Origin of the sequence: Streptosporangium oxazolinicum (genome assembly GCF_039537505.1) — a bacterium.
Lineage (GTDB): Bacteria > Actinomycetota > Actinomycetes > Streptosporangiales > Streptosporangiaceae > Streptosporangium > Streptosporangium oxazolinicum.
Window position 1 is genome coordinate 733,421 of the sequence record NZ_BAABAQ010000003.1, and the last position, 57,671, is coordinate 791,091.

The following is a 57,671-nucleotide window of genomic DNA, read 5'->3' on the forward strand; positions in this document are numbered from 1 at the left end:
CGCGCTGCGCGCCGCCCGTCGCGACGACAACGTCAAGGCCGTCGTCTTCCGGGTCGACAGCCCCGGTGGCTCGTACGTGGCCTCCGACGCCATCTGGCGCGAGGTCGTGCTCACCCGCAAGGCGGGCAAGCCCATCGTGATCTCGATGGGCGACCTGGCCGCCTCCGGTGGTTACATGGTCTCGATGGCCGCCGACGTGATCGTGGCCCAGCCGGGCACGCTCACCGGCTCCATCGGCGTGTTCGGTGGCAAGGCGGTGATCGGCGGGCTGCTGGAGAAGATCGGCGTCTCCTCGGAGACCGTCGGCGAGGGCGCCAACGCCGGGATGTTCTCCCCCACCAACGCCTTCTCCGAAGCCCAGTGGGCGCGGGTCAACGCCTGGCTCGACCGGGTCTACGACGACTTCGTGAACAAGGTCGCCGAGGGTCGCGGCCTGTCCCGCGAGCGCGCCCACGAGCTGGCCAAGGGCCGGGTCTGGACCGGAGCGGACGCCCTGGAGGGCGGTCTCGTCGACGAGCTCGGCGGCCTGGAGGACGCCCTCGCCCTGGCCCGCAAGAGGGCCGGGCTGCCCGTCGACGCCCCCGTACGCGTCTATCCCAAGCTCAACCCCCTGGAGCGGCTGCGTCCCGCGGAGTCCAGCGAGGACAAAACCGCCGCCATGGCCCAGGTCCGCCTGGAGGCGTGGGGCCCGATCGCCCACCTGGCGGGCGAGCTGGGCCTGCCGTCGTACGGGCCGCTGATGCTCCCGGGCCAGTGGACGATCCGCTGACCGTGCCTTCCCGCGTTCCTCGGTGAGGCCACCGCGTCCGGACGGCACGTCCGGCGCGGCGGCCTCACACGAAGCCCCCGGCGAGAAGACCACCCGAACGCGGAGTCCTCGTCGGAAGGGCCCCCGAACGCGGGCCCCTCGTCGGCACGGCCACCCGGACGCGGAACCCTCGTCGGTACGACCGCCCGGGTCAGGCGACTCTTCCCGTAGCGGTGCGCCTCCCACGAGAAGGGCCGTCCCTTCCGGGCGAATGGCCTTCCCTTCCGGACGAAGGGAAGGCGGCGTCCTGCCGGACGGATCAGCGGTAGCGGCTCCGATAGCGGGCCAGCGGCAGAACGGACGTGTCGACGTAGTCGACCCCCAGGACCTTGGCGATGAACAGCGTGTGGTCCCCGGCCGGGACGACCTTGACCGTCTCGGCCTCCAGCGCGGTGACCCCGCCGTCCACGACGAGGGCCTCGCTCAGCGCGCCCCGGTGGTGCGGCGTTCCCGCGAGCAGCAACCTGGCACCGGGACGGCCCGCGGTGGCGAAGCGGCTGGCGATCGCCTTCTGCCCCGCCGACAGCACGCTGGCGGCCCATCGGTCGTACCGGAGCAGCAGCTCGTTGAGGTATCCGGTGTTGTCCAGGCTCACCATCACCAGCGGCGGGTCCAGCGACAGCGAGGTGAAGGTGGCGACCGTCACCCCCACGTCGTCGCGCCCGTCCTTCACCGTGACGACCGTCACACCGGTCGTCACCTGGGCCATGGACTCGACGAACTCGTTCATGCGGACATCATCCCGGAACCGGCCGGTCGCCCTGCCCTCGGCTGCACCTCGACCGGACACGGCCATGATCTCCCCACCGGACCCCGGCACCTCAGAGGTTCCCGGCGGCCGAGGGGTCGCGCCTGTCGAATGAACTCACCTGAATTCACCCCCCGCCGGGAATTCCACCGGAACCGTCATCCGGTTCGGACTCACCTGACGGACCGGCGTAGCGCTGAGCCACCGAATGGTCGCGAGAAAAAACAGCTTCACCTTCAACGAAAGACGGAAGCCTCTGGAAAGCCCACCTGTGTGAACCGGCGCCGAAACCCCACGGATCAGGCTCCTCCCTCTTTATCGCATTCCCCCTCTTGACGCTCACGCTTGGTGTTGAATTGCCCTCTATGTCATATGATCTTGATGCTTCACGGCGGGGACTTCGCGAGGTGTGCGTGCTCGGGGTCGCGGGGCTGCTGCTCGTGGTGAGTTTCTGGGAGTGGTTCGGTATCACCGTGGCTGTCGGGGGCTGGACCGAAAAGCCCACCGCGCAGGTGACGGCGAACGCCTGGCAGGCTTCCACCGCCTGGTCGGTCGCGGTGCTGCTGGGAGTGGCCGCCGCGGTGCTGTGGTGCGTTCGCCTGCGCGGTAGCGCCGACAGAGCCTCCCGGCCCGCCGCGCTTGCCTTCGTCGCCCTCGGCATTCTTCTCGTGGCGTGGCAGTGGTGGATTATCCCGGCGTCCGGAGATTCATCCAAAGGCGTGATCGTGATTACCGCCGAAGATTCTCCCCACAGCCTGGCCAATCCCCCCACGGTCGAGGAGGAGCTAGGAAAAAATCTTCAGGAAGGGTTGTCCATCGTCCATGAACCGGGATATTACTCGGACGTGCGTCTCGGGCTCTGGACCGCACTGCTTCTGCTTGTGCTGGAGTTGGCCCTCATGGCCGGCGCGCTCCTTCCACGTATCATCCCGCCATTGCTGACGAGCTCTCGGAATAGGTGGGCGGGCCCGAACAACCTTTCCGCGCGAACAGACGTGCGATACCGTGAAACGATGTTCTTCGAGCCCGTGCCGGCGGAGCGGGAACCCTCCCTCGGCCGCCCCGAGCTCCCGCCCTGGTCGGCTCCCCCCTCCCTGGAGGCCGGGGCCGTGCTCGCGGTCGAGCGGGTGGTGGCCCGGAGTGCGAACGTCGTGGTGCTGCTGCCGACGATCCGGGTCTTCGGCACCGGCTGCCTGCTGGAGGTGGAGGTCGTCTCCAGGCAGGGTGGCCTGTCCGCCGAGGACTGGTGGTATCTGCGGATGGCCGGGGCCCCGTTCGGCCAGACGGCCGGGCGCGGCGGCCCGCCGGACTCGCTGTTGCGGCTGGGCGTGCGGTTCGCCGACGGCACGAAGGTCACCACCCTTGAGCGGACGGCCCCGTCCGGCGGTCCGCCGGACGGGCCCACGCTGTCGTGGTCTCCGACCGGCGGCGGCATGCGCGGCGGCGAGTTCGGCTTCAGCAATTTCGGGCTGTGGCTGTGGCCGCTGCCCCCGGCGGAGAACTTCGAGTTCGCCGTGGAGTGGCCGCTGGGCGGCATCGAACCGACGATCGTCGAACTCGACGGCGCCGCCATCGTGTCCGCCGCCGAACGGTCGGCGCGCTACTGGTCCGACGACGACCGGTGAGAACGCCGGAAGGCGGGTGGATGTCCACCCGCCTTCCGATGAGAACACCGCGAAGAGCTAGAGCAGGGCGTTCTGGGTGAGCCAGTCCTTGGCGACCAGCTCGGCGTCGTCCTTGTCGACCGCGACGCGCTTCATCAGCGCGACCAGGCCGGCGGTGTCGAGCTTGGCGGAGACCGCGTCGAGGGTGGTCTTCACGGTGTCGTTCACGCCCGCCTTGTTGACCAGGGGGGCGATGTTCTCCGCCGCGAAGGCGCTCTTGTTGTCCTGGAGGGAGACCAGGTCATTGACGATGATCTTCGGGTCGGTGGTGAAGACGTTGCCGACCTGGACGGTGCCGTCCTTGATGGCGTCGGCGGTGGCGTCGCCGGTCTTCTTCCACTCCTTGAACTCCAGGCCGTACGTGTCCTTGAAGTTCTTCTCCTGGCGGGTCTGGAACTCCGGCGGGCCGCCCACCGAGTAGTTCTTGGCGACCTTGACCAGGTCCTCGATCGTGGTGAGGCCGTCCTTGGTGGCGGTCTCCTTGGTGACGGTCAGCGAGTTGTTGTCCTCGGCCGGGGCGGGGGTGAGGACCTCCAGCTCGGCGGGAAGCTTCTCCTTGAGACCCGCGAGGACGTCGTCCTTCGACTTCGCCGTGGTCGTGTTGTCGACGAAGGCGAGGAGCGAGCCGATGTACTCCGGCAGGATGGTCAGGCCGCCGCTCTTGACCTGGTCGTACAGGACCTCGCGGCTGCCGATGTTGAACTTCTCCTCGACCTGGACGCCCTTGGCGGCCAGGGCCTGGGAGTAGATCTCGCCGAGCAGGACGTTCTCCGGGAAGTTGGCCGACCCGATGACGACCTTCCCCCCGGCCGCCGGAGCGGAGGCGGACCCGGACTCGGCAGGAGCCGGGGAGGCGCTGGTGAGCGGATCTCCGCCGCCGCACGCGGTAAGTGTGAGCGCCGCGGACAGGAGGATCGCCGCGGTGCTGATCAGGCGCTTCATGGTGCTATTCCCTTCCAAAACGGGGGGTAAAGAAGACTATCTGATGGTCTGGCGCTCGCTCACCCCCGGGGAGACCGTTACGCGCTGTACCAGAGTGAACCCGAGCTGGACGAGAAGCGCCAGCAGTGCTACGAGGACCGCCCCGCCGATCGTGCTCGGGAAGTTCTTGGTCGCGAGACCGTCGATGATGAAGCGGCCGAGGCCGCCCAGGCCCACGTAGGCGGCCACGGTCGCGGTCGCCACCACCTGGATCGCGGCCAGGCGCAGGCCCAGCAGGATGAGCGGCAGCGCGACCGGCACCAGCACCCGGCCCAGGACCTGTCCGCCCCGCAGGCCCATGCCGTACGCGGCGTCGCGCAGGTCGGGGTCGACCCCGCGGATGCCCTCGTACGTGTTGACCAGGATGGGCGGCACGGCCAGCGCCACCAGCGGGATGAGCACCGGCAGGATGGTGCCGACGCCCATGAACAGGACGATGAGGACCAGCAGGCCGAGCGTCGGCAGGGCGCGGGCCGCGTTCGCGGTGAGGATGACGAGCAGCGCGCCCTTGCCGGTGTGGCCGATCAGCAGTCCCAGCGGGATCGCGATCAGCATGGCGAGGAGCAGCGAGAGCCCGGCGAACTCCAGGTGCTCGATCAGCCGGTTGGGAATCCCGTCGGGTCCCGACCAGTTGGCCGGGTCACCGAAGAAGTCGATCAGCCAGTTCACACGGCCTCCTCTGCCCGCGATCCGATCAACCGCTCCGCACAGACCGCACGCGATCCGATCAACCGCTCCGCACAGACCGCACGCGACCCGATCAACCGCTCCGCACAGGCCACACACGCCCCGATCAACCGCTCCACGCGGACCATCCGCGATCCGATCGGCCGGTTCACGCGGACCCCCTCGCCCGTGACCACGGGGTGAGCAGGCGTTGCGCCAGGATCAGCAGCAGGTCGGCGATCCCCGCGAGCACCACGACCAGCACGATGCCGACGACGATCGGGGTGTAGAACTGCCGTTGCCAGCCGTCGATGAACAGGTAGCCGAGCCCGCCCCTGCCGACCAGCGCGCCGACGCTGACCAGGCTGACGCTGGCGACCGTGGCCACCCTGAGCCCGGCCAGCACGACCGGTACCGCGATCGGCAGCTCGACCTGGAGCAGCCTGCGCAGCGGGGTGAAGCCCATGGCCACCGCGGACTGGCGCACGTGGTCGGGGACCGAGCTCAGCCCGTCGACGACCGCGGGGATCAGCACCGCCATGGCGTAGAAGGTGAGCGGGACCATGACGGTCGTCCGCGTGGCGAGGCCGGTGATCGGGATGAGCACGATGAAGACGGCCAGCGAGGGAAGCGAGTAGATCACGTTCATGACGCCGACGGTCGGCTGGTAGAGCCAGCGCCAGCGGACCCCGGCCAGTCCGAGCGGGAGCGCGATGACCAGCCCGATGAGGATCGGCACCAGCGCCATCACGATGTGGTCCCCGAGCAGGCCCTGGATCGTGGGCCAGTTGCGCCCGATCCAGTCCCAGCGGACCAGCGGTTCCTCATCCATCGACACCTCCCGCGACTCCGTCGGCACCCCGCGCCGGACCGTCGGTGGAACCGGTGGAACCTGCACCCCGCGCCGGTCCGCCGTCGCTTTCCGCGTCCCCGGCGCTCTCCGCGATCCCGACGCTTCCCGTCACCTTGGTCAGCGCCTCGTCCAGGGCCTCGCGGGTGGCGGCGCCCACGGCCCTGCCCGCCCCGTCCACCGCGACGGCGTTGCCCGACGGGGAGAGCAGCGTCGCGTCCAGCGCGGCGCGCAGCGAGTCGCGTCCGCTGACGAAGGTCCCGTACGGCGCGAGCTCCGCGTCGGCGAGGGTGCCCGACTCGGGAAGGTCCTTGACGGCGGCCCAGCCCAGCGGCCGTTTCTCCTCGTCCACCACGGCCAGCCACGGCTCTCCGATGGCACGCGCCGAGGCGGTGTCGGCCGAGACGGGCACGAGCAGGTCGGTACGGAGCCGCACTCCCTCGTCCGAGACGAACGACAGCCGCCGGATGCCCCGGTCGCGGCCCAGGAACTCGCGGACGAAGTCGTCGGCGGGCCGGGCCAGCAGTGTCGCGGGGTCGTCGAGCTGGGCGAGGTGGCCCCCGACGCGGAGCACGGCCACCCGGTCGCCGAGCTTGACGGCCTCGTCGATGTCGTGGGTGACGAACACGATGGTCTTGTTCAGCTCGGCCTGGAGCCGCAGGAGCTCCTCCTGCAGGCTCGTACGGACGATCGGGTCGACCGCGCTGAACGGCTCGTCCATCAGCAGTACGGGCGGGTCGGCGGCGAGCGCGCGGGCCACGCCGACGCGCTGCTGCTGCCCGCCGGAGAGCTGGAAGGGATAGCGGTCGGCCATCTTGAGATCGAGCCCGACCCGTTCGAGGAGCTCCATCGCCCGGTCGCGCGCCTTCTTCTTGTCCCAGCCGAGCAGGACGGGCACCGTCGCCACGTTGTCGACGATCTTGCGGTGCGGGAAGAGCCCCGCCTGCTGGATGACGTAGCCGATGCCCCGGCGCAGTGTCGGCGGGTCGATGGTCTTGACGTCGACGCCGTCCAGGAGGATCTGGCCCTCCGAGGCGTCGATCATTCTGTTGATCATGCGGAGGGACGTCGTCTTACCGCATCCCGAGGGACCGACGAAGACGGTTATCTCCCCTGTCGGCACCTCAAGGCTTAGATTGTCCACGGCGACGGTCCCGTCGGCGTAGCGCTTGGTGACACCATTGAATGTGATCATGCGCAACCTCTTGTTTTCGCAGGGTTACGGCCCTCCTGCCCCAACCGTCCCCATGATCCCGCGTGGGCCAGCCTATGCCCCTCTTCTCCGATCTGTCTTCCAGGCTTTCCCCAACCACCCCGGAAGCAGATCCACAAGTGTATTTCTCAATAAAAGGGCATTGAGTAGTGCGGGAGGTGCCCATGACTTGACATGATTACCCACACTGCCGGAGTCGATCCCTCCGGCACCGTACGTCACAGGTTTCACAGGCCTCACAGCCACTCCGCCCCTCCACCACGCTCGCCGAACCACCAGAGGAACCGGTCCCGTGACCCAACCGCTCCTCGGTCAACGCTCGCGCGTCGAACTGATCGCCGAGATATACGACCGCCACGCAGCAGGGCTGTTCGCCTACTCCCACGACCAGCTGGGCGACGCGGACTCGGCCTCCGACGTCCTGGTGGCCGTCCTCTCCGGTGTCTCGGACACCGAACCGCCGCGCGCCGCGCTGTACGCGCTCGCCCGCCGCGAGATCTTCCTGCGCGACATCGTCTACTCGCCCCCCGTCGGCCGCGACCCGGCCGCCGCCCTCGTCGAGCGCGTCCTGGGTGACCTGCGCACGCACCAGCGCGAGGTGCTGTACCTGTCGGGCGTGTGCGAGATGAACGCCGCCGAGTTGTCCTGGGTGCTCGACGTGGCCGTCGACACCGCCGACGAGCTGACGGTGAGCGCCTGCCGCCGCTTCGCCCAGTCGCTGGGCTGCGCCCTGGCCTCGGCCAAGGTCCCCGAGCACATGACGGAGGTGTTCGGCGCCCTCGCCGTCGCCCCGGTCCGCGACGTCCTCAACCTCGCCCCCTGGGCCACTCCCCCGGCGAGACTGCGCGCCGCCGTGCTCGGGCCGACGGCGCCGCCCGCCCTTCCCGCCGCCCGGCGATCGACGTCACCGCTGTTCGGACAGCTGTGGCCGACGACGCCCGCGTGGCCGCTGCCGCTCGCGGAGACCGGCGTCCCGATCGGCGCCTCGGCCTTCCCCTCGGTGCCGGACCACATGGCCGACGACCGCTTCCCCGATCCCTTCGCACCGAGGGATCCCGACGCCGTCTCCGAGCACGAGGCCACCACGCAGCCGATGCCCAAGCTCGGCGATTCGGTACTCACCGCCCTGGACACCGCGGCCCTGCGGCCTCGCCGCCGCCTCCAGCGTCCCCGGCCGCGCCGGGCGATGCCGCTGGCGGCGCCGATTCCCGGGGACGTGCTGGACGACGCCCCCGGGCGGGAAGACTTCTTCCGCCCGCTCACCCCGGAGGCGCGGGCGGCCCGCGTCCGCACCGACAGGCTCGTCGCCGCCGCCCCCCGCACCGAGACGCCACCCGCCGAGACGCCCGAGGCTCCGGCCTCCGAGACGCCCCGGGCTCCGGTTCCGCCCGCCGAGACCTCCCGGACTCCGCTCGCCAAGGTCTCCCCGCTCTTCCCCGCCGAGACCTCCCCCGCGCCGTTCACCGAGACCACCGACACTACCGAGGCATCTCCGGCGTCCTTCACGGAAACCCTTGGGACGCCCTCCGCCGAGACCTTCCGGCCCCCGTTCGCCGCGCCTCCTCGGGGGCCGTCCACCGGCACCCCTCGCACACCGCTCACCGTCGTCCCGTCCGCCGGCATCCCCGGCGACGTGCTGGACGACGGGCTCGGGGACGTGCTGGACGACGCGCGTCCCCTGCCCGGCTGGCCCCTGCAGACCGACCAGCTCGACGCCCTCGCCGACCGCGAACGCCAACAGCCCTCCGCCTCCGCCCCCGCTCCCACGCGAGAGGCCGGGCGGCACGCGGCCACCGCCGACGAGCACCCCCGGCTCTCGCTCCCCGTCTGGGCCACGCGGGCCGAGAGCCCCGCGCCCCCGGCGGACCGTGCCCGGCCCCCGCTCCCCGGCCGGACCACCCGGGACGCCGATCCCGTCCGGCCCTCCGCCGTCGACTGGTTCGCGGACGCCGCTCCCTCCGGCGCCCAGACCCGCGAGGCTCCGACCGCCCTGCCCACCTGGACCCCCAGGACCGATCACCTTCGCACCCCCACCGGTCGCGCCCAGCTGCGCCTGCCCCGCTGGGTCATGCGCGAGGACGAGCCCGGCGACGCCCCCCGCCTCGCGCCTCCGAACCACACCCTGACGCCGTACGACGCGCCGCAGGACGACGCGGCGACCATGCCCGGGAACGGGTTCGCGGCGATACCCCCGGTGCCCCCGGCGCTCGCGGAGACCGGGGCGGACGAGACGGCCTCCTCCCCTTCCGGCCCGATCGCGTCCCGAGGGCGCCGGAGTGGCCGGCCACCGCGCAGTCACAAGGCGACGAAGAACGCGGTCCACCACGACTGGGCCTGGGAGGTGATCGGCTTCGTCATCGCGGTGACGATCGCCATGATCGTCTTCTTCGCGGTGCCGATGATGACCACTCCGTAAGCCTCCTCGCCGCCCCCACCGGCCCGTACCGGCGGCGGGGGCGCTCAGAGCCAGCGTTCGGTGGCGGCGCGCCAGGCCAACTGCATGCGGGTCTGGGCACCGGTGAGGTCCATGATGTTCGAGACGCGCCGCTGCACGGTCCGCTGGCTGATCCCCAGCTGGGTGGCGATCGACCTGTCCGGTACGCCCGCGACCAGCAGCGAGACCAGGTGCAGGTCGTCGGAACCGAGCGGGCAGGGTGTCGTCCCCTCGGTGAGGGCGCCGTTCTCGGCGATCCGCAGCGGCGTCGCCCGCTCCCAGTAGCCCTCGAAGAGGGCGACCAGCGCCTCCAGCAGCTGGCCGCCACGGACCAGCGCCGCCGTCGGCTCGGAGGTCCCGGCCTCCTGGAGCAGCGGCAGCACGGCGGTCTCCCGGTCGACGACCGTCAGCCGCACCGGCAGCCAGGGCATGACCCTGGCCTGCTCGCCCAGCTTGACCCCGTACGCGATGCCGGCCGGGGTTCCCTCCTCGGCCAGCAGGGCCTTCTCGTAGATCACCCGGTACTCGACCCCGCGGCGCAGCGCGGCGAGCTCTGCGTGGTTCTCCTCCGCGGGCATCGCGGCCGCATGGCCCTGACAGAGGTGGAGGACCTCGTGGCGGGCGACCTCCTGAAGGTGGTCAAGGTGCTCCTGGAGTACGACGCGGTTCGGCAGGACCTCGACCAGCCGGCCGGCGTCGCGGCGGCGGGCGCTGTCCCGGTACTCCTCCGTGAGCTGGTCCACCTCGCGCCGCGCCCAGTCGAGCGCCTGCTGGTGGCGGAGGAGCTGCGAGCCCAGCACGATGTCGGGGGCCACGGCGGTGAACCGCCGCCTGCCGGGACTGACCGTCCTGATCAGCCCTCTGACCCGCATGGATATCAGCACTGTTTCGGCTGTCTCGGGGTCGATGCCCAGATTTCCGATGAGGTCGGTGACCTCCGCCTCCGCGGTGGTCACCAGGAACCGGTAGACACGCTCCTCCACGGGATCGAGCCCGAGGGATTCCAACATGACGCACATGATGGCATCCGAAACGCCAATAAAAGTTACATCCATCATCTAACCGGACTTATAACGCCGATGTGAATTCCCCAGGCGTGGGCCATAGCGGACTCGGCACGCGTTCGCCCACGACGGCGGAAATCGAGCGTAGCCGGGGTTGTGACAACGATCTGTCAAGGCTAGTATCACGGCAACTCTTAGGAAACTTTCTTAAGAGAAAGTTAAGGCGGGCGCCTTCACGACCCTCGGGCGACCGTTCGATCCGACCAAGAGCTGCGCGAACACCGACGATGTGGATCGTCGTCACCCGGGAGTCCGACCGTCCGGACGTCCCACCTCCTCCGGTTTCCCCCATGGAAGCGATCATGCGGCGCACCCCTTCCTTACTCGCCCTGACTGGGCCTGCAAGCCTTTCGCGCGAGCCGTCCGCGCCCCGGTCGCGCAGCACCTCGAACCTCTGCGGCCCCCACCGCACGAAGGAGTGATCAAGTGTTGAGACAGCGCATCATGGCCGCCCTCGCCGCCCTGGCGGTCACGGGCGTGCTGGCGGTCGCCCTGCCGACGACCTCCGCGTCCGCCGCCATCGCGGCGGCCTGCGTGACCCCGTGGAACTCCTCGGCGGTCTACACCGGCGGCATGACCGCCTCCCACAACGGCCGCAACTGGTCGGCGAAGTGGTGGACCCAGAACGAGACCCCGGGCACCGCCGCCGTGTGGGCGGACCAGGGCGCCTGCGGTGGCGGCACGACGCCTCCCCCCTCGGGCAACTGCAACCACCCGAACTGGGTGGCGGGCACCTGGTACCCCGCCGGGAGCATCGTCAAGTACACCAACGGCCAGTTCTACCGCGCCAAGAACGAGAACCCCGGCTACGACCCGGTGATCAGCACCTGGTACTGGGAGCCGTACACCTGCGGCGGCACGACGCCGCCCCCCACGAACCCGCCCACCGGGGGCTTCGTCGTGAGCGAGGCCCAGTTCAACCAGATGTTCCCGAGCCGGAACTCGTTCTACACCTACAGCGGCCTGACCGCGGCGCTGAGCGCCTACCCGGGCTTCGCCAAGACCGGCAGTGACACCATCAGGAAGCAGGAGGCCGCCGCCTTCCTCGCCAACGTCAACCACGAGACCGGCGGCCTGGTCCACGTCGTGGAGCAGAACACCGCGAACTACCCGCACTACTGCGACGCGAGCCAGCCGTACGGCTGCCCGGCGGGACAGGCCGCCTACTACGGGCGCGGCCCGATCCAGCTGAGCTGGAACTTCAACTACAAGGCGGCGGGCGACGCGCTCGGCATCAACCTGCTCGGCAACCCGTACCTGGTGCAGAACGACGCGGCGGTGGCCTGGAAGACCGCCCTGTGGTACTGGAACACCCAGAACGGCCCCGGCACGATGACGCCGCACAACGCGATGGTCAACAGCCGTGGCTTCGGCGAGACGATCCGCAGCATCAACGGCAGCCTGGAGTGCAACGGCAGGAACCCGGCGCAGGTGCAGAGCCGGATCAACGCCTACCAGCGCTTCGTGCAGATCCTCGGCACCACCCCCGGCGGCAACCTGAGCTGCTGAGCCGCTGAACGACCGGACGGCCGGTCACCTGACGGCCGTCCGACGGTGACCGCGCCCGGCCTCCCGCCGGGCGCGCGACCCCCGCGAAACGTCCCGCCGAGCGCGCGAACCCGCGAGGCGGTGGCCCCACGCGTACGATCCCGCACGCGTGACACGAAGGGCGCGGCCCACCGGCCGCGCCCTTCTCGCGTCGCCCGTCTCCCTCGAAGCCGGGAGGTTGGGAAGCCGCGAAACCAGGAAGCCGGGACCGACGCCCGTCCGGACCCGCGCGTCAGCGTCCTCCACGGTCGGCGACGGACGCCGCCGAGGGGCGGCGGGTCACTCCGACGACAGGACCAGCCCGCTGGTCGGCACGCCCGTACCGGCGGTGACCAGCACGTTCCGCACCCCGGCCACCTGGTTGGCCGAGGTGCCCCTGATCTGCCTGACGGCCTCGGCGATACCGTTCATGCCGTGGATGTACGCCTCCCCGAGCTGGCCGCCGTGCGGGTTGACCGGGAGGTGGCCGTCGATCTCGATGCCGCCCCCGGCCACGAAGTCGCGGGCCTCGCCGCGCCCGCAGAAGCCCAGCTCCTCCAGCTGGGTGAGGACGAACGGGGTGAAGTGGTCGTACAGGATGGCCGTCTGCACGTCCGAGGGCCCGAGCCCGGACTGCTTCCAGAGCTGGCGGCCGACCACCCCCATCTCCGGCAGGCCGGTCATGTCGTCGCGGTAGTAGCTGGTCATCATCATCTGGTCGGCGCCCGACCCCTGGGCGGCGGCGGTGATCACGGCGGGTGACCGGCGCAGGTCCCCGGCCCGCTCGGCGGAGGTGACCACCAGCGCCACCGCGCCGTCGCTCTCCTGGCAGCAGTCGAGCAGGTGCAACGGCTCCACGATCCACCTGGACGCCTGGTGCTCCTCCAGGGTGATCGGGCGCCCGTGGAACCACGCGGCCGGGTTGGTGGAGGCGTGCCTGCGCATGGCGACCGCCACCCGGCCGAAGTCCTCGGAGGTGACGCCGTACGCGTGCATGTAGCGCCGGGCGAACATGGCGACCCAGGCGGCGGGGGTCATCAGCCCGTACGGCACGTGCCAGCTCATCTCCAGTCCCTGGGACGAGGGCTCCCCGCCGACGCGGGCGTCGGGCTGGCCGAACCGGTTTCCCGAGCGCTCGTTGAACGCCCGGTAGCAGACCACGGTCTCGGCGACCCCGGTGGCGACGGCCATCGCCGCGTGCAGCACGGTCCCGCACGCCGCGCCGCCGCCGTAGTGGACGCGGGAGAAGAACGACAGGTCGCCGATGCCCACCTCCCGGGCCACGGCGATCTCCTGGTTGGCGTCCTGGGTGTAGGTGACGAGGCCGTCCACGTCCGAGGGCGCGAGGCCCGCGTCGTCGAGCGCCGCGAACACCGCCTCGGCGGCGAGTTGGAGCTCGGACCTGCCGGACCGCTTGGAGAACTCGGTCGCGCCGATCCCGGCGACGACCGTACTCCCGGAGAAGGAGACCACGGTGGTGGGGGCCTTTCTGTGTTTTCGCCTTCTCGCGGCCGGTGGGGCGCGGTCAGGGGGCGGGGAGGGCGAACCTGACGGTGCCCGAGACGTGGTCGCCGAGGCTCACCCTGCCGCGAACCTCGACGGTGAACTCGCCGTCCTCGCAGGCGACCACACCGCCGGTGAAGGCCAGCCTGTCGCCCGCGTACGCGGGGACGCCGAGTTTGACGTTGATGCCACGGATGATCGCCTCGGGTCCGGCCCAGTCGGTGACGTAGCGCTCGACGAGACCCATGGTGGTCAGGATGTTGAGGAAGATGTCCTTCGACCCCTGCGCCCTCGCGCCCTCGACGTCGTGGTGGACGGGGGTGAAGTCCATCGTCGCGAGCGCGGTCGACACGACCACGGTGGGGCTCAGGTCGATCGCGAGCTCGGGAAGCGGAGCTCCGACCCGCACCTCGTCGTCGGTAAGTGTCCGCATCACGCCTCCAGGGGGACCCACATGGGGAGGATCAGCTCGTCGTCCATCCGGCGGTACGTCAGACGCACCGGCATACCGATACCCACCCGCGAAGCGGCGCAGTCCACCACGTTGCCCACGATCCGCACCCCTTCCGGCAGTTCCACCACGGCGACCACGAAAGGTGTCCTGAGTCCCGGAACCGGCGGGTTGTGGTGGACGACGTAGCTGTAGACCTCCCCCTCCCCGCTCGCCGTCGTGAACGTGCGGGCGGCCGAGCGGCACGAGGGGCAGACCGGCCCCGGGGGGTGACGGAGCTCGCCGCAGTCGGCGCACTTCTGGATCCGCAGCTCGCCCGCGGCGACGCCCTCCCAGAAGAAGGCGGTGTCGGCGTTGATCGCGGGCCTCAGCGGGTACGGCGTGCGCTGGGACGCGTCCCCCGGCGTCGTGGACGGGTCCTTCGCGGAAATGCCCTTCGCGGACGCTTCCCGAGCGGATGTTTCCTGAGCAGACGTTTCCCGAGCGGACGTTTCCTGAGCGAGCGCTTCCCGAGCGGGTGCTTCCCGAGCGGGCGGGTTCTCCAGGGGGGCGTTCTCCGTAGGCGTGCGCCCGTTCCCGCTCGTCGCGGCTCCGCCCCCGCCGGTCGTGGCCGCGCCCCTGTCCGGCTCCCCCGCCCGCTTCCCGGGCCGGAACTTCAGCACCCGGAACATCATGTCGGCCACGGCCTCACCGTCGGCGTACCAGGTGACGTTCCAGGTGACGAAGTAGCCCTCGCCGAGCGCGGTCCGCTTCGGGCCGGTGACGGCGGTCAGCCGGGTGGCCGGGACCGGGGACTCGCCGAGCCTCACGTAGCGGTGGTAGGTCTGCTCGCAGTTGGTGGCGACCACTCCGGTGTAGCCGTCGCCGTCCAGCATCGCGAGGACGGCGTCGACCGGCGTGTCCGCCCGTTTCCTCCTGCTCCCGTCCACGCCGGGCATCGTCCAGACCTGGATCATCGCCGGTGGGGCCACGATCCCCCCGTGCACCCCGGCGGCGGCGGCCTCGGGATCGGTGTAGAGCGGGTTGGTGTCGCCCATGGCGTCGGTCCAGTGCCGGATCATCGGGATGTTCACCGGGTCCGCCCCCGCGACACCGAGCACCTCGCCCTCGGCGATCCGCCGCTCCACCAGGGCGGTGAGCCGCTCGTACGGGGAGACGGGCTCCGCCGTCGCGGACGCCGGAGCCGTCTCAGCGGCGGGGATCCCCGGGGGTGTCTCGGTCATCGGGACGACCTCCGGTGTCGGGGCCTCGGGGGCCTCAAAGGAATCGGTGTCGTAGAGGTCGCCGGTGTCATCGGGGCGGCCTCGGCAGGCTCAGGCCGAGCATCGCGATGAGCTCGCGCTGGACCTCGTTGACGCCGCCGCCGAAGGTGAGCACGAGCGCGCCCTTGGCACCGCGGTCCACCCGCTCCATCAGGTCCGCGGTGTCCGGGTCCGACGGGTCGCCGAAGCGGGCCAGGACCTCACCGACGATCCTGCCGACGTCCTGCAGCCGCTCGGAGCCGTACACCTTGGTGGCCGAGGCGTCGGGGGCGCCCAGCCAGCCGAGGTCCATGTTGGCCGCGACCTGCCAGTTCAGCAGCTCGTTCGTCCGGAAGCAGGCGTAGACCCGGCCGAGCGCCCTGCGGACCGCGGGTTCCTCGATCGTGCCGGTGCGGCGGGCCCAGGCCAGGAACCGGTCGTAGGTGTGGGCGATGTTGCCCGCCGGGCCGAGCGTGACCCGCTCGTGGTTGAGCTGGTTGACGATCAGGTCCCAGCCCTTGTTCTCCTCCCCCACGACCATGTCCACCGGCACCCGTACGTCGGAGTAGTAGGTGGAGTTGGTGTGGTGGTTCCCGTCCATCGTGATGATCGGGGTCCACGAGTAGCCGGGGTCGGAGCAGTCGGCGATCATCATCGTGATCCCGCGGTGCTTCTTCGCGTCCGGGTCGGTGCGGGCGGCGAGCCAGATGTACTGGGCGTGGTGGGCGCCCGAGGTGAAGATCTTCTGCCCGTTGACGACGTAGTGATCGCCGTCGCGGACCGCGGTGGTGCGCAGGGAGGCCAGGTCGGTGCCCGCCCCCGGCTCGCTGTAGCCGATCGCGAAGTGGCACTCCCCGGCCAGGATGCGCGGCAGGAAGAACTCCTTCTGCGCCGCCGTCCCGTACTGCATGAGGGTCGGCCCGACGGTCTGGACGGTGATGATCGGGTACGGCACCTCGGCGCGGGCGATCTCGTTGGCGAAGATCTGCTGCTCCAGCGGGCCGTACCCGCCGCCGCCGTACTCCTTGGGCCAGCCGAGCCCGAGCTTGCCGTCGCGGCCGAGGGCGCGGCAGTGCTCCATGTAGGCGTGGCCGAACGGGTCGGCGGAGATCCGCTCGCGTCCCTCGGCGGTGAGGCACGAACGGAAGTACTCGCGCAGCTCGTCGCGGAGCCTCTTCTGCCCGGGAGTCAGGTCGATCAGCATCAGACGAGCGCTCCGATCGTGTCGAGCCGGGCTTCCACCCCGCCCAGCAGGTGGGCGTGGTGCTTGCCCCAGGCGAAGTAGCGGTGCAGCGGGTAGGTCACGTCCACGCCGACCCCGCCGTGCAGGTGCTGGCAGGTGTAGAGCGCCCGCAGCGCCTGGTCGGTCGCGGTGAGGGCGCCGACGGCGAGGTCCGCCTCGGCCTCCGCGTCCGCCCCCTCGGCCAGCCGCCACGCTCCGGACCACACGGCCACGTCCAGGGCCCGCCCGGCGATGTAGACGTCGGCGATCTGCACGGTGACCGCCTGGAACTCGGCCAGCGCCCGGCCGAACTGCCTGCGCGTCCTGACGTACTCGGTGGTGAGCGCGAGCGCCCCGGCCAGCACGCCGGAGGTGACGGCGATGTTCCCGGCCAGCGCCAGTCTCCGCAGGCCGCCGGGCGCCGTACCGTCCGGAGTCCCGACGAGCTCGCCGGGGGTGTCCTCCAGGGTGAGCGCGGCGGCGGGTTCTCCGGTGGAGGTCGGCACCGGCCGCAGGCCCGCCTCGGCGGGGTCCACCAGGAACAGACCGGCCCCGGCGGGGGTGGCGGCGGGAACCAGGATCCTCGCGGCCTGGGCGGCGTAGGGCGTCGTGCCCTTGGCGCCGTCCAGCACCCATCCGGCGCCGTCCTCGCGGGCGATCGTGACCGGCGGGGCACCGAGGTCGCGGCCCGGCTCGGAGGGGGCGACGGCGAGTGAGATCTCACCGTCGGCCAGCGGGGCCAGCGCCTCACGCTGCTCCCGGGAGCCGTATCTGGTGATCACCTGCGCCGCGACCAGGCTCGGCTCGACGGGGACCGGGGCCACGTGGGCGCCGATCTCCCGCAGGACGACCGCCATCTCCACCGGCCCGAGCCCCGCGCCCCCGGCCTCCTCGGGCAGGCAGGCGCCGAGCAGCCCCGTCTGGGCGAGGGATCGCCACAGGGCGGCGTCGTGGGACGCGCCCCCCTTCTCGTGGGCTTCGAGCCTGGCCGGGGTCACCTCCCTGCCGAGGAGGTCGGCCGCGAGTTCGCGCAGGTCGGTCTGTGTCTCGTCGAGGTTGAAGTCCACTGGCGCTCCAGGGTCTCTGTCGGCCGCGTCACCCTTCCGGAAAGTAGAACGGATTCTATTCTGTGTCCAGAGCCAGCCAACCGCAATAAGTCATCGCATAACCGCCGCAGCGCATATGCCATGTAAGCGCGGGGCATCTTTGTGACTGACGAGTAACCCATCGGAGTATCCGGAAATCAGATAACGTGTTCTCATGCGCACCCCGCATGTGACCACCGACACACCGGTCGCCCCGCACCGGACCGGCAGGCACGCTCCGAGCGACGCCGATCCGGCCACGACCGAGGGGGCGTCCGGCACGCAGAGCGATCCGGCGTCCACCGGCGTCCGCACCAGAAGCCAGCACCAGCGGCGCAAGCGCATCGTCCAGGCCGCCGCGGCCCTCGCCTCACGGGGTGGCGTCGAGGCGATGCAGATGCGGACCGTCGCCGAGCGCGCCGGGGTCGCGCTCGGCACGCTCTACCGATACTTCCCCTCCAAGATGGATCTCGTCGTCGCCGTCGTCGGCGAGGAGATCGACCTCCTGGAGACCAGCATCGAGCGCCGCCCGCCCAACGCCGCCACGGCCTCGGGGCGGGCCGTCGACGTCCTGATGCGCGCCACCCGGGGCCTGATGCGCGAGCCCGAACTCGCCGACGCGCTCATCCGTTCGCTGATCATGGCCGATGTCGACATACCGTTCGGCGACCGCATGGCGGGGCTGCTGCTCCGCGTCGCCGGGGCCGACCTCACCGTCGAGACCGCCACCGAGGAGCAGTTCGCCCTCGCGGGCTCGCTGTCCAGCGTCTGGGTGCATGAGCTCATGGAGATGCTCAGGGGCCGCCGCACGTACGAGCAGATCCAGCGCCGCATCGAGATCGCCGCCGGGCGCCTGCTCGCCGACTTCCAGCCCTCCGCCTGAGGTCCCGTCACACGAGAGACCCTGAGGTCCCGTCATACGGGAGACCCGCCACTTCTTCCACCTGAAACTAGAACCCGTTACAGTCACTATCGGAGGCGACCAGAGCGACGTTCTGGAGCGACGCGCGAGCGGGCGGATCGGCGAGGACCACCGCCCGGCCGCCGCGAGCCCCGAGCCGGATGGCGAGGAGATCGTTATGGGTGCGGTGATCGTCGAGGCGGTGCGAACCCCGATCGGCAGGCGCGGCGGATGGCTCGCCGGGCTGAAACCGCAGGCGGTCCTCGCCGCGGCGCTCAACGGCCTGATCAGCAGGTCAGGCGTCGATCCCGCCTCGGTGGAACAGGTTTTCGCCGGGTGCGTCACGCAGGCCGGGGAGCAGGGCGGTCACGTCGGTCGGCACGCCTGGCTCTACGCCGGGCTGCCGTACCAAACGGGCGTGACCACGGTTGACGCGCAGTGCGGCTCCTCACAGCAGGCGGTGCACCTGGTCGCGGCGCTCATCCAGGCCGGGGTCGTCGACGTCGGCGTGGCCTGCGGCGTCGAGGTGATGAGCCGGGCGCCACTCGGCTCCAACGTGCTGCCCGCCGATCCCCGTCCCGGCGACTGGGACATCGACCTGCCCGACCAGTTCACCGCCGCCGAGCGGATCGCGCGGCGGCGCGGGCTGACCCGCGAGCGGCTCGACCGGTTCGGCGCCAGGTCCCAGCGCCTCGCCGCGGAGGCGTGGGCCGAGGGCCGCTTCGACCGGGAGGTGGTCGCGGTGACCGCGCCGGTTCTCGGCCGGGACGGGGAGCCCACCGGCGAGACCCGCGTCGTCGACAGGGACCAGGGGTTGCGCGAGACCACCGTCGAGGGGCTGGCCGGGCTCGAACCCATCATGGGCGAGGACGGCATGCACACGGCGGGCACCTCCTCGCAGATCTCCGACGGCGCCGCGGCGGTGCTGCTCATGAGCGAGGAGGCCGCCGCCCGGCACGGCCTGCGGCCCCGGGCCCGCGTCCTCGCCCAGGCGCTCGTCGGCTCCGAGCCGTACTACCACCTGGACGGGCCGGTGGACGCGACCGCCAAGGTTCTGTCCGCGACCGGGATGAGCACAGCTGACATCGATAGGTTCGAGGTGAACGAGGCTTTCGCCTCGGTTGTCTTATCCTGGTCATCGGTGCACAAGCCGGACATGGAACGGGTCAACGTCAACGGCGGCGCCATAGCGCTCGGCCATCCGGTCGGAGCGACCGGTTCCCGGCTGATCACCACCGCCCTGCACGAGCTTGAGCGGTCCGGCTCCTCGACCGCGCTGGTGACGATGTGCGCGGGCGGGGCGCTCGCGACCGCGACCATCCTGGAGCGCCTCTGAACGGCGCCGACAACCCCCTGTCGCCCTTGAGCGGCGCCGAACCCCCGAAGCGTCCTGAGCGGCGCCGGGAAGGAGTGCCACCGTTGAGATCCCCCAGGCCGCGCAAGGAGCACCGGCGTTGAGATCCCGTCGCAGGCCGTACAGCGAGCAGCGCCCGTTCGACACCGGTGGCGGGGTGTGGAGCGTGCCCGTCCCGATCCCCGGCAACCCGCTCGGCTACACGCTGGTCTACGCGATCGAGTCCCCCGCCGGTCCCGTGCTGGTCGACGCGGGCTGGAACGCCCCCGAGGCGTGGCTGGCGCTGCGCGACGGGTTGGGGGCGGTCGGCATGGACGTCCGCGACGTGCGCGGGGTGGTCGTGACCCACTTCCATCCCGACCACGCCGGGCTGGCCGGTCAGGTCAGGGAGGAGTCCGGCGCGTGGATCGCCATGCACGAGGCCGACGCCGCGCTGATCGGCTTCATGCGGGACTTCCAGGGCGACGCGCACCGCGACTTCCAGGCCGACATGCTGCGCCGGGCGGGAGCGGGCGCCGTCGAGGTGGAGGAGGTGACGGGGCACCGGCCGCAGCCGCCCGCGGTACCCGACCGCGTGCTCACCGACGGCGACCTCATCGACCTGCCGGGGCGCGCGCTCCGGACGATCTGGACGCCCGGCCACACACCCGGCCACGTCTGCCTGCACCTGGAGGACGCCGACCGGATCTTCACCGGGGACCACGTGCTGCCGGCCATCACGCCGCACATCGGGATCTACCCGTACGACCGCGCGGACGTGGATCCGCTCAGCGACTTCCTGGAGTCGCTGGAGAAGGTGAAGGGCCTGGGGCACCTGGAAGCCCTACCTGCCCATGAATGGATATTTCAGGACACGGCGGCTCGGGCGACGGAGATCCACGTCCACCACGAGGAGAAGCTCCGACGGCTGGCCGCCCTGCTCGCCGAGGCGGGGGAACCGCTGACCATCTGGGAGGTCGCCGGGCGCATGACCTGGAACCGCCCCTGGAAGGACTTCCCCGCCGTACTGCGCGGAATGGCGGCCGGGGAGGCCGCGGCCCATCTGCGCACGCTGGAGGTCCGCGGAATCATCCGCCGTGTGAGGGGAGTGGATCCGGTCCGGTTCGCCCTACACTCATAGACATCGGATGTCTTGTGCGACCTGAGGACGGTGCAGAGTGGCGGTCACCGACGCCGCTATCGACAAGATCAAGCAGATGATCCTGTCTGGCGAGCTCGCCCCGGGCAGCAGGCTGCCCAAGGAGGCCGACCTGGCCGATCGGCTCGGCCTGTCGCGCAACTCCCTGCGCGAGGCCGTCAGAGCCCTGGCCCTGATCAACGTGCTGGACGTGCGCCAGGGCGACGGCACGTACGTGACCAGCCTGGAGCCGAGACTCCTGCTCGACGCGATGTCCTTCGTGGTCGACTTCCACCAGGACGACACCGTGCTGCAGTTCTTCCAGGTCCGGCGGATCCTGGAGCCCGCGGCGACCGCGATGGCGGCGACGTACATGTCCGAGTCCGAAGTCGCCGAGCTGCGCAAGATCCTCGACGAGCTGCCTCCCGATCCGAGCGTCGAGCAGCTGGTGGCCAACGACCTGGAGTTCCACCAGCGCATCGCGGCGGGTTCGGGCAACGCGGTGCTGTGCTCCCTCATCGAGAGCCTCTCGGGACCCACCACCAGGGCGAGGATCTGGCGGGGCCTCACCCAGGAGAACGCCCTGGAGAAGACCCGCGAACAGCACACCGCGATCTGCGACGCCATCGCCGCCCGGCAGCCGGAGGTGGCGCGGGCCTGGGCCACGGTCCACATCGCCGGCGTCGAGGAGTGGCTCCGCAGCGCCCTCGCCTGACGCTCCCGGCGGTCCCGGCGGTCGTCCCGCGCTCGCCGTACGGCCCCGTCGAGAACGGGGGCCGGGTCCGCTCACGCAGGCCCTTATCACTGCGCTCATGAGAGACCCTGCGGGTCCGCTCACCCGAGCGCCGGTACCGGCCCGTCGAGGAACGACTCGACCATCGGGACCAGCAGGCCGGCGCGGTGCATGATCGTCAGGTGGGTGGTGCCGGGGAGGATCGCGAGCCGGGAGGCCGGGAGCTCGGTCAGGTCACCGGGCACGCCGCCGCCGACGAGCCGGAACATCTCCACGACGTGCTCGGGACGGACGATGTCGGAGTCCCCGGCCGCGATCAGCATGGGCGCGGCGATCGCCCGGACGGCCTCGGGCGTCCACTCGGGGAAGTCGGCGTCGAGCCGCTTCACCTTCTCCACCAGCGCGGGCCAGCGGTCCGGGTGGGGCGCCGTGGCGAGATACTCCTCGTGGAACGGTGACCCGGCCAGGTCCTCGGGCCTGAGGGTCTCGATCCCGTCGAGGACCCCGGGGTGGAGCCCGCCGTTGTGGAAACCGGCCGAGGCGAGCACGAGCCTGCCCACCAGCCCGGGGTGGCGGGCGGCGACCTTCATGGCGACGGCTGTCCCGAGGCTGTACCCGAAGAGGTCGGCCTCCTCGACGCCCAGATGCCCCAGCAGGGCGACCACGTCCTCCGCCATCCCCTCGACGGTCAGCGGGCGGTCGACGTCGGCCGTACGCCCGTGGCCCTGCATCTCGACCGCGACGACCCTGCGGCTCCTCGCCAGGGACGGCAGGACCGCCCCGAACGAGGTCCCGATCCCCGACAGGCTGCCGTGCAGCAGCACCAACGACCTGCCGGTGCCGTGGATCTCGTAGTACATGTCGAGACCGTTGACGGGGGCGTAACCGCTCTCGACGGGGGTGAGGCTCATCGTCCGTCTCCTCCTGATCCTCCTGGTCGCTCCGACGGGCTCGCCGGTCGATTCCCACTCTGCCAAGCGGGCCTTACCGCTTGTTTACGGCGAACGGCGGACCGCCTTACGGATCTCCTGTACGCGTCCCCGGCCTCCAGCCAGCCGGCCAAAACACTTTCCCGAGGCAATATATTAACCGAGTTAAGACTTATGGCCTGGTCCCCGGCCGAACGATTGGAGTACGCCATGCGCATCGGCGTCGCACTGCCCACCGATCACCGGCGGCTGTCCGCCGAAGCCAACTCCGTCGACACCCTGATCGGCGAGGTGAGGGAGCTCGCCGCCGCGGGACTGACCTCGGCCTGGTTCACCCAGCGGTTCGACCACGACGCCATCACGGTGGCCGCGCTCGCCGCGCGCGAGGTGCCCGGCATCGACGTCGGCACCGCGATCGTGCCGATCTACCCCCGGCACCCGATCGCGATGTCGATGCAGGCCCAGACCGCGCAGGCGGCCGGCCACGGGCGCTTCACGCTCGGCGTCGGGCTCTCGATCAAGTCGTTCGTCGAGGAGACCTACGGGATCGCGCCGCACCCCAGGGTCCGGCATCTGCGGGAGTATCTGGAGGTGCTGCGCGACATCTTCGAGAACGGCACCGCGAACCTGGACGGTGAGACGCTGGTCGCCAGGACCCCCCTGCCGATGAGCGTGCCGGGCGCGCGACCCCGGGTGCCGGTGCTGGTCGCGGCGGCGGGCGAGCAGACCCTGCGCGCCGCGGGCGAACTCGCCGACGGCGCGCTGCCGATCCTGTCCGGCCCGCGCACGCTGGCCGAGTACACCGTACCGACCATCACCCGGTACGCGGCGGCGGCCGGGCGTCCGGCACCCCGGGTCGCCGCGATCGTCTCCGGCGTGGTGACCGCCGACGCGGCGGGCGCCCGGACCCGCGCGGAGAAGAACATGGAGTACTACGGGACCATTCCGACCTATCGCGCGGCGCTGGACCGCGAGGGCGTCGCCCACCCCGCCGACCTGGTCGCGATCGGGGACGAGGAACTGCTCGCCGACCAGGTGGCCGCGTACGCCGAATCGGGCGTGACCGAGCTCGTCTACACCCAGACCGCGATCGGTTCCGCGGAGGACGAGCACCGCACCTGGAGGCTGCTCGGCGAACTGGCCGCGAGATACGCCGATCCGGGAGCCGACGCGTCGTGAACGACGTCCCTCACCCCCGGCGGGGGGCTGTTCCGAAGCCCGGGACCATCGGTCAGGGAAGATCGAGTTCGGCGGTGCCGCGCTAAGATCGCGTCCCATGCTTTCGGATGGTTCCTGGCGGATTATCAGGGTTGGATTAGTAGGTCTGCTCCTTGCGGCGGCGGTCGCGGGCCTGGTGCTCGGCGACACCTGGCTCTGGGTGGCCGTCGAATGGTCGCCGCCGGCCTACGCGGAGTTCTACGCGCGCGACGGGTTTGACACCCCGACGACCGTGGTGCTGCTCATGGCCGCCCTGGTGAAGGCCGCGCTCCTGTGGCTGATCCTGCGTGCCCCCGTGCGGGGACCGCTGGACCGCCGGGAGAAGGCGCTGCGCCGACTGCTGTATCTGGCGGTGGCGTACGCCATCGTGCTGTGGTACCCGGTCGCGCTGCTCCCCGACGCGGTCGACGCGGCGTTCCAGCTCGCGCTGTGGACCGCGATCGACGTCCTCTACCTGCTCGTCATCCGCTGGCGGTCCCGCGTGCTGCGCGCGGCGGCCGGAACGATGTTCGCGGTCGAGCTGGCCGGGATGGCCAACGAACTGCTCGACGAACTCGACCTCCCGGAGCTCGGATCGGGCGACATCGTCGGACCGGTCCTGATGCTGGCTGGAATGGCGACGATCGTCATCACGGTCGTCGGGCAGCGGCGCGACGGCCGGTGGAGCCGCGGCACACAGGTCGCCGGGTGGTTGTCGGTGGGCGTCTACGCGCTGGCGATCCTGTTCAACGTTCTCTTCGTAAGGATCCCCAGCGGCAGTCTGGTGACGCTGGTCGTGATGGACGCGGTGGGGCTCGTCAGCACCGTGTGGATCGCGGCGACCGCCCGTGAAATGCCCGTCGAGGGCCGCCCGGCGGACCTTCCGCCCGTGCGGCGCGTGATCCGCGTCGCGGTGGCGGCCGTGGCCGTACTGCCGATCATCGCACTGATCCACCCGGAGCAGACCCCGCACCTCACCTACACCGGCCGGTCGATGAACTGCTACGCCCCACCCAGCTTCGGCGACCTGAAACCCGCGGAACGCGACGCCATGTTCCTGTGCCGGGCGCGGAACACGGACGGCGGGGTCCCGCCCATGTTCCCGGACAGCCTGTCGGACCAGGGGGTCCTCGCGTACGGGCGGGCGCTGTGCCGTACGGAGGACCGCGACGAGCAGAAGGCGATCCTGACGCGGGCCGGGAGCGAACGGCCCGCCTGGGGCGTGGACCCGTGGGACCTCGTCTACGTCTGCCCGGAGATCATCGGCGCGACCCACCCCGAGCTGCTGCGGTCGGCCGAGGAGATGAGGGCGGCGGAGACCGCCTACATCACCGAGCAGAACGCGAAGTGCCGCGACCCGTGGCCACGGACGAAGGGTGTCGCCCAGGCCACGGCCAAATACTTCCTGTTCGTCGACGGCGATCCCGGCTATATGGTCCACGACCCCGACGACGAAGCGGCCGACAGGGCGGCGGAACAGGCTATGGGGAAGTCCTACGAGGACAGCGTCCTCACCGGGGTGGCCAACAGCGCGGTGCTCGTCGGGCACGTCGCGGACATCGTCAACCTGTGCCTCACGGTGAAGGCCCTCCGCACCGCGCCGCCACCGCGGACGGCCGGGTGGGATCAGGTCAACGAGGTGCCGATCGTCAGCCGCAGTGGCCGGCTCACCGTGCCGGAGATGGGCGAGGGCGGAGAGGTGGGCGCGGGCGCCCCGATGCCGAACCTCGCGATCGCGGGAAAGGGCCGCTACCGGCTCCGTGTCTACGTACGGGTCGACGATGCGGGGGAGGAACAGCACCTGGTCGTCGTGTTCCCGGGTGCGTCGAAGAAGCGGCTCAAGCTGAAGCCGTGATTCGCGTCCATCGGGCGGTCAAGACGGCCGCCCGGGACGCGTACGGCCTCCGCGACCCCGTGAACCGGCGGTTACGCCCCCCCGCGCTGCGGAGCAGGCCCGGGAGACCCTTCACACCAGAGTCGAAGTCCACGAGCGTCGTCAATGCTATGACCACCGGTTCAAACCGGATGTGAACCAGGCGGGAAGCCGGCCGCGGGGCCGGGGGTGCGGCCACGGGGGCGCCGTGCGTAAGGTGCCGGGGGCGGTCGCGGGGACGGCCGGACGCGGTCGGTGCCGACTGTGTAGGGGGAGGGCAGCGGATGGCTCACCCAGGCCGACCTTGGAGAACATAGGTGGCGGCCCGCGAGGTGAGGTCTCCGATCGCTCCGTGAAGGCTGGCCGGCGATGCCCGGAGGGGGTTTGCGGACCGCTGGCCGACGATCTCCGTGACCGGCGAAGTTAATACCAGCGGTTTGTTCTGGTTATGCACCTGTAATACCAAATGGTTGACCACTGGTCGGTACCAGTTCTAGCTTGGTTCACCTCACGACGCTCCAACTGGCCCAGAGGTGGACGCAACACGATGAACTCAACCCTCCATTCACGCGGCCGCCTCATGGCCGTCACAGCGCTCGCCGCGGCCGGGGCTCTCCTGCTCTCGTCCTGCGGCTCGAGCGGGGATTCCGGCTCGGCGGCAGGCCCCTCGGCCGAGGCCGGGGGCGGCGACCCGATCGTCGCGCTCCTGCTCCCGGAGAACCAGACCGCGCGCTACGAGGCACGTGACAAACCGACGTTCGAGAAGCAGCTCGCGGAGAGCTGCCCGAAGTGTCAGCTCAAGTACTACAACGCGGCGGGAGACGCGGGTAAGCAGCTCAGCCAGGCCGAGTCGGCGCTCACCGAGGGGGCGAAGGTCCTGGTGATCGACCCCGTCGACTCCAACGCCGCCGGCGCCATGGTCGCCGCCGCCCGCCGGCAGGACGCGAAGGTCATGAGCTACGACCGGGTGATCTACAAGGCCGGTGTCGACTACGGGGTGAAGTTCGACAACGTCCAGCAGGGCGCTGTCGGTATGCAGTCGCTGATCGACAAGCTCAAGGCGGACGGCAAGACCTCGGGCAACATCGTCATGATGAACGGCGACCCGGTCGACTCGGGTGCCAAGCCCGAGAAGGACGGCGCGCACAGCGTCATCGACGACTCCGGCTTCACCGTGGCCGCCGAGTACGACACCAAGGGCTGGTCGGCCGCGAACGCGCAGAACCAGATGCAGCAGGCCATCACCAAGATCGGCGCCGGGAAGATCGACGGCGTCTACGCCGGCAACGACGGCATGGCCACCGGGGTCATCGCGGCGCTCAAGAGCGCGGGCGTCGATCCGATGCCGCCCGTCACCGGCCTCGACACGCAGCTCGACGCCATCCAGAAGATGGTCGCCGGTGACCTGTACGAGAGCACGTACCTGCCGGTCGAGACCGAGGCCCAGATCGGGGCCAAGGCCGCGGCCGCGCTCGCGATGGGCCAGGCACCCTCGGGTGACCTGCTCAACGGCACCATCGACGACGGAACGAACAAGGTGCCCGCGTACCTGCTCGAATCCATCGCCGTGACCATGGACAACATGAAGGAGATCCTTCTCGACAGCGGTTACCTGACCGTCGAGGAGATCTGCACCGCCGAGTACGCGAAGGCGTGCGCCAAGGCGGGACTGCGGTAGGTGTCCTCTCTCTCCACCGGTGGTGCCGCCCAGATCGTCGCGGTCGACCTGGGCGGCACCACGGCGCGTGCGGCGCTCGTCGGCCGGGACGGCGTCGTGACCGCCCGGCTCAGGGAACCCGTACGGCACGGTGCCGCGCACGAGCAGGTCGCCGACCTCATGACCCGGGTCGCGGGCGACAGCGGCGCCGTGTCCGCCGTGGTCGGGCTGCCCGGACGCGTCGACCGCGTCCGGGGCCGTCTGCACGTGGCCAGGAACCTCCCCGCGACCGACCTCGGCCGCCTGTCGGCCGAGCATCTCGGCCGGGCCACCGGCCTCGCGGTACGCCTCGCCGGTGACGCCGAGCTGGCCGCGGCGGGCGAGGCGTACTTCGGCGCGGGGTCCCGAACGGGAACGACGGCCTATCTCACCATCTCCACCGGTATCGGCGCGGCGGTGGTGAGCGAGGGCCGAATGCTGGCGGGCCGCGTGTCGGGCTTGCAGATCGGGTTCCTGCACCTGCTCGGCGCCGGACGCCCCATGATCGAGCTTCTCGGCTCGGGCCAGCGCGTCCGCGAGGTCGCGCGCGAACTCGGCACCGAGGTCGACTACCGCACGCTGACCGAGATCGCCTCCGGGAACAGCGCCGGGAACGACGCCGAGGACGGCGCGCGAGCCGCCCGCGAGGTGGCGGGCCGCGCGCTCGCCGACATCGCCGACGCCGCGGCGGCGGCCGCGATCCTCATGTGCCACGTCGGCTCGCCGGACGTGCTCGTGGTCGGCGGTGGGCTCGCCCGTGCCGCGGGCACCGCCCTCCTCGACGAGATCGACCGGCGCGTCCACGACGCCGGAACCTCGCACGTCTCGTGGGACGTCGAGGTGCGCCCCGCCCGGTGCGGTGACGACGCCGGGCTCCTCGGCGCGGCCGTCTGGCATCTCGCCGAACCGTACGCGACCACCGCCGCGACCCAGGACCGGCCCGAGACCCAGGACCGGCCCGAAGCCCAGGACCAGCACAGCATGACCAGGAAGGAAGGAGACGGCGATGACACTGACCGGTGAGAGAACGGACGCGCACCCGCCACCCGTGCTCGAACTCGAACACATCAGCAAGAGCTTCGGCGCGGTGCGCGCGTTGAGCGACGTCAGCATGAGCGTCGGCACCGGGGAGGTCGTGGCACTCGTCGGCGACAACGGAGCGGGCAAGTCCACGCTGATCAAGACGGTCGCGGGCGCGCATCCCCGGGACGGCGGCACCATGTCGGTCAACGGCGAGCCGGTGTCCCCGCGCAGGCCCATCGACTCGACGCGCCTCGGCATCGCGACCGTCTACCAGGACCTCGCGCTGTGCGACAACCTCGACATCGTCGCCAACCTGTTCCTCGGGCGCGAGAGGAACCACAGCGGGTTCCTCAGCGCGCTCGACATGGAGCAGGTCGCCGTCGGGCTGCTCAAGCGGCTCTCCGTGAAAATCAAGGATCTGCGTGCGCCTGTCTCGTCCCTTTCCGGCGGGCAGCGGCAGTCGGTGGCCATCGCGCGGTCCCTGCTCGGCGACCCGGCGCTGGTGATCCTGGACGAGCCCACGGCGGCGCTCGGCGTGGAGCAGACCGCGGAGGTTCTCCAGCTCATCGAGCGGCTGCGCGCGGAAGGGCACGCGGTGCTGATGGTGAGCCACAGTCTCGCCGACGTCTTCGACGTGGCCGACCGGATCGTCTGCCTGCGGCTCGGCCGCAGCGTCGCGGAATTCCCCGTCGAGGGGACCACGGAGGAGCAGGTCGTCGCCGCCATCACGGGCGTCGCCGACAGCAGCGCCCAGAAGCGCCGGACGCGGCGCCACGGCATGACGCGGGAGGGATCGTGAGCACAGCCACGGGCCTCGCCCCCCAGGGCACCGTCCCGGCGGAACCACCTCAGGGAAGCTGGTTCCGTCAGCCCCTGCGGCGGCTGCGTACCGGCGATTTCGGGCCGCTGCCCGTCATCCTCGGGCTCGTCGTCATCTCGCTCGTCTTCCAGCTCGCCAACGACCGTTTCTTCTCCCCGCAGAACATCTTCAACCTGAGCCAGCAGATCGCCTCGACCGGCGTCATCGCGCTCGGCGTCGTGTTCGTGCTGGTCATCGGTGAGATCGACCTGTCGGCGGGGTCGGTGAGCGGCGTGACGTCCGCCGCCATGGTCGTGCTGAACATCAACGCGGGCTGGCCGCCGGTTCTGGCGATCGTCCTCGCGGTCGTCTTCGGCGCCGCGATCGGCCTGTTCCACGGGGCCGTGTTCACCAAGCTCGGCGTTCCGTCGTTCGTGCTGACCCTGGGCGGGCTGCTCGCCTGGCAGGGCGTTCAGCTTCTCGTCCTCGGCAACCAGGGCACGATCAACCTTCCCTACGACGGCGCGATCGCCGCGCTCGCGAACACCACGCTCCCGGCGTGGATCGGCTTCGTGATCGCGGTCGTGTACGCGGTGGGGGCGACGGCCACGACCTTCCGGACCGGCAGGCGGCGGCGCGAGCGCGGGCTGGCCGTACGGCCGCTGACCGGGGGTCTCGTCCGCACGGGGGTGATCACGGTGGTGATCCTCGCGGCGACGATCGTCTTCGCGCAGTGGCACGGCATCCCGCTGTCGTTCGTCATCTTCGTCGGGCTCGTCGTGGTCGTCGACGTGCTGCTGCGCGGCACGACGTTCGGCCGCAAGCTCTTCGCCGTCGGCGGCAACGCCGAGGCGGCCCGGCGCGCGGGCATCCAGGTCGGCACGGTCAAGGTCATCGCCTTCACGATCGCCTCGTCCCTGGCGGCCTTCGGCGGTGTGCTCGCGGCGTCTCGTCTGTTCGCGGTCAACCAGGCGAGCGGCGGCAGCGACATCCTGCTGAACGCCATCGCCGCGGCGGTCATCGGCGGCACGAGCCTGTTCGGCGGCCGTGGCAGCGCGTACTCCGCGCTGCTCGGCATGCTCGTCATCGGCGCGGTCTCCAACGGCATGGATCTGCTCAACCAGACCTCAGCCGTGAAGTACATCATCACCGGCGGGGTGCTCGTCGCCGCCGTCGTGATCGATTCCCTGGCACGACGAGGAAGGGCGGCAAGCGGCAGATGAGTGTCAAGGCGTTTCTCAGACAGGGGTTCATCCCGTTCGGCGAGGCCGTGGCGGAGGAGACCGGGAGGCTCACCGAGGTCGCCCCCATGCTGCGGGAGCGCGCCCTCGCGGCGGCGGCCGAGATCGGCAGGCCCGCACGGCTCACCTTCATCGGCATCGGGGCGAGCCTCGCCGCGCTCGCCGCACCCGTCGCGCATCTTTCGGCGCACGGTATCCCCAGCATCAGGCTCAACGCGGCCGAGGCGGGGACCTTCGGCGACGGCGCGACGCTCGTCGCGCTGTCGCAGTCGGGCCGCAGCCGCGAGACGGTCGACGTCATGCGCGCGGCCACCGGCCGCAGGCTCGCGGTCGTCAACGTCACCGGCTCGCCGATGGCCGAGGCCGCCGACTCGGTGCTCACCCTCGGCGACCTGCCCGACAGCCTGGCCTCGACGATCGGCTTCACCGCCTCGGCGATGGCCGTCTCGATGCTCGCCGAGATCTGGACCGACGGCGAGCCGTCGGCGGCGTGGCTGAGCCTGGGAGAGCGGCTGGCGGAGTTCCGCGTGGCGCGGTCCGCGCAGGCCGAGGAGATCGCGGGCCTGCTCACGGCGGCGTCCGTCATCGACATGGTGGCGCCGGCCGACCAGATCGGCGTCGCCGAGGGCGGCGCGCTGCTGCTCCGGGAGGTGGCGCGGGTCCCGGTGGCGCCCTTCGAGACGCGGCAGTACCTGCACGGGCTGATGGAGTCGACCAACCCCACGACCCTGCACGTCATGCTGGACGGCGCCGATGACGGGCAGGTCGTCCGGGCCCTCGGCTCGCTCGGCCGGCGGATCGTCGAGTTCCGCCGGGGTCCCGTCTCCCACGACGAGCAGACCTTGGTCGTGCCGATCGAGGCACGGAGCCCTCTTGAGGTGCCGATCTTCGTGGCGGTGCTGCTGCAGGAGGTGGCGTTGCGCTCGGCGGGCGCCCGGGGCATCGACCCCGACGAGTTCCTGTTCCTCGACACCGGCACCAAGCTGGACGACGGTGAGTGAGCCGTCCCGCCCGGGTCACACACCGGACGATCGCCATCCATCCGTGCCGTACCACCCCCCTGAATACGTTCATCAACGACACTTTCAACGGACACAATCGGGGTCATGTCTAGTTCGCCAGTCCTGCACCGCAAGGTCGCGCAGTACCTCAGGGAACGCATCGAGACGGGGAGCATCGCACCCGGGTCGCGCATGCCGTCCGAGCGGGTGCTCGCCGAGCAGTTCGACGTCAGTCGCGTGACGGTCCGCCAGGCATTGAAGGATCTTGAAAAGGACGGCCTGGTCAAAGTCGTCGCGGGCGCCCGGTGGGTGCGGCGGGAGGCGCCCGGCCTGGCCGCCGTCCGCCCGGCCGAGCCGGGGGCGGAGTCGATCGAGGAGGGCGCGACCGGGCTCGTGAGCTTCTCGGACCTCGCGGAGGCGAACGGCCTGACGGCCAGTTCGCGGGTGCTGAAGTGCCTGACCCGCGCGAGCTCCCTGGACGAGGCGGACCTTCTGGGCATCGCGCCGGGCGCCCCCCTCGTGGAGCTCGTCCGGCTGCGGCACCTCGACGGCATCCCGACGCTGATCGATTTCTCGCTCATCCCCGAAGGACTGGCTCCGGGGCTGGGTGAGCTCGACTTCACGACGACGTCGCTGTACGGCACGCTCGCCGAGCAGTACGGGCTGCACGCGATCGCCGCCGACTGCGTCATCGAGGCGCGCGGCGCGGCCCCCGAGATCGCCGAGAGCCTCGGCCTGCCCCCGGGCGACCCCGTCCTTGAGATCGTCCAGACCACGTTCGACGAGAACCGCCGGGTCGTGCAGTGGTGCCGCAGCGTCTACCGCGGCGACCGTTACCGCTTCCGGGCGGCCCTGGAAGGCGCGGCCGGCACCTTACGCGGCCCCCGTCCCCGCGCGGCCACCGAGGCGACGGGCCGCGTCGTCCCAGATCTAGCGAGGTTGTACAGATGAGAGTTTCCGCACGTGGCGCCGTGATCGGCGGCGCCTGGGTGAAAGGCGACGTGGAGGTCGGCGACGGGCGGCTCGTCCGTGCCGGCCTGCCGTCGACCGGGCAGGGGTACGTGCTCCCCGGCCTCGTCGACCTTCAGGTCAACGGGTACGGAGGGGTCGACTTCAACGCGGCGACACCGGAGGGGTTCGAGGCGGCGTTCGCGGCGCTCACCCGCGACGGCGTGTTCCACGTCCAGCCCACCGTCATCACCGACTCCGAGGAGAACGTCGCCGACCGGCTGCGCGTGCTGAAGAAGCTGCGAGAGGCGAGGCCGCGCGGCGCGAAGGTCGTCGGCGTGCACGCCGAAGGGCCGTTCCTGTCCCCGCACCACCGCGGCGTGCACCGGCCCGAGTACCTGCGTGACCCCGACATCGCCATCGTGCGGCGGTTCCTCGACGCGGGCCCGCTGCGCACGATCACCGTCGCCCCCGAACTGCCCGGCGCCCCCGAGCTGATCGCCTGGGCCGCCCGGCAGGGAGTGATCGTACAGGCCGGGCACTCGGGCGCCGACGCGCCGACGGCTCATGCCGCGTTCGACGCGGGCGCCCGCGCGGTCACGCACCTGTTCAACGGGATGATCCCGTTCGGCCACCGCGCTCCGGGCATCGCGGGCGCGACGCTCGCCCGCGAGGACGTCGCCATCCAGCTCATCGCCGACGACATCCACCTGTCGCGCGAGACCTCGCTGTTCGCGCTGAAGGCCGCCGAGCACCGCACCATGCTCGTCACCGACGCCGCCTCCCCCGCCGGGGCCGGCGACGGCGTCTTCACGGTGGGTGGCTTCACGGTCACGGTCACCGACGGGATACCGCGCCTTCCCGACGGCACGCTCGCGGGCAGCACGGTGACGCTCCTGCAGCAGGTGCGCAAGCTCATCGAGCACGACTGGCCCATCGACCGCGCCGTGAACCTCGCGAGCCGCGCGCCCGCCCGCTTCTACGGGCTCACCGGTGTGGGCGAGCTGACCCTCGGCGGCCCGGCCGACCTCGTCGTGACCGACGAGAACGTCGACGTCGAACGCGTGCTCGTCGGCGGAGAGGAGTTCGTGGCGTGAACGTCCTTCCCCGCGGGCTCATCGTCTCGCTCACCCCGTCCCCGCGGTCTCCCTGGCAGGACGTGGACGACGTCGTCCGGCTGGCCGCCGCCGCGCAGACCGGAGGCGCCGTCGCCGTCAAGGTCGACGGGCCGGACGCCGTACGCGCGGTGAAGCGCGCCGTCCCCGGCTTCCCCGTGCTCGCCGTGAACATCGACGACTCCCACGGCGGAATCGTGCGCATCACGCCGACGCTCGCCCACGCGACCGCCCTCGTCGAGGCCGGCGCCGACATCGTGGAGCTGGAGGCGGACTCGGCGGCGCGTCGGCACGACGGCCAGGACCTGTTCGAGCTGATCTCCTCGTTCGCCGCGTTCGGCGTGCCGGTCAAGGCCGGTGTGCCGGGACTCGACGACGCGCGCACCGCCGTACGGGCGGGCGCCGCGATGGTCAGCTCGTCGACCATGGGTTATCCCGCGAAGGCGAACACGGGTCCGCTGCCCGATCTCGGGCTGGTGGAGACCCTGGTGGCCGGCGCCGGGGTACCGGTCGTCGCCGAGCGCGGCTACTCGGCGATCGCCGACGTCCGCGCGGCCATGGACGCCGGCGCGCACGCCGTCGTGGTCGGCTCGGCCATCGTCGACCCGGTCTGGCTGACCGCCCGTTTCGCGGGCGCGACGTCCATCCCCGTCCCGTAGCTCCCCGCGAAACCGGCCGGAGGCGCGCAGGACCAACGGGCTCCCGGCCGGGTCACGCGGGGCAGCGCCACCGTTCTTCCAGTCTTCCAGGAAACGACGTGCGTACCGCCGCCGGTGATGTGCGCCTCGTCGGCCGTGTGCACGGCGGCGGCCGGTTCCGAGTTTCTGGAACTCCACTCCGCATCAGGAATCAGTGAGATGGTGTGTTCACGGGATCAGGCCCTCGGCGGCGAGGTCGGTCCACAGGGTTTCCGGGACGGGCTTGGCGGTGAGTTCCGCGTTGCGGGTGACCTCGGCGGCGGAACGGGCGGATGACCACGCTGGCGACGGCCGGGTGGCGCAGCGGGAAGGCCAGGGCCGCCTGGGGGTGATGTCGTGGCGTTCGCAGACGGCGGCGATGCGGTGGACACGCTCCGGGAGCGGGCCGGGACATGGTTGTATCAGCTCAGCGGTCGCCAGTGCCTCCAGGGGCGAGGACCGCTTTCGCCACGGATCGCGGCCAGCCGGGCGGTCGCCTCCCCGCGCATCGCGGGGTTTTCCATACCGATCTGGGCGGCCATGGTGACCATGCGAAGCTCACGGATGTCACGCAGGACGGGAAAACCCTTCCAGCTCATCACGTCGTGACCGTAGATCGCGACAAACTCGGCGTACTGGTCTTCGGAGATCCCGCCGAGTGTGTCGTACTTGACCGCCGTGGACACCAGATCCCATTCCGGCGGCCCAAGGGCACTGCGCTCGAAGTCGGCCAGGATTACGCGACCGTCGCCGGTCGACAACACGTTGCCGACCCAGGCATCCCCGTGCACCACGCGGTGCGGCAGTCCCGGCGGCAGCTCGGCGTACCCGCGTTCAAGATCCTCCAAGCGCTCGCGCAGCCAGTCGTGCTCTTCGGGAGTGAACATGTCGGCCTGATCGATCCGCTGAGCGAGCTGTACGAACGGAGCCAGCGGGGGAAGCTCGAAATGCGCCGGAGGGGTCAGACCGTGCAGCACCCTCAGCGCGGCGGCAACGTCCACGGAGGTGCCGTACTCGTGGGGCGGCAACTCCCGCCAGAACGTCACCGCCCTGCCATCCGCCTCGACCGGCTGGTCCAGGTCGGGGACGACTCGTACGGCGGGCACTCCGGCGGATTCCAGCCAGCGGGCCACGCGTACCTCCTTCGCGGCGGTCTGGAACCGTCCCTCCCGCGTGACCCGTGCGACGACACCTTTCGGCAACCGGTAGATGGCGTTCTCGCTGAAGCGGATGGACTCCGCACCGGACGCGTCGATCCCGGCCCGGCGACAGGCGGTACGCAGGGCGTTCAGTGCCGCGTCCCGTGGAGTGTTCACCCGTGGACCTCCAGGATCCGGTGTCAGAGGTGTCCACGTTCAGGGGAAGGTGCCCTCGCCGACGCCGAACATCCCAGTCCTGGTCATGACCAGCAGCCTATGGTCGGTTCTCGAAGAGGGAGCAGGGGATCAGGCTGAGCGATAACCCGTCGTCAGGGCACGCAGTTCCCGCACGGCGGGTAGGGCACGCGCCTTCTCCGGAGCGACGTCCGACACGATGCGGGCCGTGGCCTTGACCCGGACGTCCCACCGTGTCGCCGGGAGCGCCTCCACGAGACTCAACGCCTGTTGCGCGCCTTGTTCCGGGTCAGTGCGAGCATGCAGCGCCGCGCTGTGTAGTGCCATCAGAACCGAAGTACGGTGCTCCAGCGGATAGAGACCTTCAGCAGCACTCTGTGCTTCGGCGGCTCGTCTGGCATCTCCGGCGAGCGTGTAGATCAGACTCCGGTCGAAGTACGTTCCGCATAGTGCCCAGTTGGAATCAAGGCCGATGATCTGAGATGGAAACTGGTCGAACACATCCTCGGCCTCGCGCAGGGTGGCCACCGCTTCGGCATGGCGGCCCAACGTGGCGAGAGTCTGAGCTTCGGCGCAGAGGGCGGCCACCAGCGGCACACTGGGACGATCCCCGGCGAGACGGCTGGCCTGCTGAGCCAGAAGAAGCACGTCGTCGAGATTTTCACCCGGATCCGTCCTCCGGTAGAGCACTTCCCGGCCTGTCAGCCACGCCGCCAGCAAGGTGTCTCCGGAACGCTCGCTCAAGCTCCGGGTCTTCCCCCACCATCGTCGCGCCTCACGACGATTGCCCAGGTCGAACCACTTCCCGGCGATCAGGGACGCGTGCCGCGCGGCGGCGTGGGCGAGGTCACGGTGCACCGGCTCGGGCTGAGACCGGCTCAGGTGAGGGGCCATGTCGGCGAAGTCGGCGGCCAGTCCGGCGAGGACGACGGCGGGCGGATCGACATACGCCCGCTGGGCATGGAGGTCGGCGGCGTCCTCCCAGTCGTCGATCATTTCCTGTGACACGCTCGCACCGGAGATCCTGGGTTCGGACGCCTGCCAGGCGTCCGTCAGTGTGGCCAGCACGGGCGCCACCGCGCCGCCGACAGCAACGGCGGCGGCGTCCCGCATCAGTCGTCTGCGCTCCATGTCTCCGCCCTCGTCACGCGTTGAGGCTTTTGCATCGACTGCTTCGACGGTACCCCTTCGCAGCCGATCGGTCTCCGCCATGGCCGCACGAAGCGCCTGTGTCACGAGTTCGCCCCCCGCGCCGAGTTCGGCGTCGAGAAGGGTGATCGCCTCGAAAGACGGGCGGTTCTTCCCCTGCTCCCATTTGGCGATGAGCGAGTAGTCCCACCGGATCCGGTCGGCGAGGCCGCGCAGGCTCAACTCGCGCCGCTCCCGCCAGGCCCGCAGGGTACGGCCGAACTCCTGCCAGCCCGCCGAAGTCTTCGATGTCAATTGTCCGGTCACGTCCGCCCTCGCGATCCGTTGCACATGTTGCATTGCCTCCGACGCAACCCTGTGCGTCTTTTCCCGTGCGCTGAGTCACTTTGACTATGGCACCGGTAAGCGTCATACGAAGCGAAACTCCGCAGGCGTGCAAGGTCATGCGGGGTTCCCTGATCGCGAAGAGGTGCGATCCATGGACAACCACAAACCCGTTCCGCCCTGCGTTGACGAGGCCACCGTCCAAGCTCAGGACAGGGCCCTGGCGGTCGTGCAACGCCTTCTCACCGGGCGGGGCATCTGCGCCCACCGCCATCACACGATCAGTCTCGGGCTCTTCGCCACCCCTGAGGTTATCCGGCCCGACCGTCCTCCGCTTCGGTCGTGGATGAGCCGCCATCCGCCCGAGCTGGCCGTGATCGGCTCCCAGGGGCGAGATGCCACGGTGACCGTCGAGGCGTGTTCCGGCTGCTATCTGGTGGCTGTGCGTGGCGGCGACACGGAGGCGGTCCGGTGTGAGGAGCCGGAGAAGGTCCTGGATCTCATCCTCGCGATGAGGCGGATGGGGCGTACGCCATGACCGCGCCCGCGATGTACGGGTCGGCGGCGGTGGACGCGGCGGAGAGGCTCCGGGAGGCGCTGGCGGGTCATGAAATCACCGCTGATGTTCACGACGGCTACGGGCTGGCGCTGGTGTCGGTCGGGGTGGGTCTGGTGGTGTGGTCCAACGGGGAGCGGTTTTGGTGGCACACCGGCTGGAACGCCGAACGTCGGCGCGCTGTCTACGCCTCCCAGGAGGCGACCGACCCCGGCCGGGCCGCCCGGCGGATCGCGCGCCTATGTGAAGCGGCTCCACCCGCGCCAGGCACCGGGAGCCCGCTATGACGTTGGCGGAACTGAGGAAGCTCTATGGCCACACCTGGACGATCGCGGAGGGGGCCGGGGGCGGCTGGTACGCCGTGCGGCGCGCGAACATGTCGGCGTACGGGCTTGAGCACGGCCTGTCCAACGTCCGGTGCGGGACGACCCTGCTGGAACTGGCCCGCCGCCTGGACGCGGAGACGCAACTGGAGGACCAGCCCTGGCGACGCGTACCACTGAGGACAGCACCGTGACACAACGCGTAGACGGGCACGGCGCCGCAAGTCCTGAGAGGAGTGGCGCCTTCGCGCCTCAATCCCGGTCCCGAGCCGGGCATCGGATCAGCCGGATGCCGGGCTCCGGGATCAGGACGCGTTCAGGGGATCAGGCCCTCGGTGGCGAGGTCGGTCCACAGGGTTTCCGGGACGGGCTTGGCGGTGAGTTCCGCGTTGCGGGTGACCTCGGCGGCGGAGCGGGCGCCGATGACGACGCTGGCGACGGCCGGGTGGCGCAGCGGGAAGGCGAGGGCCGCCTGGGGGAGGGTGACGCCATGGCGTTCGCAGACGGCGGCGATGCGGCGGGCGCGCTCCAGGAGCGGGCCGGGGGCGGGGGCGTAGTCGTAGGTGCCCGCCGGGTCGTGGGTGGCGAGCAGGCCGCTGTTGAACACCCCGGCGGCGAGCACCGAGACGCCGCGCTCGGCGCACAGCGGCAGCAGCTCCTCCTCCCCCGACTGGTCGAGGAGGGTGTAGCGCCCGGCGAGCATGACCAGGTCAACGCCGGTCTCGCGGACGAATCCGGCGAGCATCCCCGCCTGGTTCATGCCGACCCCGACGGCCTTGACGACGCCCTGGTCGCGCAGTTCGGCCAGGGTCGGGTACGCCTCGGAGACGGCCTGCTCCCAGTGGTCGTCCGGGTCGTGGATCAGGACGACGTCGATCGCGTCGAGGCCGAGCCGCTCCAGGCTCTCCTCCAGCGACCGCAGGACCCCGTCACGGGAGAAGTCCCACACCCGGCGCAGGTCGGCGGGAACGTCGAAACCCTGGTCGTCCCGGCCGAAGGGGCCGTCGCCGACGGTGGGCACGATGAGGCGGCCGACCTTGGTGGACAGGGTGTAGGAGTCACGGGGCCGCTCGGCCAGGGCGGCGCCGAGCCGCCGTTCCGACAGGCCGAGCCCGTAGTGGGGCGCGGTGTCGAACAGGCGGACCCCCGCCTCGTAGGCCGCGTCCACCGCCGCGCGCGCCGCGTCCTCGCCGACCTCGGAGAACAGGTTCCCGATCGGGGCCGCGCCGAAGCCGTACCTGCTGACCTGCACCGCTCGCTCCGTTCTGTACGGCTTCATGGTTCTCGTACGGTGGGGCGTCCTGCCGGACCGAGACGCCCCGCATAACCTCATATCCGGACAAGACTCTCGCACCCGGACGGCGCCCCGCATCACTTCGCACCGGACGACGCTCCGCCGCGTGGCAGGAAGTGGCAGAAGTGGCAGGAAGACGTCCCCGCGCCGCCGCACGGGTGTGCCGTGCCGCTTCACGGGGACGGGTCCTCGCGCCACTTCGCCTCCCTCGTACGGCCTGAGCCTCCGTACGAGTTCACGGTCTTGTCCGGACTTCACGCTCCTGTCACAGGAGCGGCGTCAATCTTGGGCCTTGCCGCCCGCCAGGCGGCTGATCATCAGGGCGACCAGGATGATCGAGCCGTAGACGAGCTGCTTCCACTCGCCGGGGACGCCCTTCAGGGTGAGGATGTTCTCGACGAGGCCGATCACCAGGACACCGGTGAGCGCGCCGAGGATCGTGCCCTTGCCGCCGTCCATGCTGACGCCGCCGATGACGGCCGCCGCGAAGGCCATGAAGATCCAGCCGACGCCCTGGTTGGCACTGATGCCGCCCAGGCGGCCGGTCTCCAGCACTCCGGCGAGCGCGGCGACGATGCCGCCGATGACGAAGACGACCCAGACGACCCGCTCGACCCTGATGCCGGCCGCGCGGGCGGCGTCGGCGTTGCCGCCGATGGCGTAGAGCGAGCGGCCGCCCCGGAAGTAGCCGAGGGCGACGATGGCCACCGCGAAGAGGACGCCGGTGATCCAGATGGCCGCGGGCAGGCCCAGCCAGTTGGCGCTGCCGAGGTAGAGGAACGACTCGGGCAGCTCGAACAGGCTCTTGCCCTGGGTGAGACCCAGCTGCAGGCCGTGCACGACGATCATCATGGCCAGCGTGACGATGAAGGCCGACAGCTGGAAGCGCAGGATCAGGAAGCCGTTGAAGGCGCCGACCAGGCCGCCGACGAGCAGGCACAGCGGGATCGCCAGGATGCCGGGCAGCTCCAGGCCGAACCCTCCGGCCGCCACCGGGATGACCAGCATCACGCCGACGGCGGGCGCCATGCCGACCGTGGACTCCAGCGACAGGTCGAACTTGCCGGCGATCAGGATGAGCGCCTCGGCGAGAACCACCAGGGCCAGGGCCGACTGCTGTTGCAGCACGTTGGTCAGGTTGCCCGGGGTGAGGAAGATCGGGTCCACGAAGGAACCTGCGATCAGCAGAACGACGATCACCGGGACCAGGGTGAGGTCGCGGAACCGCCCGAGCTGGATGCGACGGCCCTGTGGGGCGGCCAGCACGGGCGGAGGGGTCTTTGTCGTGGTCATGAGTGGTCGATACCTTCCATCGCCGCCACCAGCTCGTTGTCGGTCCAGCCGCGCGGCACGTCCTTGACGATCCTGCCGTGGAACATGACGAGGACGCGATCGCAGATTCGCAGGTCGTCGAGTTCGTCGGAGACCAGTACGGCCCCCGCTCCGCGATCGGCCGCGTCCTCCACGGCGCCGAGCAGGGAGTGCTTGGCCTTGACGTCCACCCCGGCGGTCGGGTTGATGACCACGAGCGCGTTCGGGTCGTCGGCGAGCGCCCTGGCCAGCACCACCTTCTGGGCGTTGCCGCCGGACAGGTCGGCCACCGGCTGGTCGGGGCCCGTCGTCTTGATATCCAGCAGGTCGATCATCCGGGCGCCGTGCTCGCGACGGCGGGCCGGGGAGACCACACCGTAGCTGCCGAGCTTGTGGGCGATCGGGATGGTCGCGTTCTCGGCGATCGACAGCAGCGGGACGAAGCCCTGGTGGTGCCTGTCCTGGGGGACGAACCCGAGCCCGGCGCGGAGCGCGGAGGGCACGTCGCCCTGCTTGATGTCGGTGCCGTTGACGGTCACCGTCCCGGCGTCGGCCCGGTGCAGGCCGACCAGGGTCTCGGCGAGACCAACCTTGCCACTGCTGCCGGAACCGGCGAGACCGACGATCTCACCGGCCCTGACGGACAGGTCCACGTCCTCGTAGCGCCCTGCGAGGGTGAGCGCCTTCGCGGCCAGCACCACGGGGGCCGAGGGGGCGGCGGTCCGGGTGCGGTACTCGTAGGCGGCGGTGGCCTCGCCGGTCATCGCGTCCACGAGCTGGTTGTGGGGCAGTTCGCCGACCGTGGCGGTGACGATGTGCCGGGCGTCGCGGAAGACCGAGACGCTCTGGCAGATCTCGTACACCTCCTCCAGGTGGTGGGAGATGAACATCATCGTGACGCCCTGCTCCCGCAGGGAGCGCATCCGGTCGAAGAGCCGCTGGATGGCCGGGCCGTCGAGCTGCGCGGTGGGCTCGTCCAGGATGATGAACCGGGCGCCGAACGACAGCGCCCTGGCGATCTCCAGCAGCTGGCGCTGCTCGACCCCCAGGTCTCCGGCCATGGTCTCCGCGTCGACGTCCACGCCGTACTGCTCCAGCAACTGGCGGGCCCGCGTGCGCAGGCTCCGCCAGCTGATCCTGCCCCGCTCCGTCTGCCGGTTCAGGAAGAGGTTCTCCGCGACGGACAGGGTGGGGATGATCGTTGACTTCTGGTAGACGCACGCGACCCTCTGCCGCCAGGCGTCCCGGTCGGCCAACGACGGCGCGGGCTGCCCGGCGAAGCGGACCTCACCCTCGTCGGGGCGCTGGAGCCCGGTCAGGATCGACACCAGCGTGGACTTGCCCGCGCCGTTCCTGCCGACGAGCGCGTGCGTCTCCCCCTCGGTGATGGCGATCCCGGCACCGTTGAGCGCGGTGGTCGGGCCGAAGCGCTTGGTGATCCCAAGCGCCTCGACTGCCTTGACGGAAGATGTCATCACTTGACCTGGTTGCCCCAGAGAGCCTGGTCGTCCACGTTCTCCTTGGTGACCAGGGGAGCGGGGAGCTGGTCCTCAAGACCGTTCGGCAGCTGGATGATCGTGCTGTCGTGGTCGGTCGGGCCAGGCTGGAAGGTCTTGCCCTCCGCCGCGGCCTTGGCGTAGAAGAGCGCGTACTTGGCGTAGAGGTCGGCCGGCTGGGAGACCGTGGCGTCGATCTCACCCTTGCGGATGGCCTCGAACTCCTGCGGGATGCCGTCGTTGGAGACCACGAAGACGTGCTTGGGGTCCTCCGGCGGCACGATCAGGCCCTTGGCCTTGAGCACCTGGAGGGTGGGGGCCAGGTGGACGCCTCCGGCGTGCATGTAGACGCCCTTGATGTCCGGGTGCTGCTCGAGACGGGTCTGGAGCATGGAGGCGGCCTTGGTGCCCTCCCACTCGGTCGGCTCCTCGAAGACCGTGATGCCGGGGAACTTGTCCTTCATGCAGCCGCGGAACGCCTCGGCCCGGTCACGGCCGTTGATCGACGACAGCGCGCCCATGAGCTGGACGACCTTGCCCTTGCCGCCGAGCTTCTCGCCGAGGAACTCGCACGCCTGCGTGCCGTACGCCTTGTTGTCGGCGCGCACGACCATGTAGACCTTGCCCTTGTCGGGGCGGGTGTCCACGGTGACGACGGGGATGTTCTTGCCCTCCAGCGTCTGCAGCGTGGAGGCGATGGCGCCGGTGTCCTGCGGGGCCATGACGATCACCTTGGCGCCCTGGCCGGTGAGGGCCTGGGTGTTGGCGACCAGCTTGGCCACGTCGTTCTGCGAGTTGGTCGGGGGCATCAGGTCGACGCCCAGCTCGGCCGCCATCTGGGGGACGTACTTGTTGTACGAGTTCCAGAAGTCGGAGTCGGTGCGGGGGAAGTCGATGCCGACCTTGCCGCCCGCGGGGGCGGCGGGGGCGGCGGACGCGTCACCGCTGGGCTGGGCCGCGGTGGTGGGCTCCGACGATCCACAGGCGGAGAGGGTGAAGGAGATCGCGAGCAGGGCCGCACCTGTCGCCGCGGGTCCAATTTTCATACTTTTGCCTCGTTTCAAAGCCATATATGGGGGGTGAACTATTTTTAGACCGATACGTAGATGCCGGTCATGACTTCGGCCGGAGCCTGAGCCCCTGCATCCCACCGTCCACGGCGAGGGCCGTGCCGGTGGTGGCCCCCGCGAGCGGGCTCGCGAGGTAGGCGATCGCCGCGGCGACCTCCGGGGCGCTCACCAGGCGGCCCGTCGGCTGGCGGGCCTCCAGGGCCGCCCGCTCGGCCGCCGGGTCCTGCGCAGCGTCGAGCAGGCGCTGCACCCAGGGGGTGTCGGCGGTGCCCGGGTTGACGCAGTTGACCCGGATTCCCTCACGGACGTGGTCGGCCGCCATCGCGAGGGTCAGCGACTGGATGGCCCCCTTGGACGCGCTGTAGAGCGCCCGCTGGGGCAGTCCCGCCGTCGCCGCGATCGAGCAGGTGTTGACGATCACGGCGTGCGCCGAGCGGCGCAGGTACGGCAGGCTCGCCCGGGTGACCCGGACGATGCCCAGGACGTTGACGTCCAGGACCCTGGACCACTCCTCGTATGGGTTGTCCTCGATCGTCCCGGCGGCACCGATCCCGGCGTTGTTGACCAGGATGTCCAGGCCACCGAGCTGCTCGACGGCCTGGGCGACGGCCCCGCGGACCGCCTCCTCGTCGGTGACGTCCGCCTTGACCTCGACGAACGAGCCACCGGAGGCGTTGATGTCGAGGGAGGCCACCTTCGCGCCCCGCTCGGCCAGCAGGGTGGCGGTGGCCAGGCCGATGCCGGACCCGCCACCGGTGACCAGGGCGCGCAGGCCGTCGAACTCACCCATTGAGGGACCTCCATACCGGGCCGTCGGGGTAGGTGTAGTCGATGATCGAGGCGGCGTGCATCGCCGCTCCGAAGCCGGGCCGGCTCGGCGCGACGTAGGCGCCGTTCTCGATCACCACGGGATCGACGAAGTGCTCGTGGAGGTGGTCGACGTACTCGATCACCTTGCCCTCCAGCGAGCCGCTGACCGCGACGTAGTCGAACATCGACAGGTGCTGCACCAGCTCGCACAGGCCGACCCCGCCCGCGTGCGGGCAGACCGGGACGCCGAACTTGGCGGCGAGCAGCAGGATCGCGACGTTCTCGTTCACCCCCGCGACGCGGGCCGCGTCGATCTGCAGGTAGGAGATCGCGCCGGCCTGCAAAAGCTGCTTGAAGACCATGCGGTTCTGGACGTGCTCGCCGGTGGCCACCGGGATGGGCGCGATGCCCCGGGCGATGGCGGCGTGGCCGAGCACGTCGTCGGGGCTGGTCGGCTCCTCCACCCAGTGCGGGCGGAACTCCGCGAGGGCGTTCACCCAGGCGATGGCGGTGTCGACGTCCCAGCGCTGGTTGGCGTCGATCGCGATGGGGAAGTCCTCGCCGCAGGTCTCGCGGGCGATGCGCATCCGCCGCCTGTCGTCCTCCAGATCGGCGCCGACCTTCAGCTTGATCTGGGTGAAGCCCTCGTCCATCGCCTCCTTGCACAGGCGGCGCAGCTTGTCGTCGCCGTAGCCGAGCCACCCCGGTGAGGTCGTGTAGGCCGGGTAGCCGTGCTCCCGCAGGTAGGCCACGCGCTCGCGCCTGCCGGGTTCGGCGGCGCGCAGGATCTCCAGCGCCTCCTCGGGGGTGAGCGCGTCGGTGAGGTAGCGGAAGTCGACCAGCTCGACGAGCTCCTCGGGGGACATCTCGGCCAGCAGCAGCCAGAGCGGCCTGCCCGCCCGCTTGGCCTTGAGGTCCCAGAGCGCGTTGACCACGGCGGAGATCGCCATGTGCATGACGCCCTTCTCCGGGCCGAGCCAGCGCAGCTGGGAGTCGTGGACCATGTCCTTCCAGAGGGTGCCCATGTCCTCGACGTCCCTGCCGAGCACGTACGGCTCCAGGGCCTTGATCGCGGCGGTCTGTACCTCGTTGCCGCGCCCGATGGTGAAGGCGAAGCCGTGGCCCTCGAACCCGTCGTCGGTCCGCAGGACCAGGTAGGCGGCCGAGTAGTCCGGGTCGGGGTTCATCGCGTCGGAGCCGTCGAGCTCCAGCGAGGTGGGGAAGCGGATGTCGTGGGTCTCCATCGAGGTGATGCGGTACGCGCCGACCCCCGCCAGGACTCCCTCGGCCGTCTCCACCGTGCCACCCGTTTCGCTCCCGGCCGTCTCGACCGCGCCGCCCGTCTCGCTCCCGGCCGTCTCCACGGTCACGTCCTCGCGGGTGTCGATTCTGTCGCTCATGCCTGCCCCACGGTCTGTCGCTGGCTCCCGAGGCCGTCGATCTCCAGCTCCACGATCTGCCCGGCGCGCAGGTACGGCGTGTCGGGCAGGCCGAGCGCGACGCCCGCGGGAGTGCCGGTGTTGATCAGGTCACCGGGTTCGAGGACCATGAACCGGCTGAGATAGCGGACGACCTCCGCCACGGTGAAGATCATGTTCTTGGTGTCGCCGTTCTGGAACTGCGCACCGTCCACCCACAGGCGCAGGCCCAGGGCCTGCGGGTCGGGGACCTCGTCGGCGGTGACCAGCCAGGGGCCGAGCGGGTTGAAGGTCTCGCAGGACTTGCCCTTGTCCCACTGGCCGCCGCGCTCCAGCTGGAACTCGCGCTCGGAGACGTCGTTGGAGATGGCGTAGCCCGCGATCTTGGACAGTGCCTCCTCGTGCGTCTCGACGTAGCGGGCCGTCTCGCCGATGACGACGGCGAGCTCGACCTCCCAGTCGGTCTTCACGCTCTCCCTGGGGATGAGCACCTCGTCGTTGGGTCCGACGACCGTGTTGGGGGCCTTCATGAAGATGATCGGCTCGGCCGGGATGGCGGCGTTCGTCTCCTCCGCGTGGTCGCGGTAGTTGAGGCCGACGCACACGATCTTCCCTGGCCGCGCGATCGGGGCGCCGATCCGCAGCCCCTCGGCGTCCAGCACGGGAAGCTCGTCCCGCTCCAGCGCCTCTCGGACACGAGCCACTCCCCCGGAAGCGAAGAAAGCCCCGTCGATCTCGGCTTCCGAGATTTCGCGGAGGTTACCGGCCCCGTCCAGGACGGCCGGTCGCTCCTGGCCGACGGGTCCCACTCGCAGCAGCTTCACACCGCACCCTTCGTTGATACATCGGATGTCTTGTCTCGTGATGCTGAACGACGCCGAACCCCGGTGTCAACCCCTCACGGGTCGATACGTCCGATCCGTTACCGAGGAGAAACCGCAGCTGGCAGGGGTTATACCGGATCATCCACGAACTTCGGCCCACAGTCATCCGATTTCCCCCGCACGGACGGAAACAAAGATCATCTAGGGCGTTCGCGGTGGTGAGAGGGACAAAAGTGGTCAATCGTCGATAAACATCGGAGGACGAGACTTGTTACGGCGGAATTTCGGTGCTATCTCCTTGAAACAGTTTCACCCTGTGATCGGAGGAATCCGTTGCCCCGCCCCCCACGACGACGTCTCGGCGTCGCCTTCCTCGCAGCACTCACCCTTGCCACCGGGCTATACGGTCAGAACTCAGCTAACGCAGAGTTGTCAGCAAACGTGACACAGCTGGATACACCCGATGACTTGACACTCTGGTACGACAAGCCGGCCACCGACTGGGAGACCCAGGCGCTGCCGATCGGCAACGGCGCGCTGGGTGCCATGGTGTTCGGCGGTGTCAACACCGAGCAGATCCAGTTCAACGAGAAGTCCCTGTGGACCGGCGGTCCCGGCGCGAACAACTACAACTTCGGCAACTGGACCTCTCCCCGGCCGAACGCGATCGCCGAGGTCAGGGCGCAGATCGACCGTGACGGCAAGATATCCCCCGAGGCGGTGGCGGCCAAGCTCGGGCAGCCCAAGAGCGGCTTCGGCGCCTACCAGACCTTCGGCGACCTCTGGCTGGACATGCCCCAGGTCCCCCAGGGTGCCGCCACCAACTACCGCCGGGAGCTGAACCTGCGCGACGCGGTCGCCAAGGTCGGCTACACCGCGGACGGGGTGACCTACTCCCGCGAGTACTTCGCCAGCTACCCCCACAACGTCGTCGTCGGCCGGATCTCCGCCGACAAGGGCGGCAAGGTCTCCTTCACGCTGCGCACCTCCTCGCCCCGCAACGACAAGCAGGTCTCGGTCTCCAAGGGCCGCCTCACCGTCAAGGGCGTGCTCGCCGACAACGGCATGAAGTTCGAGTCGCAGGTCCAGGTGATCGCCCAGGGCGGCACCCGCACCGACGGCACCGACAGGGTCACCGTCACGGGCGCCAACAGCGCGATGTTCGTGCTTTCGGCGGGCACCGACTACTCCGACGTCTACCCGACCTACCGGACCGTGGACCCGCACGCCAAGGTGACCGCGGCGGTCGACGAGGCCGCCGGCAGGTCGTACGAGGGGCTCAAGTCCAAGCACCTGAACGACTACCGGAACCTGTTCGACCGGGTCAAGCTGGACCTCGGGCAGAAGGCGCCGACCATCCCGACCGACCGGCTGCGCGCGGCGTACACCGGCGGCGCCTCGACCGACGACCGGGCGCTGGAGGCGATGTTCTTCGCCTACGGCCGCTACCTGCTGATCGCCTCCTCCAGGGCGGGATCGCTCCCGGCCAACCTGCAGGGCGTGTGGAACAACTCCACCAATCCACCCTGGTCGGCCGACTACCACGTCAACATCAACCTGCAGATGAACTACTGGCTCGCCGAGCAGACCAACCTCGCCGAGACGACCGAGCCGTACGACCGCTACGTCCAGTCGATGATCGCCCCCGGCCAGAAGACCGCGCAGGAGATGTTCGGGTCGCGCGGCTGGGTGGTGCACAACGAGACCAACCCGTTCGGCTTCACCGGCGTGCACAACTGGGCCAGCTCGTTCTGGTTCCCCGACGCGGCGGCGTGGCTCACCCAGCAGATGTACGACCACTACCGTTTCAGCGGCAGCAACAAGTACCTGCGCAGCGTCGCGTACCCGGCGATGAAGGGCGCGGCCGAGTTCTGGCTGGACACCCTCTACACCGACCCGCGTGACGGCAAGCTCGTGGTCTCCCCCAGCTACTCCCCCGAGCAGGGCGACTTCACCGCGGGCGCCTCGATGTCCCAGCAGATCGTCTACGACCTGCTGACCAACACCCTGGAGGCGGCGAAGGAGCTGAAGAACGACAAGCCCTTCCAGGCCGAGCTGCAGGCCGCGCTGGACAAGCTCGACCCGGGCATCCGGATCGGCTCCTGGGGACAGCTCCAGGAGTGGAAGGAGGACCTGGACAACCCGCGCAACGACCACCGGCACGTCTCCCACCTCTTCGCCCTGCACCCCGGACGGCAGATCACGGCCGGTACCCCGGAGGCCGAGGCGGCCAAGGTCTCGCTCACCGCGCGAGGCGACGGCGGCACCGGCTGGAGCAAGGCGTGGAAGGTCAACTTCTGGGCCCGACTGCTGGACGGCGACCACTCGCACAAGATGCTCAGCGAGCAGCTCAAGAGCTCCACGCTGGACAACCTGTGGGACACCCACCCGCCGTTCCAGATCGACGGCAACTTCGGCGCCACCTCCGGCATGGCCGAGATGCTGCTGCAGAGCCAGCACGACACGATCCACGTCCTGCCCGCGCTGCCGTCGGCCTGGTCCAACGGCTCGGTCACCGGCCTGCGCGCCCGGGGCGACGTGACCGTGGACGCCTCCTGGAAGGACGGCAACGCCGACAGGGTCACCGTGCACGCGGGGAGGTCCGGCCCCCTCAAGATCCGCGCCGCCATGATCAACGGCCGTTACCACGTCGAGGACGAGAGCGGCAAGAAGATCAACCCGCCCCGCGACGGTGACGTCATCACCATCGTCGACGCCAAGGCCGGGGAGTCCTACACGATCGTCAACGAGGTGACCGTCAAGATCACCGCACCCGTGATCGCGGGCGCCGGCGAGACGATCCCGGTCACCGTCACCGTCACCGCCACCGGCCAGGAGGACGTCGACGGCACGCTGGCCCTCACCCTGCCGCAGGGCTGGACCTCCACCCCCGCCTCGATCCAGGTGCCCGCCGTCTCGCCGGGCAGCCCCAAGACCTTCTCGTTCTCCGTGGTCGTCGGCCCCGCGAACGGGACCAGGTCCGCACGGGTCGCGGCGGAGCTCTCGGGCGACGGCTGGAAGGCGGGCAGCTCGGCGTCCGTCGGCCTCAACCCGTGTGTCACCCCGCCGACGGACAGGGCCGTCGTGGCCTGGGACCCGACGTCGGGCACGACCGTGACCGACAGCTCGGGCAGCGGCAGGAACGCCACCATCGTCGGTACCGCGACCTACGACACCACCGCCCCGAGCGGCAGCGGGCTGGTCCTGAACGGCTCGACCTACCTCAACACGGCGAGCACCCTGCTGGGCTACATGCCCGAGGCGACGTTCGCGGCCGAGGTCAAGATCGGCGGGACCGGCTACCGGAGGCTCTTCGACTCCCAGCCGGGCGGCAACCCCGGCAACGACGGGATCATCATCGACCTCACCCCCTCCAACACCCTGCGCTTCATCGGCGCCGGGCAGAACGTGGGGCTGAGCGGGGCGATCCCGACCGGCCGCTACATCGACCTCGTCGTCACCATGAACCGCAACGGCGCGATCAACACCTACGTCGACGGCGTCCGGGTCGGCGGCGGCAACGCCACCACCGACGGCATCACCGGCTGCACCTCCCGGCCGCTGCGCTTCGCCGCGGACCAGGACGGCGGCCAGCGCCTGACCGGCGCGGTCGACCGGATGGCCATCCTGCCGAAGGCCCTCACCGCAGCGGAGGTGGGCACCTGGCGCGACATCGCGTTCTGATCCGGTACGCGATCCGTCGCCGGTTCCGGTACGGGATCCACCTGCGGTTCCCGTACCGGACCCCCATCCCCGGCGCATCCTGATTCACCCCGCTTCACCCGCGAGGCCCGGAAAGTGCACGCTTTCCGGGCCTCGTGGCGTGTGCGGGACCGTATGGGGCCGTGCGGGACGCTCGGGGCCGTCGGCAGGGGCGCCAACTTGACGGGACCCCCTTCCCGTAATAGAACACGTTTCAGAAAGAGGAATTATCAAACGCCTGATCAAGCGCTTGGTAGCTCAGCGCGTCCCGGGCGGGAGGCGGGAACACCGAAAAGACCCCGCTATCGCCACGTTCGTCACGGATTCCCCGCGAACGGGTAGGGTACGCGGCTGATCACACCCCCAGGCCGCACCGACAATGAGCCGTGTCACGAGAACGCCGACCCGGCTCGCAGGAGGACCGATGGACATCGATCTGGTCGACCAGGACTTCTATTGGCGGAACGGCGCCCCTCACGATCAGCTGGCCTGGCTGCGGGCGAACGCGCCGGTCTACGCGCACCCGGGCGACGCCGAGCGGGGCTGGCCGGGCTTCTGGGCGGTCACCAAGCACGCCGACGTGGTGCAGGTCTCCCGCCGCTCCGACCTGTTCTCGTCGAGCAAAAAACTCGCGCTCTTCAACGAGGTGCCCGAGGAACAGATCGCCCTGCAGCGGATGATGATGCTCAACCAGGACCCGCCGGAGCACACCCGGCGCCGCTCCCTGGTCAACCGGGGTTTCACCCCGCGCATGATGGGCGCCCTGGAGGGGCACATCCGCGACATCTGCCACGAGCTGGTGGACGAGGCGAAGGGACGCGGCTCGGTCGACTTCGTCAGGGACATCGCCGCCCCGCTGCCGCTGTACGTGATCTGCGAGCTGCTCGGCGCCCCCGTCGAGGACCGCGACAAGATCTTCAACTGGTCCAACCAGATGATCGGGGCCGAGGACCCGGACTACGCGGCCGACGCGTCCGATGGCGCGAACGCGGCCATGGAGGTCTACGCCTACGCCAACGCCCTCGCCGCCGAGCGTCGCGCGCAGCCCCGCCAGGACATCGTCACCAAGCTGATCATGCCCGACGCCGCCGGGGAGACCCTCACCGAGGAGGAGTTCGACCTGTTCGTGCTGCTGCTCGTGGTCGCCGGCAACGAGACCACCCGCAACGCGGCCTCGGGCGGCATGCTCGCCTTCTTCGAGAACCCCGAGCAGTGGCGGCGCCTGGTCGCCGACCCCGGCCTGGCCCGCACCGCCGCCGACGAGATCGTCCGTTGGGTCGCCCCGGTGAACCTCTTCCGCCGTACGGCCACCGTCGACACCACGATCGGCGGGCAGGAGATCAAGGCCGACGACAAGGTCGTGATCTTCTACAGCTCCGCCAACCGGGACGAGGACGTGTTCGCCGACCCCGGCACCTTCGACATCGGCCGCGACCCCAACCCGCACATCGGCTTCGGCGGCGGCGGGGCCCACTTCTGCCTCGGCAACCACCTCGCCAAGCTGGAACTGCGCGTCCTCTTCGAGGTGCTGGCCGAGCGGCTGCCCGGCCTGGAGCAGACCGGCGAGGCCCGCCGCCTCCGCTCCAACTTCATCAACGGCATCAAGGACCTGCCGGTCTCCGTCGCCTGAGGTCCGGCGACACGGAAAGGCCACGCGGGACCACTCGGCCCCGCGTGGCCTTCTTCAACCAGGAACGCCGACTCGCGCCTGACTTAAACATTCTGTTGAACCTGATGTGTTGACAACAGGTCGTTTGTCGCATCATCCTGGTCGCATGCCCGCGAACCACGACGAGTCATCCGACCCCTTCACGCCCCCCGACCCGGGCCTGACCCGGGCGCATCGGGAGTACGCCTCCCTCTCGCGCATCGCCGAGCGCCACGCCACCGACGAGGCCCAGCGCCTCCGGCAGGTCCACCCCACGGCCCTCGGAGCCCACGAGGCCGTCAGGCTCGTGACGTTCCTGCTGAGCGGCGGCGCCCACCGCGAGGAGGGCGAGCCGGAGGTGGACCACGCCGACATCACCGCCGCCCTCACCCTTCTCCCCAGGGCCCGCGCGGAGATGGACGAGCTGGAGGCGTCGCTCCTCCTCATGGCGCGGGGCCGCGACCTCACCTGGCAGGAGATCGCGTTCGGCCTCGGCCTCGCCACCCCGCAGGCGGCCAAGCAACGCCACGAGCGCCTGGCGGGCCGCACCACCGCCCACCCGGGCCGGAAGCCGATCTAGGAGGCGGCGTGCCGATCCGGCGCCCGGCCCCGAGTTCCACGATCCGGCCGGCGTCACCGAGCCGGTCGGCGGTCGCCGGGACCGCTCAGGGCCGGTGGACCGCTCGACGGCCCGAGGCTCAGGGCCAGGAGGAGTCCTGGTCGGGGTCGCCGCCCTCGGAGAGCAGCTTGACGTCCGACTCGACCATCATCGCCACGAGCTCCTCGAAGGCGACCGTGGGCTCCCAGCCGAGCTGGACGCGGGCCTTCTTCGGGTCGGCGCAGAGCAGGTCGACCTCGGCCGGGCGGCGCAGGGTCTCGTCGGTGACGACGTACCGCTCCCAGTCGAGCCCGGCGGCGGCGAAGGCGGCCTCCACGAGGTCGCGGACGGTGTGGGTGCGGCCGGTGCCGATCACGTAGTCCTCCGGCGTGTCCGCCTGGAGCATCAGGTGCATCGCGCGGACGTAGTCTCCGGCGAACCCCCAGTCGCGGCGCGCCTCCATGTTGCCCAGGCGCAGCTCGGAGGCGAGGCCGAGCTTGATCCTGGCCACGCCGAGCGTCACCTTCCGGGTGACGAACTCGGCCCCTCGGCGCGGGGACTCGTGGTTGAACAGGATCCCCGACACCGCGTACATGCCGTACGACTCGCGGTAGTTCTGCGTCAGGAAGTGCCCGTACGCCTTGGCCACGCCGTACGGCGAGCGGGGGTGGAAGGGGGTGATCTCGGTCTGCGGGGTCTCGCGGACCTGGCCGAACATCTCCGAGGAGGACGCCTGGTAGAAGCGGATCTGACCCGATCCCGCCACCGTACGGGAGGAGGAGATGCCGGAGCAGACCCGGATGGCCTCAAGCATGCGCAGCACGCCCATGCCGGTCACCTCGGCGGTGAGCTCGGCCTGCTCCCACGACATGGGGACGAACGAGATGGCGCCCAGGTTGTAGACCTCGTCGGGCTGCACCTTCTCGACAGCGGAGATCAGCGAGCCCTGGTCGAGCAGGTCGCCCCGGACGAGCTGGACGTCCTGGAGGAGCTTGCGGAGCCGTGAGACCCGGGGGTTGGCCTGCCCTCGGGCGAGGCCGGAGACCTCGTAGCCCTGACTGAGCAGGTACTCGGCCAGATAGGAACCGTCCTGCCCGGTGATACCGGTGATCAGCGCGCGCCTGGCCAACGCGTCCTCCTCGCTTGCGGGGGTGGCGACCTATGCCTGGTCTTGTGCAGTTTGATGGCGAATGTACCCTCACACCCCCCGACGGGCATCATCACCCCGCAGCGTACCTAGAACGCGTTACACCGAATCACGCTCGGTAAGGCTAACTTCCCAGTTCGCGCACCGTGAAGCACGATCTAGGAACAATTCCACACCAGGTGCAACAGGACTCACGAATGGTAAGGTCCGAGGACTAAGGTCATCTTTCACGGTACCTGTCCCCTTTTCGGACAGGTTGAGAAGGGGGTTGCCGTGCCGGGTGCTGAATCACTGCGCGTCGCGCTGCTGTCGTACCGCAGCAAGCCGACCTGCGGTGGACAGGGCGTCTACCTGCGTCATCTCAGCCGCGAGCTGGTCGCCCTCGGGCACAGTGTGGAGGTCTTCTCCGGCCAGCCCTACCCGGAGCTCGACGAGGGCGTCATCCTCACCAAGATCCCCAGCCTGGACCTGTACCGCGACGAGGACCCCTTCCGCACCCCCAAGCTGCACGAGTACCGCGACTGGATCGACTGGCTGGAGGTCGGCACCATGTGGACCGCCGGGTTCCCCGAGCCGCTCACCTTCAGCCTGCGGGCGTACCGCGAGCTGAAGAAGCGCGTCGGCGACTTCGACGTCGTGCAGGACAACCAGACCCTCGGCTACGGCGTACTCGGCATCCAGAGACTGTTCCCGGTGGTCGGGACCATCCACCACCCGATCAGCGTGGACCGGCGCATCGAGCTGAAGGCCGCGACGCCGCGCAAGAAGCTCTCGATGCGACGCTGGTACGGCTTCGTGCGCATGCAGGCGAAGGTCGCGCCACGGCTCAGCCCGATCCTCACCGTGAGCGAGTCGTCCCTCGCCGACATCCACCGCGACTTCAACGTGCCCCAGAAGAACATGCGGCTCATCCCGCTGGGCGTCGACACCCGCTACTTCCACCCGCGCCCGGAGATGCCCAAGCGGCCCGGTTCCATCGTCGCGGTGGCCAGCGCCGACTCCCCGATGAAGGGCGTCGCGACGCTGCTGCGGGCCGTGGCGAAGCTCGCCACCGAACGCGACGTCAACCTCACCGTGGTCAGCAGACCCACCCCCGGCGGACCGACCGAGAAGCTCGTCGCCGAACTCGCGCTGCACGACCGGGTCAGGTTCGTCCACGGCATCTCCGACGACGAGCTGGGCGAGCTGATCGCCACCTCGGAGATCTCGGTCGTCCCCTCCCTGTACGAGGGCTTCTCGCTCCCGGCCGTCGAGCACATGGCCTGCGGCACCCCGCTCGTCGCCAGCCGCACCGGGGCGCTGCCCGAGGTCGTCGGCGACGCCGCCGTGCAGGTGGCCCCCGGCGACCCCGAGGAACTGGCCGCGGTGCTGCGCCGCCTGCACGACTCCCCCGAGGAGCGCGCGGCGGTGGGCCGGAAGGGCTACGACCGGGTCATGGAGCGCTTCACCTGGAACGTCGTCGCCAAGCGGACCGTGGAGGCCTACCGCGAGGCCATCCAGGCCCGCCGGGCGAAGTGAGCGACACCCCGAACGACCACCTGTGAAGAGGAGCGGCGAGTGCTGACTGTCGACTTCGACCGGCTGCCCGTGGGACCGGGGAACCGCGTCCTGGACCTGGGCTGTGGCGGCGGACGGCATGCCTTCGAGGTACTGCGGCGCGGTGCCGACGTGGTGGCCTTCGACATGGACGCCAGGGAGCTGGAGGGCGTGGCGAGCATGTTCGCCGCGATGGACAAGGCCGGGGAGGTGCCGCCCGAGGCGACGGCGGACACCGTGACGGGCGACGCGCTCGACATGCCGTTCGAGGACGGCAGCTTCGACCGGGTGATCGCGGCCGAGGTGCTGGAGCACATCCCCGACGACATGGCCGCGATGCGCGAGATCTTCCGGGTGCTCAAGCCGGGCGGCCGGGCGGCCGTCACCGTGCCGAGCTTCCTGCCCGAACGGATCTGCTGGGCACTCGACGAGGCGTACCACACCGCTCCCGGCGGGCACGTCCGCATCTACACGCTGGCCGAGCTGAGCGCGAAGCTCAAGTCGACGGGTTTCACCATCGGCCCGCACCACCACGCCCACGGGCTGCACGCGCCGTACTGGTGGATCAAGTGCGCGGTCGGCGTCGGCAACGACGACCACCCGCTGGCCAAGGCGTACCACGAGCTGCTGGTCTGGGACATCATGAAGCGCCCCGCCGCCACCAGGATCGCCGAGGCCGTGCTCAACCCGCTCATCGGCAAGAGCGTGGTGCTCTACGTCCGTAAGCCCGCGTGACCTCCGGAGGAGAAGCGGTGAGCGGCTCCATGGAGTGGGAACAGGTCGTCCGGACCGCGTGGAGCATCGCGGCGGTGCAGGAGCCCGACGGCGGCGTCCCGTGGCCCGAGGGACACGTGGACGCCTGGAACCACGTCGAGTGCCTGATGGCGATGAGCGTGGCGGGGCTGACCGGCCCGGTCCGCCGGGGGTACGACTGGCTGGTCCGCACGCAGCGGGCCGACGGCTCCTGGCCGATGAAGCTGGTCGGCGGCGAGGCCGTCGAGCGGGGCGGGGAGTCCAACCACGCCGCGTACGTCGCGGTCGGCGTCTGGCACGAGCTGCTGGTGACCGGGGACGAGGACTTCGCCCGGCGGATGTGGCCGGTCGTCCGGGCGGCGCTGGACTTCGTGGTCGGCCTGCAGACCACCCGGGGTGAGATCGTCTGGGAGCGCGCGGCCGACGGCAGGCCCGCCGCGTACGCCCTGCTGACCGGTTGCGCCTCCGTCCACCAGGGTCTGCGCTGCGGCGTGCTGCTCGGCGAGCACCTGGGTGACCCGCAGCCCGACTGGGAGCTGGCCGCCGACCAGCTCGGCCACGTGCTGGCCGCCCACCCCGAGGCGTTCGCCGACAAGAGCCGCTTCTCGATGGACTGGTACTACCCGATCCTGGGCGGCGCGGTGCGCGGCCCGGCCGCGGAGGCGCGGCTGGCCGGGGAGTGGGACACGTTCGTGGAACCGGAGCTCGGCATCCGCTGCGTCTCCGACCAGCCGTGGGTGACCGGCGCCGAGACGTGCGAGCTGGTGCTGACCCTCGACGCCCTGGGCGACCGGGAGCGGGCGCGGAAGCTCTTCTCGGACATGCAGCACCTGCGGCACGAGGACGGCTCGTACTGGACCGGCTGGCAGTTCGTGAACGAGAAACACTTCCCGCACGAGCGCTCGGCCTACACCGCGGCCGCGGTCGTGCTCGCCGCCGACGCGCTGGACGGGCACACCCCCGCCTCGGGCGTCTTCCGCGACGCGGGCGCGTACGTGACCGACCGCCCGACCGCCGCCTGCGGCTGCAGCCACGCCCGCTCCAGAACCTGAACTTCCCGCTTCCCGCGCCCCGGTCCCCGACCCCGCTTCGCGCTCTCGACTCCCCCGCTTCCTGCTTCCCGGCCCCGCGCTGCCCCGCCCCGCGCTCCCCGGTCACGGCGCCGGTCGGCGCGAGGCGGCGCGTGACGACCGGCAGGCCTGATCGGCGGGCCGGTGGAGGCTCTCGGCCCGCCCTCCGGCGGTTTCTTTGCACGCAATCACAAACGCGGTACTTGAAGGGCTGAATGCGGCTCACTACCTTCGGGTCCGTGAGTAACGCGGAGGGCACTCGAACGGTGGCTCAGAGCGACGACGCCGAGCCGGGCCTCCCGGCCCCTCCCGCCCCGCCGGACTCCTCGGATGTCCCGGATACCCCTGATACCCCGGATGTCCCGGATCCCGCAGACCTCGCGCCCCCTCCCGCCCCGCCGAACCCGCCGGACTTCTCGCCCCCTCCGCCCCGCCGCGAGAGCCCGCGTCCGCCGGAAACCCCGGACTCATCCCATCGCGAGAACGCGCGTCCGCCGGAAACCCCGGACCCACCCCGGGCCCCGGACCCGCCGGAATCGTCCCACCCTCGGAGACCCCCCGCGCCGTCCAGGCCGAGGGGCGTGGCCCGGCTGCTGTGGCAGGACCCCGCCCGGATGGGGTTCGGGGTGCGGCGCTTCCGGCTGGGACCGGCGCGCGAGCGGCTGGAGAGCGCGGGAGAGGCGTTCACCGCCGGATTCAACGCGGTGGTCACCGGGGGGACCGGGCGGATCGACGACCTCCACGAGGAGCTGCGCGGCTTCGCGTACGAGGGCGCGGGCATGGCCTGCGCCACCCTCGACGTGCTCACCTTCACCGGCGGGCGCCGGCTCAGGGAACTGCTGAGCGGGCAGGGCGTGCGCTACCCGCACCTCATCCACATGGGCGCCGGGCGGGCGTACGCCCGCATGCGGCTGCGGCCGATGTGGGGCATCCGCTCGGTGCACCCGCTGCTGCGCTGGCTCGCCCACGACGGCTTCGGCTTCCACCAGGGTTTCTTCTCCTCCGACCGCACGGTGGGACGCCAGCGCACCGCCGGGCTCATGGACCGGACCCGGCGAGCGATCTTCGACCAGGGGCTGGGGCGGATGCTCTGGTTCCACGAGTGCGCGGGGGTGGGCGACGTCGTGCTGCGCGTCGCCGAGTTCCCCCCGGGGCGCCGCGCCGACCTGTGGAGCGGGGTGGGCCTGGCCGCCACGTACATCGGGGGCGCGAGCACCGCGGACCTGGAGCGGCTGGCCTCGGCGGCG

At 70.5% G+C, this 57,671-nt stretch carries 50 protein-coding genes (2 of these 50 running past the window's edge); 28 read left to right on the forward strand and 22 right to left on the reverse strand.

All coding sequences use genetic code 11. From position 1 onward, the window contains the following. Positions 1-769 carry the final stretch of a signal peptide peptidase SppA gene (sppA, locus tag ABD817_RS12700; protein ID WP_344918040.1) on the forward strand. The gene continues 935 nt to the left of window position 1, outside the view, so the window shows 769 of its 1,704 coding nt (coding positions 936-1,704); its start codon lies off the left edge, out of view; the stop codon is at positions 767-769. 298 nt (positions 770-1,067) lie between these two features. Here sppA and ABD817_RS12705 read toward each other — a convergent pair whose 3' ends face one another. Continuing rightward, complete coding sequence (locus ABD817_RS12705) at positions 1,068-1,538, reverse strand: flavin reductase family protein (protein WP_344918041.1); 471 nt, start codon at positions 1,536-1,538, stop codon at positions 1,068-1,070. Between the two features lie 431 nt (positions 1,539-1,969). On the opposite strand from ABD817_RS12705, the gene ABD817_RS12710 reads away from it, so the two are divergent. Further along, positions 1,970-3,181, forward strand: coding sequence for a hypothetical protein (locus ABD817_RS12710; protein ID WP_344918042.1), 1,212 nt, complete (start codon positions 1,970-1,972; stop codon positions 3,179-3,181). A gap of 57 nt (positions 3,182-3,238) precedes the next feature. On the opposite strand, the gene ABD817_RS12715 is transcribed toward ABD817_RS12710, so the two are convergent. From ABD817_RS12715 to ABD817_RS12730, 4 genes are all read right to left on the reverse strand, one after another. Continuing rightward, complete coding sequence (locus tag ABD817_RS12715; protein ID WP_344918043.1) at positions 3,239-4,162, reverse strand: ABC transporter substrate-binding protein; 924 nt, start codon at positions 4,160-4,162, stop codon at positions 3,239-3,241. Between the two features lie 36 nt (positions 4,163-4,198). Continuing rightward, positions 4,199-4,870: an ABC transporter permease gene (locus ABD817_RS12720; RefSeq protein ID WP_344918044.1), complete on the reverse strand. Its 672-nt coding sequence runs from the start codon at positions 4,868-4,870 to the stop codon at positions 4,199-4,201. Positions 4,871-5,036: 166 nt separating this feature from the next. Further along, on the reverse strand, positions 5,037-5,699 hold the full coding sequence (locus tag ABD817_RS12725) for an ABC transporter permease (RefSeq protein ID WP_344918045.1): 663 nt from the start codon (positions 5,697-5,699) through the stop codon (positions 5,037-5,039). Beyond that, on the reverse strand, positions 5,692-6,912 hold the full coding sequence (locus tag ABD817_RS12730; RefSeq protein ID WP_344918046.1) for an ABC transporter ATP-binding protein: 1,221 nt from the start codon (positions 6,910-6,912) through the stop codon (positions 5,692-5,694). Before ABD817_RS12730 ends, ABD817_RS12725 begins: the two co-directional genes overlap by 8 nt. Positions 6,913-7,222: 310 nt before the next feature. On the opposite strand from ABD817_RS12730, the gene ABD817_RS12735 reads away from it, so the two are divergent. Continuing rightward, the gene (locus ABD817_RS12735) at positions 7,223-9,346 is read left to right on the forward strand and encodes an RNA polymerase sigma factor (RefSeq protein ID WP_344918048.1); all 2,124 of its coding nucleotides are present in this window, start codon (positions 7,223-7,225) and stop codon (positions 9,344-9,346) included. Positions 9,347-9,390: 44 nt separating this feature from the next. On the opposite strand, the gene ABD817_RS12740 is transcribed toward ABD817_RS12735, so the two are convergent. Then, positions 9,391-10,374 carry a helix-turn-helix domain-containing protein gene (locus ABD817_RS12740; RefSeq protein ID WP_344918049.1) on the reverse strand — a complete coding sequence of 328 codons (984 nt, stop codon included), beginning with the start codon at positions 10,372-10,374 and terminating at the stop codon, positions 9,391-9,393. Positions 10,375-10,854: 480 nt separating this feature from the next. Here ABD817_RS12740 and ABD817_RS12745 point away from each other — a divergent pair, with 480 nt between their 5' ends. Further along, positions 10,855-11,937 (forward strand): glycoside hydrolase family 19 protein, encoded by a 1,083-nt coding sequence (locus tag ABD817_RS12745; protein ID WP_344918050.1) that lies wholly within the window; start codon positions 10,855-10,857, stop codon positions 11,935-11,937. Positions 11,938-12,255: 318 nt separating this feature from the next. On the opposite strand, the gene ABD817_RS12750 is transcribed toward ABD817_RS12745, so the two are convergent. The 5 genes from ABD817_RS12750 to ABD817_RS12770 form a co-directional block, all read right to left on the reverse strand. Then, complete coding sequence (locus ABD817_RS12750) at positions 12,256-13,428, reverse strand: lipid-transfer protein (protein WP_344918051.1); 1,173 nt, start codon at positions 13,426-13,428, stop codon at positions 12,256-12,258. A 52-nt stretch (positions 13,429-13,480) separates the two neighbouring features. Beyond that, entirely contained in the window at positions 13,481-13,891 is a 411-nt protein-coding gene (locus tag ABD817_RS12755) for a MaoC/PaaZ C-terminal domain-containing protein (RefSeq protein WP_344918052.1), read from the reverse strand. Then, on the reverse strand, positions 13,891-15,132 hold the full coding sequence (locus ABD817_RS12760; RefSeq protein ID WP_344918053.1) for a bifunctional MaoC family dehydratase N-terminal/OB-fold nucleic acid binding domain-containing protein: 1,242 nt from the start codon (positions 15,130-15,132) through the stop codon (positions 13,891-13,893). Before ABD817_RS12760 ends, ABD817_RS12755 begins: the two co-directional genes overlap by 1 nt. 67 nt (positions 15,133-15,199) lie before the next feature. Beyond that, a complete protein-coding gene (locus ABD817_RS12765) occupies positions 15,200-16,354 on the reverse strand; it encodes an acyl-CoA dehydrogenase family protein (protein ID WP_344918054.1) in 1,155 nt (384 codons plus the stop codon). Next, positions 16,354-17,439: an acyl-CoA dehydrogenase family protein gene (locus tag ABD817_RS12770; RefSeq protein ID WP_344918055.1), complete on the reverse strand. Its 1,086-nt coding sequence runs from the start codon at positions 17,437-17,439 to the stop codon at positions 16,354-16,356. Before ABD817_RS12770 ends, ABD817_RS12765 begins: the two co-directional genes overlap by 1 nt. Positions 17,440-17,632: 193 nt before the next feature. Between ABD817_RS12770 and ABD817_RS12775 the strand changes: the two genes are divergently transcribed. The 4 genes from ABD817_RS12775 to ABD817_RS12790 all read left to right on the forward strand — a co-directional run bounded on the left by ABD817_RS12775 (position 17,633) and on the right by ABD817_RS12790 (position 21,544). Then, a complete protein-coding gene (locus ABD817_RS12775; RefSeq protein WP_344918056.1) occupies positions 17,633-18,340 on the forward strand; it encodes a TetR family transcriptional regulator in 708 nt (235 codons plus the stop codon). A gap of 196 nt (positions 18,341-18,536) precedes the next feature. Then, positions 18,537-19,694: a steroid 3-ketoacyl-CoA thiolase gene (locus ABD817_RS12780; protein ID WP_344918057.1), complete on the forward strand. Its 1,158-nt coding sequence runs from the start codon at positions 18,537-18,539 to the stop codon at positions 19,692-19,694. 118 nt (positions 19,695-19,812) lie between these two features. Continuing rightward, positions 19,813-20,832, forward strand: a complete 1,020-nt coding sequence (locus tag ABD817_RS12785) for an MBL fold metallo-hydrolase (protein WP_344918058.1) — start codon at positions 19,813-19,815, stop codon at positions 20,830-20,832. 37 nt (positions 20,833-20,869) lie between these two features. Beyond that, positions 20,870-21,544 carry a FadR/GntR family transcriptional regulator gene (locus tag ABD817_RS12790; protein ID WP_344918059.1) on the forward strand — a complete coding sequence of 225 codons (675 nt, stop codon included), beginning with the start codon at positions 20,870-20,872 and terminating at the stop codon, positions 21,542-21,544. Positions 21,545-21,663: 119 nt separating this feature from the next. Here the strand turns inward: ABD817_RS12790 and ABD817_RS12795 are convergent, their stop codons facing one another. Then, positions 21,664-22,473 (reverse strand): alpha/beta fold hydrolase, encoded by an 810-nt coding sequence (locus tag ABD817_RS12795; protein WP_344918060.1) that lies wholly within the window; start codon positions 22,471-22,473, stop codon positions 21,664-21,666. A gap of 228 nt (positions 22,474-22,701) precedes the next feature. Here ABD817_RS12795 and ABD817_RS12800 point away from each other — a divergent pair, with 228 nt between their 5' ends. From ABD817_RS12800 to ABD817_RS12845, 10 genes are all read left to right on the forward strand, one after another. After that, the gene (locus ABD817_RS12800; RefSeq protein ID WP_344918061.1) at positions 22,702-23,670 is read left to right on the forward strand and encodes a TIGR03564 family F420-dependent LLM class oxidoreductase; all 969 of its coding nucleotides are present in this window, start codon (positions 22,702-22,704) and stop codon (positions 23,668-23,670) included. Positions 23,671-23,767: 97 nt separating this feature from the next. Beyond that, positions 23,768-25,543: a hypothetical protein gene (locus tag ABD817_RS12805; RefSeq protein ID WP_344918062.1), complete on the forward strand. Its 1,776-nt coding sequence runs from the start codon at positions 23,768-23,770 to the stop codon at positions 25,541-25,543. A 565-nt stretch (positions 25,544-26,108) separates the two neighbouring features. Beyond that, entirely contained in the window at positions 26,109-27,239 is a 1,131-nt protein-coding gene (locus ABD817_RS12810; RefSeq protein WP_344918063.1) for a substrate-binding domain-containing protein, read from the forward strand. Continuing rightward, positions 27,240-28,280: an ROK family protein gene (locus tag ABD817_RS12815; RefSeq protein WP_344918064.1), complete on the forward strand. Its 1,041-nt coding sequence runs from the start codon at positions 27,240-27,242 to the stop codon at positions 28,278-28,280. It abuts the gene before it with no gap. Next, positions 28,264-29,079 (forward strand): ATP-binding cassette domain-containing protein, encoded by an 816-nt coding sequence (locus ABD817_RS12820; protein WP_344918065.1) that lies wholly within the window; start codon positions 28,264-28,266, stop codon positions 29,077-29,079. Before ABD817_RS12815 ends, ABD817_RS12820 begins: the two co-directional genes overlap by 17 nt. Next, positions 29,076-30,302, forward strand: a complete 1,227-nt coding sequence (locus ABD817_RS12825; protein WP_344918066.1) for a sugar ABC transporter permease — start codon at positions 29,076-29,078, stop codon at positions 30,300-30,302. Before ABD817_RS12820 ends, ABD817_RS12825 begins: the two co-directional genes overlap by 4 nt. Continuing rightward, entirely contained in the window at positions 30,299-31,321 is a 1,023-nt protein-coding gene (locus ABD817_RS12830; protein ID WP_344918067.1) for an SIS domain-containing protein, read from the forward strand. The genes ABD817_RS12825 and ABD817_RS12830 overlap by 4 nt, the downstream gene beginning before the upstream one ends. Before the next feature lie 105 nt (positions 31,322-31,426). Further along, positions 31,427-32,272 (forward strand): GntR family transcriptional regulator, encoded by an 846-nt coding sequence (locus tag ABD817_RS12835; protein ID WP_344918068.1) that lies wholly within the window; start codon positions 31,427-31,429, stop codon positions 32,270-32,272. After that, positions 32,269-33,366, forward strand: a complete 1,098-nt coding sequence (nagA, locus tag ABD817_RS12840; protein WP_344918069.1) for an N-acetylglucosamine-6-phosphate deacetylase — start codon at positions 32,269-32,271, stop codon at positions 33,364-33,366. Before ABD817_RS12835 ends, nagA begins: the two co-directional genes overlap by 4 nt. Next, positions 33,363-34,043, forward strand: a complete 681-nt coding sequence (locus tag ABD817_RS12845) for a hypothetical protein (protein ID WP_344918070.1) — start codon at positions 33,363-33,365, stop codon at positions 34,041-34,043. The genes nagA and ABD817_RS12845 overlap by 4 nt, the downstream gene beginning before the upstream one ends. A gap of 440 nt (positions 34,044-34,483) precedes the next feature. Here the strand turns inward: ABD817_RS12845 and ABD817_RS12850 are convergent, their stop codons facing one another. Both ABD817_RS12850 and ABD817_RS12855 read right to left on the reverse strand, forming a co-directional pair. Next, positions 34,484-35,377, reverse strand: coding sequence for a phosphotransferase (locus ABD817_RS12850; protein WP_344918071.1), 894 nt, complete (start codon positions 35,375-35,377; stop codon positions 34,484-34,486). Between the two features lie 129 nt (positions 35,378-35,506). Further along, positions 35,507-36,850 (reverse strand): helix-turn-helix domain-containing protein, encoded by a 1,344-nt coding sequence (locus ABD817_RS12855; protein WP_344918072.1) that lies wholly within the window; start codon positions 36,848-36,850, stop codon positions 35,507-35,509. A gap of 172 nt (positions 36,851-37,022) precedes the next feature. Between ABD817_RS12855 and ABD817_RS12860 the strand changes: the two genes are divergently transcribed. Genes ABD817_RS12860 through ABD817_RS12870 form a run of 3 tightly spaced genes read left to right on the forward strand, consistent with a single transcriptional unit; the run spans position 37,023 to position 37,941 of the window. After that, on the forward strand, positions 37,023-37,406 hold the full coding sequence (locus ABD817_RS12860) for a hypothetical protein (RefSeq protein WP_344918073.1): 384 nt from the start codon (positions 37,023-37,025) through the stop codon (positions 37,404-37,406). After that, complete coding sequence (locus tag ABD817_RS12865; protein ID WP_344918074.1) at positions 37,403-37,711, forward strand: hypothetical protein; 309 nt, start codon at positions 37,403-37,405, stop codon at positions 37,709-37,711. Before ABD817_RS12860 ends, ABD817_RS12865 begins: the two co-directional genes overlap by 4 nt. Then, entirely contained in the window at positions 37,708-37,941 is a 234-nt protein-coding gene (locus tag ABD817_RS12870) for a hypothetical protein (protein ID WP_344918075.1), read from the forward strand. Before ABD817_RS12865 ends, ABD817_RS12870 begins: the two co-directional genes overlap by 4 nt. 122 nt (positions 37,942-38,063) lie before the next feature. Here the strand turns inward: ABD817_RS12870 and ABD817_RS12875 are convergent, their stop codons facing one another. From ABD817_RS12875 to ABD817_RS12905, 7 genes are all read right to left on the reverse strand, one after another. Then, the gene (locus ABD817_RS12875) at positions 38,064-38,999 is read right to left on the reverse strand and encodes an aldo/keto reductase (RefSeq protein WP_344918076.1); all 936 of its coding nucleotides are present in this window, start codon (positions 38,997-38,999) and stop codon (positions 38,064-38,066) included. A gap of 321 nt (positions 39,000-39,320) precedes the next feature. After that, positions 39,321-40,334 (reverse strand): ABC transporter permease, encoded by a 1,014-nt coding sequence (locus ABD817_RS12880; RefSeq protein ID WP_344918078.1) that lies wholly within the window; start codon positions 40,332-40,334, stop codon positions 39,321-39,323. Continuing rightward, complete coding sequence (locus tag ABD817_RS12885; protein WP_344918079.1) at positions 40,331-41,827, reverse strand: sugar ABC transporter ATP-binding protein; 1,497 nt, start codon at positions 41,825-41,827, stop codon at positions 40,331-40,333. The genes ABD817_RS12880 and ABD817_RS12885 overlap by 4 nt, the downstream gene beginning before the upstream one ends. Beyond that, complete coding sequence (locus tag ABD817_RS12890; protein ID WP_344918080.1) at positions 41,827-42,894, reverse strand: sugar ABC transporter substrate-binding protein; 1,068 nt, start codon at positions 42,892-42,894, stop codon at positions 41,827-41,829. The genes ABD817_RS12885 and ABD817_RS12890 overlap by 1 nt, the downstream gene beginning before the upstream one ends. Before the next feature lie 67 nt (positions 42,895-42,961). Then, positions 42,962-43,708: an SDR family NAD(P)-dependent oxidoreductase gene (locus ABD817_RS12895; RefSeq protein WP_344918081.1), complete on the reverse strand. Its 747-nt coding sequence runs from the start codon at positions 43,706-43,708 to the stop codon at positions 42,962-42,964. Then, positions 43,701-45,128 (reverse strand): L-fuconate dehydratase, encoded by a 1,428-nt coding sequence (locus ABD817_RS12900; RefSeq protein ID WP_344918082.1) that lies wholly within the window; start codon positions 45,126-45,128, stop codon positions 43,701-43,703. Before ABD817_RS12900 ends, ABD817_RS12895 begins: the two co-directional genes overlap by 8 nt. After that, entirely contained in the window at positions 45,125-45,970 is an 846-nt protein-coding gene (locus ABD817_RS12905; protein WP_344918083.1) for a fumarylacetoacetate hydrolase family protein, read from the reverse strand. Before ABD817_RS12905 ends, ABD817_RS12900 begins: the two co-directional genes overlap by 4 nt. Before the next feature lie 468 nt (positions 45,971-46,438). Here ABD817_RS12905 and ABD817_RS12910 point away from each other — a divergent pair, with 468 nt between their 5' ends. The 3 genes from ABD817_RS12910 (at position 46,439) to ABD817_RS12920 (ending at position 51,900) form a co-directional block, all read left to right on the forward strand. Continuing rightward, on the forward strand, positions 46,439-49,654 hold the full coding sequence (locus ABD817_RS12910) for a glycosyl hydrolase family 95 catalytic domain-containing protein (RefSeq protein WP_344918084.1): 3,216 nt from the start codon (positions 46,439-46,441) through the stop codon (positions 49,652-49,654). A gap of 442 nt (positions 49,655-50,096) precedes the next feature. After that, positions 50,097-51,302: a cytochrome P450 gene (locus ABD817_RS12915; RefSeq protein ID WP_344918085.1), complete on the forward strand. Its 1,206-nt coding sequence runs from the start codon at positions 50,097-50,099 to the stop codon at positions 51,300-51,302. Positions 51,303-51,447: 145 nt separating this feature from the next. Further along, positions 51,448-51,900 (forward strand): DNA-binding protein, encoded by a 453-nt coding sequence (locus ABD817_RS12920; protein ID WP_344918086.1) that lies wholly within the window; start codon positions 51,448-51,450, stop codon positions 51,898-51,900. Between the two features lie 118 nt (positions 51,901-52,018). Here the strand turns inward: ABD817_RS12920 and ABD817_RS12925 are convergent, their stop codons facing one another. Further along, a complete protein-coding gene (locus tag ABD817_RS12925; RefSeq protein WP_344918087.1) occupies positions 52,019-53,047 on the reverse strand; it encodes a GDP-mannose 4,6-dehydratase in 1,029 nt (342 codons plus the stop codon). Positions 53,048-53,338: 291 nt separating this feature from the next. On the opposite strand from ABD817_RS12925, the gene ABD817_RS12930 reads away from it, so the two are divergent. From ABD817_RS12930 to ABD817_RS12945, 4 genes are all read left to right on the forward strand, one after another. Beyond that, positions 53,339-54,583: a glycosyltransferase family 4 protein gene (locus tag ABD817_RS12930; RefSeq protein ID WP_344918088.1), complete on the forward strand. Its 1,245-nt coding sequence runs from the start codon at positions 53,339-53,341 to the stop codon at positions 54,581-54,583. Between the two features lie 39 nt (positions 54,584-54,622). Then, positions 54,623-55,336, forward strand: coding sequence for a class I SAM-dependent methyltransferase (locus ABD817_RS12935; RefSeq protein ID WP_344918089.1), 714 nt, complete (start codon positions 54,623-54,625; stop codon positions 55,334-55,336). Between the two features lie 29 nt (positions 55,337-55,365). After that, the gene (locus ABD817_RS12940) at positions 55,366-56,406 is read left to right on the forward strand and encodes a prenyltransferase (protein ID WP_344918110.1); all 1,041 of its coding nucleotides are present in this window, start codon (positions 55,366-55,368) and stop codon (positions 56,404-56,406) included. A 599-nt stretch (positions 56,407-57,005) separates the two neighbouring features. Then, positions 57,006-57,671, forward strand: partial view of a DUF1702 family protein gene (locus ABD817_RS12945; protein WP_344918090.1) — the 5' portion only. The gene runs 255 nt beyond the window's last position; the window shows 666 of its 921 coding nt (coding positions 1-666); the start codon lies at positions 57,006-57,008; its stop codon lies beyond the right edge, outside the window.

Excerpts from the sequence above, each read along its gene's own strand:
- ABD817_RS12870 (WP_344918075.1), top strand. The coding sequence starts at position 37,708 with ATGACGTTGGCGGAACTGAGGAAGCTCTATGGCCACACCTGGACGATC.
- ABD817_RS12810 (WP_344918063.1), top strand. The coding sequence starts at position 26,109 with ATGAACTCAACCCTCCATTCACGCGGCCGCCTCATGGCCGTCACAGCG.
- ABD817_RS12820 (WP_344918065.1), top strand. The coding sequence starts at position 28,264 with ATGACACTGACCGGTGAGAGAACGGACGCGCACCCGCCACCCGTGCTC.
- ABD817_RS12865 (WP_344918074.1), top strand. The coding sequence starts at position 37,403 with ATGACCGCGCCCGCGATGTACGGGTCGGCGGCGGTGGACGCGGCGGAG.
- ABD817_RS12835 (WP_344918068.1), top strand. The coding sequence starts at position 31,427 with ATGTCTAGTTCGCCAGTCCTGCACCGCAAGGTCGCGCAGTACCTCAGG.
- ABD817_RS12920 (WP_344918086.1), top strand. The coding sequence starts at position 51,448 with ATGCCCGCGAACCACGACGAGTCATCCGACCCCTTCACGCCCCCCGAC.
- ABD817_RS12780 (WP_344918057.1), top strand. The coding sequence starts at position 18,537 with ATGGGTGCGGTGATCGTCGAGGCGGTGCGAACCCCGATCGGCAGGCGC.
- ABD817_RS12885 (WP_344918079.1), bottom strand. The coding sequence starts at position 41,827 with ATGACATCTTCCGTCAAGGCAGTCGAGGCGCTTGGGATCACCAAGCGC.
- nagA (WP_344918069.1), top strand. The coding sequence starts at position 32,269 with ATGAGAGTTTCCGCACGTGGCGCCGTGATCGGCGGCGCCTGGGTGAAA.
- ABD817_RS12760 (WP_344918053.1), bottom strand. The coding sequence starts at position 15,132 with ATGACCGAGACACCCCCGGGGATCCCCGCCGCTGAGACGGCTCCGGCG.
- ABD817_RS12775 (WP_344918056.1), top strand. The coding sequence starts at position 17,633 with ATGCGCACCCCGCATGTGACCACCGACACACCGGTCGCCCCGCACCGG.
- ABD817_RS12915 (WP_344918085.1), top strand. The coding sequence starts at position 50,097 with ATGGACATCGATCTGGTCGACCAGGACTTCTATTGGCGGAACGGCGCC.
- ABD817_RS12880 (WP_344918078.1), bottom strand. The coding sequence starts at position 40,334 with ATGACCACGACAAAGACCCCTCCGCCCGTGCTGGCCGCCCCACAGGGC.
- ABD817_RS12765 (WP_344918054.1), bottom strand. The coding sequence starts at position 16,354 with ATGCTGATCGACCTGACTCCCGGGCAGAAGAGGCTCCGCGACGAGCTG.
- ABD817_RS12940 (WP_344918110.1), top strand. The coding sequence starts at position 55,366 with ATGGAGTGGGAACAGGTCGTCCGGACCGCGTGGAGCATCGCGGCGGTG.
- ABD817_RS12860 (WP_344918073.1), top strand. The coding sequence starts at position 37,023 with ATGGACAACCACAAACCCGTTCCGCCCTGCGTTGACGAGGCCACCGTC.
- ABD817_RS12900 (WP_344918082.1), bottom strand. The coding sequence starts at position 45,128 with ATGAGCGACAGAATCGACACCCGCGAGGACGTGACCGTGGAGACGGCC.
- ABD817_RS12715 (WP_344918043.1), bottom strand. The coding sequence starts at position 4,162 with ATGAAGCGCCTGATCAGCACCGCGGCGATCCTCCTGTCCGCGGCGCTC.
- ABD817_RS12795 (WP_344918060.1), bottom strand. The coding sequence starts at position 22,473 with ATGAGCCTCACCCCCGTCGAGAGCGGTTACGCCCCCGTCAACGGTCTC.
- ABD817_RS12830 (WP_344918067.1), top strand. The coding sequence starts at position 30,299 with ATGAGTGTCAAGGCGTTTCTCAGACAGGGGTTCATCCCGTTCGGCGAG.
- ABD817_RS12725 (WP_344918045.1), bottom strand. The coding sequence starts at position 5,699 with ATGGATGAGGAACCGCTGGTCCGCTGGGACTGGATCGGGCGCAACTGG.
- ABD817_RS12805 (WP_344918062.1), top strand. The coding sequence starts at position 23,768 with ATGCTTTCGGATGGTTCCTGGCGGATTATCAGGGTTGGATTAGTAGGT.
- ABD817_RS12890 (WP_344918080.1), bottom strand. The coding sequence starts at position 42,894 with ATGAAAATTGGACCCGCGGCGACAGGTGCGGCCCTGCTCGCGATCTCC.
- ABD817_RS12730 (WP_344918046.1), bottom strand. The coding sequence starts at position 6,912 with ATGATCACATTCAATGGTGTCACCAAGCGCTACGCCGACGGGACCGTC.
- ABD817_RS12755 (WP_344918052.1), bottom strand. The coding sequence starts at position 13,891 with ATGCGGACACTTACCGACGACGAGGTGCGGGTCGGAGCTCCGCTTCCC.
- ABD817_RS12895 (WP_344918081.1), bottom strand. The coding sequence starts at position 43,708 with ATGGGTGAGTTCGACGGCCTGCGCGCCCTGGTCACCGGTGGCGGGTCC.
- ABD817_RS12740 (WP_344918049.1), bottom strand. The coding sequence starts at position 10,374 with ATGTTGGAATCCCTCGGGCTCGATCCCGTGGAGGAGCGTGTCTACCGG.
- ABD817_RS12800 (WP_344918061.1), top strand. The coding sequence starts at position 22,702 with ATGCGCATCGGCGTCGCACTGCCCACCGATCACCGGCGGCTGTCCGCC.
- ABD817_RS12705 (WP_344918041.1), bottom strand. The coding sequence starts at position 1,538 with ATGAACGAGTTCGTCGAGTCCATGGCCCAGGTGACGACCGGTGTGACG.